The sequence below is a fragment of the Bradyrhizobium sp. SUTN9-2 genome, assembly GCF_003122645.1.
Taxonomy (GTDB): domain Bacteria; phylum Pseudomonadota; class Alphaproteobacteria; order Rhizobiales; family Xanthobacteraceae; genus Bradyrhizobium; species Bradyrhizobium yuanmingense.
In genome coordinates, this window is the sequence record NZ_LAXE01000001.1 from 3,613,945 (window position 1) to 3,671,615 (window position 57,671).

The 57,671-nt window shown below is 63.6% G+C and carries 48 protein-coding genes and 1 tRNA gene (1 of these 49 running past the window's edge); 24 read left to right on the top strand and 25 right to left on the bottom strand.

The window, feature by feature from the left end; genetic code table 11:
* Positions 1–180 precede the first annotated feature (180 nt).
* The gene (locus XF30_RS16710; RefSeq protein ID WP_109143337.1) at positions 181–843 is read right to left on the bottom strand and encodes a TetR/AcrR family transcriptional regulator; all 663 of its coding nucleotides are present in this window, start codon (positions 841–843) and stop codon (positions 181–183) included.
* A 208-nt stretch (positions 844–1,051) separates the two neighbouring features.
* On the opposite strand from XF30_RS16710, the gene XF30_RS16715 reads away from it, so the two are divergent.
* From XF30_RS16715 to XF30_RS16725, 3 genes are all read left to right on the top strand, one after another.
* Positions 1,052–2,287, top strand: a complete 1,236-nt coding sequence (locus XF30_RS16715; protein WP_036027669.1) for an acyl-CoA dehydrogenase family protein — start codon at positions 1,052–1,054, stop codon at positions 2,285–2,287.
* 131 nt (positions 2,288–2,418) lie between these two features.
* On the top strand, positions 2,419–3,477 hold the full coding sequence (locus tag XF30_RS16720; RefSeq protein ID WP_109145739.1) for a phosphotransferase family protein: 1,059 nt from the start codon (positions 2,419–2,421) through the stop codon (positions 3,475–3,477).
* Between the two features lie 249 nt (positions 3,478–3,726).
* Complete coding sequence (locus XF30_RS16725) at positions 3,727–4,353, top strand: LysE family translocator (protein ID WP_109143338.1); 627 nt, start codon at positions 3,727–3,729, stop codon at positions 4,351–4,353.
* Between the two features lie 136 nt (positions 4,354–4,489).
* Here XF30_RS16725 and argE read toward each other — a convergent pair whose 3' ends face one another.
* Positions 4,490–5,668, bottom strand: coding sequence for an acetylornithine deacetylase (gene argE, locus XF30_RS16730; protein WP_109143339.1), 1,179 nt, complete (start codon positions 5,666–5,668; stop codon positions 4,490–4,492).
* A 397-nt stretch (positions 5,669–6,065) separates the two neighbouring features.
* Positions 6,066–6,851, bottom strand: coding sequence for an SDR family NAD(P)-dependent oxidoreductase (locus XF30_RS16740; protein ID WP_109143341.1), 786 nt, complete (start codon positions 6,849–6,851; stop codon positions 6,066–6,068).
* Positions 6,852–6,984: 133 nt separating this feature from the next.
* Here XF30_RS16740 and XF30_RS16745 point away from each other — a divergent pair, with 133 nt between their 5' ends.
* Together XF30_RS16745 and XF30_RS16750 are read left to right on the top strand one after the other, a co-directional pair.
* On the top strand, positions 6,985–7,683 hold the full coding sequence (locus tag XF30_RS16745; RefSeq protein ID WP_057029612.1) for a histidine phosphatase family protein: 699 nt from the start codon (positions 6,985–6,987) through the stop codon (positions 7,681–7,683).
* 34 nt (positions 7,684–7,717) lie between these two features.
* Positions 7,718–8,485 (top strand): SDR family NAD(P)-dependent oxidoreductase, encoded by a 768-nt coding sequence (locus XF30_RS16750; protein ID WP_036010906.1) that lies wholly within the window; start codon positions 7,718–7,720, stop codon positions 8,483–8,485.
* Positions 8,486–8,676: 191 nt separating this feature from the next.
* Here XF30_RS16750 and XF30_RS16755 read toward each other — a convergent pair whose 3' ends face one another.
* Positions 8,677–9,912 carry a serine hydrolase domain-containing protein gene (locus XF30_RS16755; protein WP_192893173.1) on the bottom strand — a complete coding sequence of 412 codons (1,236 nt, stop codon included), beginning with the start codon at positions 9,910–9,912 and terminating at the stop codon, positions 8,677–8,679.
* Between the two features lie 148 nt (positions 9,913–10,060).
* Between XF30_RS16755 and XF30_RS16760 the strand changes: the two genes are divergently transcribed.
* A tRNA-Trp gene (locus XF30_RS16760) sits at positions 10,061–10,136 on the top strand.
* 105 nt (positions 10,137–10,241) lie between these two features.
* On the opposite strand, the gene XF30_RS16765 is transcribed toward XF30_RS16760, so the two are convergent.
* The 21 genes from XF30_RS16765 to XF30_RS16865 form a co-directional block, all read right to left on the bottom strand.
* On the bottom strand, positions 10,242–11,003 hold the full coding sequence (locus XF30_RS16765; RefSeq protein ID WP_036010911.1) for a glycosyltransferase family 2 protein: 762 nt from the start codon (positions 11,001–11,003) through the stop codon (positions 10,242–10,244).
* 138 nt (positions 11,004–11,141) lie between these two features.
* A complete protein-coding gene (locus XF30_RS16770) occupies positions 11,142–11,648 on the bottom strand; it encodes a hypothetical protein (RefSeq protein WP_109143343.1) in 507 nt (168 codons plus the stop codon).
* Positions 11,649–11,652: 4 nt separating this feature from the next.
* The gene (locus tag XF30_RS16775; RefSeq protein WP_109143344.1) at positions 11,653–12,159 is read right to left on the bottom strand and encodes a hypothetical protein; all 507 of its coding nucleotides are present in this window, start codon (positions 12,157–12,159) and stop codon (positions 11,653–11,655) included.
* A 159-nt stretch (positions 12,160–12,318) separates the two neighbouring features.
* Complete coding sequence (locus tag XF30_RS16780; protein WP_109143345.1) at positions 12,319–13,359, bottom strand: Gfo/Idh/MocA family protein; 1,041 nt, start codon at positions 13,357–13,359, stop codon at positions 12,319–12,321.
* 3 nt (positions 13,360–13,362) lie between these two features.
* A complete protein-coding gene (locus XF30_RS16785; protein WP_109143346.1) occupies positions 13,363–14,568 on the bottom strand; it encodes a class I SAM-dependent methyltransferase in 1,206 nt (401 codons plus the stop codon).
* 9 nt (positions 14,569–14,577) lie between these two features.
* Entirely contained in the window at positions 14,578–15,783 is a 1,206-nt protein-coding gene (locus XF30_RS16790) for a class I SAM-dependent methyltransferase (RefSeq protein ID WP_036010928.1), read from the bottom strand.
* Between the two features lie 244 nt (positions 15,784–16,027).
* The gene (locus tag XF30_RS16795; protein WP_146207713.1) at positions 16,028–18,001 is read right to left on the bottom strand and encodes a hypothetical protein; all 1,974 of its coding nucleotides are present in this window, start codon (positions 17,999–18,001) and stop codon (positions 16,028–16,030) included.
* Between the two features lie 240 nt (positions 18,002–18,241).
* Positions 18,242–20,002: a hypothetical protein gene (locus XF30_RS16800; protein WP_109143348.1), complete on the bottom strand. Its 1,761-nt coding sequence runs from the start codon at positions 20,000–20,002 to the stop codon at positions 18,242–18,244.
* Positions 20,003–20,006: 4 nt separating this feature from the next.
* Complete coding sequence (locus XF30_RS16805) at positions 20,007–20,591, bottom strand: WbuC family cupin fold metalloprotein (RefSeq protein WP_050996026.1); 585 nt, start codon at positions 20,589–20,591, stop codon at positions 20,007–20,009.
* Positions 20,569–21,234: a class I SAM-dependent methyltransferase gene (locus XF30_RS16810; protein WP_036027638.1), complete on the bottom strand. Its 666-nt coding sequence runs from the start codon at positions 21,232–21,234 to the stop codon at positions 20,569–20,571. The genes XF30_RS16805 and XF30_RS16810 overlap by 23 nt, the downstream gene beginning before the upstream one ends.
* A gap of 25 nt (positions 21,235–21,259) precedes the next feature.
* Positions 21,260–21,652: an LIC12192 family sporadic carbohydrate cluster protein gene (locus XF30_RS16815; protein ID WP_036010940.1), complete on the bottom strand. Its 393-nt coding sequence runs from the start codon at positions 21,650–21,652 to the stop codon at positions 21,260–21,262.
* Entirely contained in the window at positions 21,645–22,451 is an 807-nt protein-coding gene (locus XF30_RS16820) for a sporadic carbohydrate cluster 2OG-Fe(II) oxygenase (protein ID WP_025037016.1), read from the bottom strand. Before XF30_RS16820 ends, XF30_RS16815 begins: the two co-directional genes overlap by 8 nt.
* Positions 22,448–23,566 (bottom strand): DegT/DnrJ/EryC1/StrS family aminotransferase, encoded by a 1,119-nt coding sequence (locus XF30_RS16825; RefSeq protein ID WP_109143349.1) that lies wholly within the window; start codon positions 23,564–23,566, stop codon positions 22,448–22,450. The genes XF30_RS16820 and XF30_RS16825 overlap by 4 nt, the downstream gene beginning before the upstream one ends.
* Complete coding sequence (locus tag XF30_RS16830) at positions 23,556–24,662, bottom strand: DegT/DnrJ/EryC1/StrS family aminotransferase (RefSeq protein WP_109143350.1); 1,107 nt, start codon at positions 24,660–24,662, stop codon at positions 23,556–23,558. Before XF30_RS16830 ends, XF30_RS16825 begins: the two co-directional genes overlap by 11 nt.
* Before the next feature lie 8 nt (positions 24,663–24,670).
* Positions 24,671–25,630, bottom strand: a complete 960-nt coding sequence (locus XF30_RS16835; RefSeq protein WP_036010951.1) for a transketolase family protein — start codon at positions 25,628–25,630, stop codon at positions 24,671–24,673.
* 10 nt (positions 25,631–25,640) lie between these two features.
* On the bottom strand, positions 25,641–26,489 hold the full coding sequence (locus XF30_RS16840) for a transketolase (protein ID WP_081493800.1): 849 nt from the start codon (positions 26,487–26,489) through the stop codon (positions 25,641–25,643).
* Entirely contained in the window at positions 26,464–27,501 is a 1,038-nt protein-coding gene (locus XF30_RS16845; RefSeq protein ID WP_192893174.1) for a phosphotransferase, read from the bottom strand. The genes XF30_RS16840 and XF30_RS16845 overlap by 26 nt, the downstream gene beginning before the upstream one ends.
* Positions 27,498–28,109 carry an HAD family hydrolase gene (locus XF30_RS16850; protein WP_244608963.1) on the bottom strand — a complete coding sequence of 204 codons (612 nt, stop codon included), beginning with the start codon at positions 28,107–28,109 and terminating at the stop codon, positions 27,498–27,500. Before XF30_RS16850 ends, XF30_RS16845 begins: the two co-directional genes overlap by 4 nt.
* A gap of 5 nt (positions 28,110–28,114) precedes the next feature.
* Positions 28,115–29,116: an NAD-dependent epimerase/dehydratase family protein gene (locus XF30_RS16855; RefSeq protein ID WP_036010979.1), complete on the bottom strand. Its 1,002-nt coding sequence runs from the start codon at positions 29,114–29,116 to the stop codon at positions 28,115–28,117.
* Between the two features lie 27 nt (positions 29,117–29,143).
* The gene (locus tag XF30_RS16860; protein WP_050991860.1) at positions 29,144–30,709 is read right to left on the bottom strand and encodes a PfkB family carbohydrate kinase; all 1,566 of its coding nucleotides are present in this window, start codon (positions 30,707–30,709) and stop codon (positions 29,144–29,146) included.
* A gap of 87 nt (positions 30,710–30,796) precedes the next feature.
* Positions 30,797–31,813, bottom strand: coding sequence for an SDR family oxidoreductase (locus XF30_RS16865; protein ID WP_109143352.1), 1,017 nt, complete (start codon positions 31,811–31,813; stop codon positions 30,797–30,799).
* 166 nt (positions 31,814–31,979) lie between these two features.
* On the opposite strand from XF30_RS16865, the gene XF30_RS16870 reads away from it, so the two are divergent.
* From XF30_RS16870 to tuf, 18 genes are all read left to right on the top strand, one after another.
* Positions 31,980–32,567 carry an SIS domain-containing protein gene (locus XF30_RS16870; protein WP_225113231.1) on the top strand — a complete coding sequence of 196 codons (588 nt, stop codon included), beginning with the start codon at positions 31,980–31,982 and terminating at the stop codon, positions 32,565–32,567.
* 12 nt (positions 32,568–32,579) lie between these two features.
* Entirely contained in the window at positions 32,580–33,596 is a 1,017-nt protein-coding gene (locus XF30_RS16875) for a lysylphosphatidylglycerol synthase transmembrane domain-containing protein (protein ID WP_036010988.1), read from the top strand.
* 82 nt (positions 33,597–33,678) lie between these two features.
* The gene (locus tag XF30_RS16880) at positions 33,679–34,947 is read left to right on the top strand and encodes a class I SAM-dependent methyltransferase (protein ID WP_109143353.1); all 1,269 of its coding nucleotides are present in this window, start codon (positions 33,679–33,681) and stop codon (positions 34,945–34,947) included.
* A 327-nt stretch (positions 34,948–35,274) separates the two neighbouring features.
* A complete protein-coding gene (gene secE / locus XF30_RS16885) occupies positions 35,275–35,466 on the top strand; it encodes a preprotein translocase subunit SecE (RefSeq protein WP_036010992.1) in 192 nt (63 codons plus the stop codon).
* Positions 35,466–36,020: a transcription termination/antitermination protein NusG gene (nusG, locus tag XF30_RS16890; RefSeq protein ID WP_018647229.1), complete on the top strand. Its 555-nt coding sequence runs from the start codon at positions 35,466–35,468 to the stop codon at positions 36,018–36,020. The genes secE and nusG overlap by 1 nt, the downstream gene beginning before the upstream one ends.
* Positions 36,021–36,149: 129 nt before the next feature.
* Positions 36,150–36,578: a 50S ribosomal protein L11 gene (rplK, locus tag XF30_RS16895; protein WP_109143354.1), complete on the top strand. Its 429-nt coding sequence runs from the start codon at positions 36,150–36,152 to the stop codon at positions 36,576–36,578.
* A gap of 6 nt (positions 36,579–36,584) precedes the next feature.
* Positions 36,585–37,277, top strand: a complete 693-nt coding sequence (gene rplA, locus XF30_RS16900) for a 50S ribosomal protein L1 (protein WP_025037003.1) — start codon at positions 36,585–36,587, stop codon at positions 37,275–37,277.
* A gap of 90 nt (positions 37,278–37,367) precedes the next feature.
* Positions 37,368–38,321 (top strand): 2-hydroxyacid dehydrogenase, encoded by a 954-nt coding sequence (locus tag XF30_RS16905; RefSeq protein WP_109143355.1) that lies wholly within the window; start codon positions 37,368–37,370, stop codon positions 38,319–38,321.
* Between the two features lie 583 nt (positions 38,322–38,904).
* A complete protein-coding gene (gene rplJ, locus XF30_RS16910; protein ID WP_109143356.1) occupies positions 38,905–39,423 on the top strand; it encodes a 50S ribosomal protein L10 in 519 nt (172 codons plus the stop codon).
* A gap of 54 nt (positions 39,424–39,477) precedes the next feature.
* Entirely contained in the window at positions 39,478–39,858 is a 381-nt protein-coding gene (rplL, locus tag XF30_RS16915) for a 50S ribosomal protein L7/L12 (protein ID WP_109143357.1), read from the top strand.
* A gap of 483 nt (positions 39,859–40,341) precedes the next feature.
* Positions 40,342–44,466: a DNA-directed RNA polymerase subunit beta gene (gene rpoB, locus XF30_RS16920; protein WP_036027612.1), complete on the top strand. Its 4,125-nt coding sequence runs from the start codon at positions 40,342–40,344 to the stop codon at positions 44,464–44,466.
* Positions 44,467–44,595: 129 nt separating this feature from the next.
* Positions 44,596–48,792, top strand: coding sequence for a DNA-directed RNA polymerase subunit beta' (gene rpoC / locus XF30_RS16925; RefSeq protein ID WP_036011015.1), 4,197 nt, complete (start codon positions 44,596–44,598; stop codon positions 48,790–48,792).
* Between the two features lie 185 nt (positions 48,793–48,977).
* A complete protein-coding gene (locus tag XF30_RS16930) occupies positions 48,978–51,032 on the top strand; it encodes an FAD-dependent oxidoreductase (protein ID WP_109143358.1) in 2,055 nt (684 codons plus the stop codon).
* Positions 51,033–51,166: 134 nt separating this feature from the next.
* Positions 51,167–53,212, top strand: a complete 2,046-nt coding sequence (locus XF30_RS16935; protein WP_109143359.1) for an ABC transporter ATP-binding protein — start codon at positions 51,167–51,169, stop codon at positions 53,210–53,212.
* A gap of 898 nt (positions 53,213–54,110) precedes the next feature.
* On the top strand, positions 54,111–54,482 hold the full coding sequence (gene rpsL, locus XF30_RS16940; protein ID WP_007603006.1) for a 30S ribosomal protein S12: 372 nt from the start codon (positions 54,111–54,113) through the stop codon (positions 54,480–54,482).
* Positions 54,483–54,497: 15 nt separating this feature from the next.
* Positions 54,498–54,968, top strand: coding sequence for a 30S ribosomal protein S7 (gene rpsG / locus XF30_RS16945; RefSeq protein ID WP_018647239.1), 471 nt, complete (start codon positions 54,498–54,500; stop codon positions 54,966–54,968).
* Between the two features lie 33 nt (positions 54,969–55,001).
* Positions 55,002–57,074, top strand: a complete 2,073-nt coding sequence (gene fusA / locus XF30_RS16950; RefSeq protein WP_109143360.1) for an elongation factor G — start codon at positions 55,002–55,004, stop codon at positions 57,072–57,074.
* Between the two features lie 40 nt (positions 57,075–57,114).
* On the top strand, positions 57,115–57,671 hold the 5' portion of the coding sequence (tuf, locus tag XF30_RS16955) for an elongation factor Tu (protein WP_109143361.1). 634 nt of this gene lie beyond the right edge of the window; 557 of the gene's 1,191 nt are visible here — the first part of the coding sequence; its start codon is at positions 57,115–57,117; its stop codon lies off the right edge, out of view.

Genomic DNA, 57,671 nt, shown 5'->3' on the forward strand with positions numbered 1-57,671 from the left:
CCTCGGCGATGCGAAAGCATCGTCCGGTGCGATCCGGGTGAGGGGGTACAGGTCTCCCGAAGACCGCACTTGTGGAGAGAGGCCCCTCACCCCAACCCCTCTCAGCGTGAGCAAAGCTCGTCGCGGACCCGTAAGAACGGGGCGAGGGAGCACAGCGTCGGTGCAGCGACGGCTTTGTTTCTAACGCGCCGCCACCTTTGATGGCGTCTTCGGCTCCATCCGTCCCGCCGTCAGCGCCATCGTCGCCACGCTGACGACGCGCGCGACCACATCCTCGACGTTGTCGAGGTCGCATTTGCCCTCCGAAAGCTTGGTCAGCCGCTCGCTCTCACGGATGGTGTGATGCGCCATGGCGAGCGCGAAGTTGAGGCCCCAATAGATATCGACGTCACTGCGGTCGGGCAGGGACCGCCGCATCGCGCCGACGAATTTGCGCAAATGGTCGATCTCGCGGTTCTTGATGCGCCGGATCGGCGGCACGGATTCGATCGAGGCGCGGATCATGAAGCGCGCGGCGGTCGAGCGCTGGTTCTCCGGCCCCAGGCAGCCGCGCAAGGTCGGCCCGACCAACGCGCGCAGGATGACCTCGATCGGCGCGCGGCCGCCGCCTTGCTCCTCCGCCGCCTTCAACTCGTGCAGGCGCTCGCGGTTGGTGGCGATCGACCGCGTGACAAACAGTTCCGCGATCAGCTCGTCCTTCGAGCCGAAATGATAGTTCACCGCGGCGAGGTTGACGCCCGCCTCCGCGACGATGTCGCGCAGCGTCACGTCGCCGAAGCCGCGATCGGCATAGAGCCGCTCGGCGGCGGCGAGAATGGCAGACCTCGTATGATCGCTGGCCATGGATGCCCTCGGGGAGGGGAGTTGCAATTCAAACAGTTGTATGAAACTATCGTTTGAAGGTCGGGAAAAGTCAATCCGCAATCGGGACTCGTTCGCAACTGCAGCCGGGTTTCGACAGGTCCGCAAGGACGCGCATTCGCGCTTGCGGGCCGCGCAAAGCGGGAGGACAGTCCGGCGCAAAAGGACCAGTGAGAGAGAGGAGCGTCGCATGGACTTCGATATGTCGCCCAAGCAAAAGGAATGGCTCGACCGCGTGCGGTCCTTCATGGCCAAGCACGTGCGCCCGGCGGTGCCGATCTACGATCAGCAGGACAAGAGCGGCGACCGCTGGAAGGTGATCCCTGTTCTCGAGGACCTCAAGAAGAAGGCGAAGGCCGAAGGCCTCTGGAATATGTTCATGCCGCCGTCCGAGCATGAGGACGATGAATTCCGCGGCGCGGGACTGACCAATCTCGAATACGCGCTTTTGTCGGAAGAAATGGGCCGCATCACCTGGGCCTCGGAAGTGTTCAATTGTTCCGCGCCCGACACCGGCAACATGGAAGTGTTCATCCGCTACGGCACCAAGGAGCAGAAGCGGAAATGGCTGCGGCCGCTGATGGACGGTGAGATCCGCTCCGCCTTCCTGATGACGGAGCCGGCGGTGGCCTCGTCCGACGCCACCAACATCGAGACCCGCATCGAGCGCGACGGCGACCATTACGTCATCAACGGCCGCAAATGGTGGTCGTCCGGCGTCGGCGATCCCCGCTGCAAGATCGCGATCCTGATGGGCAAGACCGATTTCAAGGCCGCCAAGCACCAGCAGCAGTCGCAGATCCTGGTTCCGCTCGACACGCCCGGCATCAAGGTCGAGAAGATGCTGCCGGTGTTCGGCTTCGACGACGCCCCGCACGGCCATGCCCAGGTGCTGCTCGAGAACGTGCGCGTGCCGAAGGAGAACATCCTGCTCGGCGAAGGCCGCGGCTTCGAGATCGCGCAGGGCCGCCTCGGCCCGGGCCGTATCCATCACTGCATGCGAACCATCGGCAAGGCTGAGGAGGCGCTGGAGAAAATGGTGAAGCGGCTTGCCTCGCGCACCGCGTTCGGCAAGAAAATCGTCGAGCACAGCGTGTGGGAGCAGCGCATCGGCGAGGCCCGCACCAACATCGAGATGACGCGTCTTCTGTGTCTCAAGGCGGCCGACATGATGGATAAGGTCGGCAACAAGACCGCGCAGGCCGAGATCGCCATGATCAAGGTCGCTGCGCCCAACATGGCGCTGAAGATCATCGACGAGGCGATCCAGGCGTTCGGCGGCGGCGGTGTGTCGGACGAGGCTGGCCTTGCCAAGGACTACGCCCACATCCGCACGCTGCGGCTCGCCGACGGCCCGGACGAGGTGCACAATCGCGCCATTGCCAGGCTCGAACTTCGGAAGTATGCAAACTCTCCCAATCACTAAGCGGGGGAGCCCTGCGGCGCTCCCGACTTGAAGAAACGACGGGACATGATCCAATGGCGGTAACCGCTTGACGCAAGTGCGTTAGCGGTTACCGATTAGGATCATGTTCGGACTGAAGAGGGAGCGTGACCGTGGCTGACGGCGTCAGGAAAGACGAGGAGTTTTCGGGCACCAAGCCGGTCGAGGAGCGGCATCGCTTCGACGAGATGCGGCTCGAGGCCTGGATGCGCGAGCACGTCGAAGGCTTCGAAGGCCCGCTTGTGGTGCTGCAGTTCAAGGGCGGGCAGTCCAACCCGACCTATCGCCTCAACACACCGAACCGCTCCTACGTGATGCGCCGCAAGCCGTTCGGCAAGCTGCTGCCCTCGGCGCATGCAGTCGACCGCGAGTATCGCGTCATCGCGGCGCTTGGCAAGCAGGGCTTTCCGGTCGCGCGCGCCTATGCGCTGTGCCAGGACGACGGCGTCATCGGCGCGGCCTTCTACATCATGTCGATGGAGGAGGGCCGCGTGTTCTGGGATCCGACGCTGCCGAGCCAGGACAACGATGCACGCCGAAAGATCTTCACCAGCAAGATCGAGACGCTGGCGAAACTCCACATGTTCGATCCTGTTACCATCGGGCTCGGCGATTTCGGCAAGCCCGGCAACTATTTTGCCCGCCAGATCGACCGCTGGACCAAGCAATATCGCGCCTCCGAGACCCAGCACATTCCGGAGTTCGAGAAGGTCGCCGAATGGCTGCCGAAGACCGTGCCGGAGCAGGCGCGCGTCTCCATCGTCCATGGCGACTATCGCCTCGACAACATGATTTTCCACGCGACGGAACCGCGCGTGCAGGCGGTGCTGGACTGGGAGCTGTCGACGCTCGGCGATCCCATGGCCGACTTCACCTATCTATTGATGCAATGGATCATGCCGGGCCTCGATGGTGCCGACCTCAAGGCGCTCAATATCCCGAGCCTCGAAGAGGCCGCGCAGATCTATTGCAACGTCACAGAGATGACGGTGCCCGATCTCAACTGGTACTTCGCCTACAATTTGTTCCGTCTCGCCGGCATCACCCAGGGCATCGCCGGCCGCGTCCGCGACGGCACTGCCGCCAACGCCAAGGCGCTCGAATCCGCCAAGCGCACCGTGCCGCTGTCGAAGGCTTCCTGGGAATACGCGCAGAAGGCGGGGGCGGTGTAGGAAGAACAAAGGCGCGGCTGATGGCCGCGCCCTTTTTTGTTTTGGTAAGGCGCTGCTCCACACGCGCCGTCATTGCGAGCGCAGCGAAGCAATCCAGATTCTTTCCGCGGTGGCCCCCTGGATTGCTTCGCTGCGCTCGCAATGACGAGGAGGCGGAATCAAAGACTCGCAATTCACACCGCGCAAGTGCCTTTCGCAGCGACCGAGTCCTTGTATCCCTTTGCTTAATCCGCCCCGGGAGACCCGCGCATGATCGACCACACTACTCTCATCACCTACGTCCTCATCGTGCTCGGTTTCGTCTTCATCCCGGGACCAGCGACGCTGCTCACGATGGCGCGGGCGGCAAGCTCGGGAACGAAGGTCGGCATCGCCACGGGTGCGGGAATCGCCGCTGGAGACCTGGTACATACGGGGATGGCGATTGTCGGACTCTCGGCGATCATCGCCACCTCGGCGCTGCTGTTCAGCATCGTCAAATATGCCGGCGCTGGCTTCCTGATCTATCTCGGCATTCGGGCCATGCTGGACAAGGCGCCGATCGCGCTGAACGGCGGCGCCCCTCCGATCGGCGCGGGCCGTGCCTTTCGCGAGGCCGTGCTGACCGAGGTGCTCAATCCCAAGACCGCACTGTTCTTCCTGGCGTTCCTGCCACAATTCGTGAAGCCGGAGCACGGCGCGCCCGCACTTCAGCTTGCCATTCTCGGTGTCGTCTTCGTGCTGCTCGGTCTGCTCAGCACCATCGTGTTTGCTGTCGGCGCCGGCCGTCTGGGCAACCTCCTGCGCCGCCATCCGGCGGTGGTGAAGTGGCAGGGCAAGGTGGTCGGGACCATTTACTGCGCCGTCGGCGTGCGGCTGGCGCTGCAGGAACGGTGAGGGCGCAGCGCGCCGTGAGCCCGATCCGTAGGGCGGATTAGCATAGCGTAATCCGCCGTTCACACGACCCGAGAGAAGTGGCGGATTACGCCCACGACTGCGCTTCGCGCAGCCGCTGGCTAATCCGCCCTACGTTCTAAGAGGCGCCCTTCGCACAATGCGCGATCAGCCGCTCCACGAACCCCGCGCATTTCTCCAGCTCCGCCATCTCCACGAACTCATCCGGCGTATGCGCTTGTGCGATCGAGCCCGGGCCGATCACCACGGAGGGAATGTCGGCGATGTCGGCGAACAAGCTCGCCTCGGTGCCGAACGCGACCTTGGCGTAGTCGTTGCGTCCTGCGAGGCTCTTGGCCAGCGTGACGATGGCGGCGTCGGCGGCGGTGTCGAGCGCGGGATAGTCGAGGATCTCCTCGAAATCGATGCCGCAATCGGGATGTCTCGCCTCCATCGCCGGCTCGATCTCGGCCTTGGCCCAGGCGACGATCGCATCGGTCACCTCCTTGGACTCGGTGATCCCGATGCCGCGGCATTCGAAATCCACGGTGCAGGTATCAGGCACGATGTTCAGCGCTGCGCCGCCGTGCACGATGCTGGTGAGCAGCGTCGAATGCGGGACGTCGTAGAGGCTGTCCGTCGACCGCACGGCCGCCAGCGCCACGGCGCGGCGGCGGATCTCGACGATCAGCTCGGCGGCATATTCGATCGCATTGACGCCGTCGGGCGCGATCGAGGAATGACGTGCAAGCCCGTGGAACGTGGCGCGTACACCGTGCTTGCCCTTGTGGCCGATGATGACCTGCATCTGGGTGGGCTCGCCGATGAATGCGCCGAGCGGCCGGACCCTCTTCTTCGCGACCTCGTGCAGCATCGGCCGCACGCCGACGCAGCCGATCTCCTCGTCATAGGAGATCGCCAGATGAATCGGCGTCTTGAGTCTCGCCTCCACCATCTCCGGCACCATGGCGAGGCACACCGCCACATAGCCCTTCATGTCCGTGGTGCCGCGGCCGTACAGCTTGCCGTCACGCTCCACCAGCTTGAACGGATCATGGCTCCAGTCCTGGCCCACGACAGGCACCACATCGGTATGGCCCGACAGCACGAAGCCCGGCCGATCCTCCGGTCCGATCGTGACCCAGAGCGAAGCCTTCTCGCCGGTCTCGTCGACGATGCGCTCACCCTTGAGGCCGAACGCGGCGAGATAGCTCTCGATATGGGCAATCAGGGGCAGGTTGGTGCGGTCGCTGACGGTGTCGAACGAGACGAGGTCGGCGAGGAGTTTTCGGATACGGTCGGGTCTTGAGCTTGGCATTGTCTCGGTCTTGTCAGGGAATGGAGGCTGAGTTGCCTGCAGGAACCATACCAACGTGAGCCCCGGTCGAGCAAATCAACACAGTCCCGCAGCCCGGATGCTGCCCACCACACGACCGTCATTGCGAGCGCAGCGAAGCAATCCATAGTCTTTCCGCGGAGGGATTCTGGATTGCTTCGCTGCGCTCGCAATGACGGGTTGAGGCAGCTGTGTACCTGAAACTCACGTCTCGTGGCCTGGACGCTGCGCAGCGTCTCGGCGATGCGAAGCATCGTCCGGTTCGACGATGCGCTGCAGAGCCGGGGCCCGTGCAGCAGCGAGCGACGTAGCCTGCTGGGTCCCGGCTCTGCGCCGCACCGCTTGCGCGCTGCGTCGCGTCCGGGACACGACCTGCGAACTAAACCGGCTTGCCCGTATACGGCATTGATGCCGTCAAGCCGCCGTCGACCGGGAACGCCTGGCCGTTCACATACGAAGCCTCGTCGCTCGCCAGGAACAGTCCCATCGCCGCGAGCTCGTGCGGCTGTCCCGGCCGCTTGAGCGGGTTGAGCTGGCCGATCTTGTCTTGGGTGCCGCGCTCCTTGGCGCGGTCGAAGATCGGCTTGGTCATGCCTGTTTCGATCAGGCCGGGGCAGACCGCATTGATGCGCACGCCGGTGCCGGTGAGCGAATACGCCGTGGTCTGCACCAGGCTGATCACGCCGGCCTTGCTCGCGGCATAGGGATGCCCGCTCGCGCCGGCCTTGAGGCCGGCGACAGAGGCGGTCAGCACGATCGCGCCGGACTGCTGCTTGACCATGTGCGGCATTGCGTACTTCACCGCGAGGAACGGCCCGATCAGGTTGACGCGCAGGATTTCCTGCCAATGCTCGACGGTCTGCTCGGCGAGCGGAACGAGTCCGCCGGAGACGCCGGCATTGGCCCAGATCACGTCGAGCCGGCCGTGCGTCTTCACCGCCTTGTCGATCACAGCGATGACGTCTTGTTCGGAGCCGGCATCCGCAACCATCGCTTCCGCGACGCCGCCGGCCTTCTTGATCTCCTCGACCGTCTCCTTCACCGCCTCGGTGCGATCGACCGCGATCAACTTGCCGCCCTCCTTGGTGAACAGCAGCGCAGCCGCGCGGCCGATGCCGCTGCCGGCGCCGGTGATGATGACGGATTTGCCTTGCAGGCGACCCATGCGTTTCTCCCTTTTGCTCGTGCACGACGCTTGCCGCGCGACGGAATTTCAAACAAGATTTCAAACGGCAAAGTGTCTTGAGACGCGTTCACTACTCACGTACAGCGACAATAGACGGGATGGAAGGGTTTCGATGGCAGGTGCAGACAAGCCGAACGTGGTCATCACGCGGTGGTGGTGGGTCCGTCACGCGCCGGTGCGCAACGACGGCGGCAACATCTACGGGCAGAGCGACATCGCCTGCGATACCAGCGATACTTATGTGTTCAATGCTGTTGCCAAGGTGCTGCCACGCCAGGCGGTCTGGTATTCGAGCAATCTGATGCGCACCCATCAGACCGCCGAGGCGATCTGGGCCGCGGGTTTTCCAAGGCCGGCAGCGCTGAAATGGGAGGCGGATCTCGCCGAGCAGAACCTCGGCCGCTGGCAGGGCATGAACCGCGCCCAGTTCATTGCCAGCCGCCCCGTCGGTGCGAGCTGGTTCGCCGACATCAACGAGCCCGCGCCCGGCGGTGAAAGCTTCATGGACCTGTACAACCGCACGCGCCGCACCATCGAGCGGATCAACGCCGAGGCGGCCGGGAAGGACATCATCGCAGTCGCGCATGGCGGCACTATCAGGGCGGCAGTGGGGTTCGCGCTCGGCGGGCAGCCGGAACGCGGGCTGTCGTTCGACATCGACAATTGCTCGGTGACGCGGCTGGATTATTTTGCGAGTCCCGATCGCACGGTCTGGCGGCTGCCGATGGTCAATCAGCAGCCTTGGATCGCCGATCCAGCGCACGCGGCGATGCATCAGCCGGCGGGACCGGAAGTCAAGAAGCTGGCCTGATACTGAATACGAAAATCAAATCTGGGAGAGAAACATGACCTTGTTCGACATGAAGGGGAAAGTCGCCGTCATCACGGGCTCGACGCGCGGCATCGGGCTCGCGATCGCCGAGCGCATGGCCGAGCACGGCGCCAAGGTGGTGATCTCCTCGCGCAAGGCCGACGTGTGCGAGCAGGTGGCGAAAGGCATCAACGACAGGTTCGGCAAGGGCACCGCGGTCGCGGTCGCCGCCAACATCTCCTCGAAAGAGAATCTGCAGAACCTCGTCGACGAGAGCAACCGCGCCTTCGGCAAGATCGACGTGCTGGTCTGCAACGCCGCATCGAATCCGTATTACGGCCCGCTCGCCGGCATCTCCGACGATCAGTTCAGGAAGATCCTCGACAACAACATCGTCGCCAACAATTGGCTGATCTCGATGGTGGTGCCGCAGATGATCGAGCGCAAGGACGGCTCGATCATCATCGTCTCCTCGATCGGCGGCCTCAAGGGCTCGACCATCCTCGGCGCTTACGCCATCTCGAAAGCCGCCGACATGCAGCTCGCGCGCAACCTCGCCTGCGAATACGGCCAGCACAACATTCGCGTGAACTGCATCGCGCCGGGCCTGATCAAGACCGATTTTGCCAAGGCGCTGTGGGACAATCCGGAGAACCTGAAAGCCTCGACCTCGCGCTCGCCGCTCTTGCGCATCGGCATCCCCGACGAGATCGCCGGCGCGGCCGTGTTCCTGGGCTCGAAGGCCGGCGACTTCATGACCGGCCAGACCATGGTGATCGATGGCGGCGCGACGATCAGTTGATGCGTTTGTCGGAAGGGAAAGGGCACGTAGTCCACCCATACACAACGGTCATCGCCCGCGAAGGCGGACGATCCAGTACCCCGCAGCCGCAGTTGTGTGAACGAATGACCGCCGCGGCGTACTGGATGCCCCGCCTTCGCGGGGCATGACAGTGCGGATGATGATACGGCGTCGCGCGTAAGCGCAGGGCCTCACTCCACCGCCGCGTAAACCAGATCTCGCACCAGGGTCCGCGTGTGGTCGCGCTGTCCCGGCCCCTGGCTCATGAACACTGCGAACAGATCCTCCTTCGGATCGATCCAGAAGAACGTGCCGGCAATGCCGCTCCAGAAATACTGGCCGACGCTGCCTGGGAAGGGCGCGATGCCTGCCTCGCGGCGCACGGCAAAGCCGAGGCCGAAGCCGTGGCCGGGCGAGAGCAGGGTGCCATTGACCGCAACACCGGGAGCGAGGTGATCGGAGGCCATCAGCTCCAGGGTCTTGCGGCCGATGATCCGGTTGCCGTCGAGCGTGCCGCCGTTGCGCAGCATGAGGCAGAAGCGGGCGTAATCCATCGTGGTCGAGACCAGGCCGCCGCCGCCGGACTCCATCACGGGCTGCTCGAGCATGTTGAACAGGGCGACCTTGTCGCCGGTCCACGGGTCGGCCGCGAAAGGCTCGGCAAGGCGGCCGGCATTGGCCTGGCTTGTCGAGAAGCCGGTTTCGGCCATCTGGAGCGGCGCAAGCACGCGCTCGGTGAGGAACGCGCCGAGCGATTTGCCGCTGACGACTTCGATGATGCGGCCCAAAATATCTGTGGAGCGGCTGTAGTTGAACTCCGCGCCGGGCTGGCAGACGAGCGGGAAGCTCGCCACCAGCGCGGCATGTTCGGCGTTGGTGATCTTGCGGCTGCGGACGCGGGACTCCTGGTAGAGCTTGTGCACGGGGCCGTCGCCCTGGTGCTCGTAGGTGAGGCCGGAGGTGTGGCGGAGCAGGTCCTGCACGGTCATGGGCCGCGCCGGCGGTACCAGCTCCAACCGGCCGTCCTTGACGGCGCCGACCTGCTGGCTCGCGAACTCCGGTATGAACTTTGCGACGGCATCGCTGAGCAGGAGCTGTCCGTCCTCGACCAGCGTCATGATGCCGACCGAGACGATCGGCTTGGTCATCGAGAAGATGCGGAAGATCGAATCGCGCGCCATCGGCGCCGCGCCTGCCGGGCTCTGCTTGCCGAGCGCCTCGAACCAGCCGATTTGGCCGCGTCGCGCCACCAGCACCGTGACCCCGGGAACGGTTCCCTTGTCGATCTCGCGCTTGAAGGCGTCCGACATGGCCTGGAGCCGTGGCCGCGACAGCCCGAGCGTCTCTGGGCGCGCTTCCGGCAAAGCTGGGGTGTGGGGCGCGTTTGCGGCCTGCGGGGCGGCAGTGGCGGTCGCTGTAGCGGTCATGGGCACTCCCGATTGTTTTTCGTTATGGCCGATGGACTGTGGCCCAGAACCCCCGGCACAAACAAGCGAAGCCGGCGCGGTTCACCCTTGCAAACCGGCCGCTCTCTGTGCTTGAAAGCGCCCCTGATCCGCGGCGACGCGGGTTCGTAGGAGTGTAGCTCAATTGGTAGAGCACCGGTCTCCAAAACCGGGGGTCGCAGGTTCGAGCCCTGCCACTCCTGCCAGCCAAATCAATCACTTAGACTAGATTTCGGCGGGAGGGCGTCCCGCGCGCGCCCGTGCTCTCGCAGCCGCTGTGCTGGAGGTGCCGTGTCGTGGTCCGGCGAGGCCTAGCGCGCCGGGGTCCGTTCCGCGTCGGCGGGAATCTGCCTGAGGTTGACGTTCCGGATGGGAACGCGGCGCAGCAGGGAAAGGATGGTCCCGCCGAGCTCGAGATAGGTGCGCAGCCGCAGCGCGCGCGACGAGCCCTTCAGCTCCGCGTTCAGGCTCACCGGAACCTGGACGTAGGTGAGGCCGAGCTGAAGCAGGGAGATCAGCGCACAGATCTGGTAGCCGTAGCCGTCGGCCTTGACCGCGATCTGGCGCAGCCATTTCACGGGATAGACGATCATGCTGTGATAGTCGGACAGCCAGAAGCCGAACAGGCAGTTCAGGATGAACCGCAACGAATGCGACTGCAGCGAGCGGTTGACGGAGCGGTCCGACTGGTTGTCGCGATAGGTGATGACGAGGTCGGCGGCGCCCGCCGCTTTGAACATCCGGGCAACACCCTCGTTCTGGAAGGCGTGATCGCCGGGGATGAGCGTGATGGCATCGAATTTCGCGCGCGACAGCGCATATTCGAAGCCGGCACCGACACCCCGCGGTTCGGCATTGTGATGCACGATGATGCGCGGCTCGCCGGCTGCGAACTCGTCCATGATCGCGCCGGTGGCATCGGTGCTGCCGTCGTCGATCAGGAAGATCTCGAAATCGTCGAGCAGGTCGCGGGCGAGCGGCAGCACGCCGTCGATCGTGTCGGCGATCTTGTCCTGCTCGTTCAGTGCAGGAATGACGATCGTAAGCCTTTTTGCCGCCCTGGAAGGTGTCATTGTATGCGCCCGTTGGCGGGGCCACTCTGTCCCGGTGACCCCATGCAAGTCTAGGTCATCTGAACCGGGCGAACAATGCGGCTCGCCGGTATGCCCACAAGACCGGCGCGAAACCTATGATGTGTGTGTTCCGCGCAACTAGTCGGAAAAATCATAGAGGCTGGTGTCGCCAATGCCGAAGGCGCGGCGCAGCCGTCCGACGTGGCCTGCCATATTCCGGCCCGCCGCCGTCGCCGCGAAGTGCGAATCGGTCCGTTCCACCAGGCCGCCATCGACCAAGTTCCCAATTCGTCCGCGGAACAGATCTGGAACCTGCCCGTCAGCGATCTCCGATAGCGGTGCCCTGCGATCGGGGCGATCGACGAGGCTGAGCAGGATGCCCAGCGAAACCGATTTATACACGGCGCCAAAGGCGAACACGTAAGCCATGACGCAAAATCCGAAAATCGACGCGGCGTCCCAGTACTGAAGCTGCGGGACGAAGAGAATTCCGAGCATCACCCCGAGACCGTGCGAGACAACCGTGGCAATCGCCAGCAGGGTCACGGGTCCGAGCGGCCAAGCGCGTGCGCGGGCCATGAATTGCAGAGCAGGCGCCAGCAGGGCGAAAACGGCGACGGCGGCAAGTCCGACAGCAAAGGACATCGACTCACCCAAGGCCTGTCGACAGACGAACGAGCTTGACCAGATGCGCTACCGCAACCCCCTTGGAGGTGGGGGCAAGCCGGCCGTCCGCCGTGATGACCATCCCGGCCCCGATCAGGAGCTTCAGGCGGTTGTGCGTGAAGGTGCCGAGATCTCCACCTTGCATGTAGGCTCTCGCCCATTGCTCCAGGGTGAGAGGATGTCCAGCCTGAACGAGTGCGGTGAGCAGCGTCAGCGTGAAGCCCCAGGCCAGCAGGCTGAACAGGATGTAGCAGAGCATCATTGCGGTCCCGAGCAGGAAGAGACCGCCAAGCACATCGCCGACGTGGCGCTGACCTGGAAGGGCGATACAGGCGACGGCGTAAAGGATGACGACGCTGATGCAGCCCAGCCGGAAGCGACGGCCGGCTCCGCCGGTGGCGGCGATGCGCGCGTAAAGCAGCAACAACAGTGGAAAGGCGAGGCTGACACCAATCGCAGCAGCTTGCGCCGGGCCCGGTAGCAGGTTCATTGCGGAAAATCGTCCCGGACGCCTCTCAGGCCAGTCAGAGCGAAAGTCTATAGGGGGTCGTATTTTTCAGGTCAAGGCAGCCCGGCGCCTTTGACTGGCGATTGTCACGCGGACTCGCGTGTGTCGCGATGGAAACGGCTGGCTGCGCAAACTTCCGCATTACGCGATGCCGTCAGCCCGCCGCTTGTAGACCATCTCCGCCAGTGAGATGTCGGTCACCGAGTCCGCGCCGGAGGCCAGGGGGGGGCGTCCCTCGGCGATATCGGAAACGAAGGCGTCGGCCTGGCGCCGAAATGCCCAGCTCTTTTCACCCGTCAGATGCGTGCTTTGACCATCGTGCTCGACGATGACCTCCGCCTCTTGCTCGGCAAAGGGCGGGGGCAGTTTCAAGGTCACCGCGCCGCGCTCGAAATCGATCGTCAGACCCTCGCGCCAGGCTCCCTCGGACCCGTTCACGAGATCCAGCGTACAAGCGATGCCGTCGAAGTCGAGGGTAATGCGCGCGGCTCCCGAAGTTTCGACGGAGCTGTCGGCGACCGTTGGCGATGATCCGAGCAGGTAGCGCGTCAGATTGATGATATGGCTGAAGACGTTCAGAAAGTTGTCGTAGCCGGCCCGCATCGTGCTCGGCATCCAGTCGGGACCGTCCTTCCAGAGTTCGATCCCGTCCGGCCGTGTTTCGCCGGTCATCACGAAATTGTCGCGCGACCGGCCGGTGTCGCCGCCGAAGCACCAGCCCTTGGCGCGGACCACGCGTCCGAGCGATCGGTCGTTGCGCAAGCGCGTCAGCACATCGAGCGCGCGCGCCACACCGGCATCGTGACGCTTCATGTAGCCGACGCTGTAGACGAGGTTTCGCTGCCGCGCCGCTTCGACCAGCAACGTCGCCTGAGCCGTCGTATAGGCCATCGGTTTCTCCGACAGCACGTGGCGGCCGCTGTTCAACGCGTCCAGCACGATCGGACCGGTGGCTCGCCGCTTTGTCACGACCACGACAGCGGACACCGCAGCGTCCGCGAGCAGCTCCCGATGCGTGCCGTAGACCTGCGAGATGCCGAACTTCTGCGCTGCGGCGGCAGCGAGATCCGGCCGGAGATCGGCGATGGCGACGACGCGGCAGGCGGGATTGGCCACGAAATTGGCGAGGTGGCACATCTGGCCGACCATCCCCGTTCCGATGATGCCAACGCCTGGCCTCACTGGCTATGATCCCTTGAAGCGCTTCCGGATGACGAGGAAATGCGCCGGCTGTCCCCAGGTGTTGATGAATGCCGGATCTGTCTGGGTCAGGGCCGTGACCGCAGGCGCATCGCGTCGCCCGATCGCGGCGAAGATGCGGTGGAAACTGTCGAGCGTCGCAACGATGGTTTCGATGTCGGAAGCATCGTCCGCGAGAATGTCCGTCGTTCGGATCGCCTCGCGTAAGGACGCAAGGCTTGCGATCACGCGCGGCAGGCTCTCGCCGAAGGGGGCGTCGATCATCGCGTCGACGTCGAGAACCAGCGTCTCGATCGATGCCGAAATCGCCGCCACGGCATCGGCCTTGCCGACCAGGTAGAGCTTGCGTCCGCCGAGGAAGCTGAGGCGGCTGCGGTGGAGATGGCGCGCCGCACGCCGCAGCTTCTCGTCGGCGGAGAGAACCTTCTTGTGCCAGTAGACGTCCAGGCTGTCGCGATAGGCTGGCCACGCCGAATGGATGTCGAATCCCTGCTCATGCGCTGCCGTGCACAAGGCGGCTGCGTCGAGGAAGTACCGATGCCGGACGAACGGGTTCTCGAGCACGTCCATCAGCCAGGATTCGAAGCTGCGGGTGTGCGGAATGCTGTTCCATTTCGCGTCGAAAAGCGTCTTCGCGGTTTCGAGTGCGGGACGGCCTGACAAAGCCTTGCCGGCGGCATGGATTGCCTTGAGCGCGAGCTCGAAGAAGCCGCCATAGCGCTCGTAATAGGACACGACGGCGAAACCGTCCGGATTGAGCAGCCGATGGAAGACGCCGAGCCAATTTTCGGTCGGCTGCACGGTGTAAATGAAACCTTCGGCATCGATGATGTCGTAGCGGCGCTCGCTGCGAAATCCCTCGACATCGGCCAACGCGAGTTCGCGCAGGCGCTCGCTCAGGCCAAAATGCGCGAAATAGGCCTCAATTTTCGGATGCGCATGCCGGTTAGGTTCGGCGAGCGCCATGTTCGCGCCCCAGCCGGCAAACACCAGCGCATTCTCACCGGAATCTGGACCGAATTCGAGCACCTCCGCATCGCGGAACAGCCGCGGCGGCAGCACGAGCTTGTCTGAAAACAGCTCGCGCCGCTGGCTGGCATATGCATCGAGTTCGGCGGCCGATTTGAAATTCCCGAACGTCGGTAGGACGTCCTGACGTTCGTAGTAATTGAAGAGCTTCTCGTCAGACATGCCGCGTCCCTAACCCAAGGCCGCCTCGAGCCGGTCGAGCTCGCTCCAGATGTCGGAGGGCGCGAAAATCGAAACGATGTGCAGCGGCCGCTTCACGTTCTCGCGCAGCCGGCTGCTGACCTTGGCTTCGTTTTCCTGGTTCACGGCGAGAAGGCAGACGAGCGGCTCCGACTTGCCGGCGAGTTCGTCCGGCGAACGGATCGGTATGCCGGTGCCGGGCAGGAACAGCCCCTGGCGCTCCTTCTGGTCGTCGACGGAGAGATCGACGAGCTCCGCCAGCTCATGCGCGTTGGTGAAGGTGCAGGCGCGGCAGCCCGCGCCGTAGATGGCAATCTCGGCGCCGTTCGCACGGGCCTTGGCGAGGATCGGCCGCAGGCGCGCGCCGTACTCCCTTGCGCGCTGGCCGAATTTCTCGCCGACGCCGGAGGGCGCAGGCGGCGGCGTCACGTCGCGGGTTGCACGACGGGCGGCGATCGCGAGGCTGCCGCCGCTGAAATTGTATTTCTTCACCGAGACGGCCTCGAAGCCGTGGCGGACCAAGAGCGCGAGTAGCGTCGGCTCGGTGAAGTAGCTGACGTGCTCCTCCCACAGCACGGAGAGGTCGCCCGCCGTCGAACCGGGATCAAAGTCGGGCACGTCGATGAACAGCAGTCCGTCGTCGCTGAGCGCGATCTTCACGCAGTCGAAGAAGTTCTCGAAATCGACGATGTGCTCCAGCACCTGGCGCGAGACCACAAGATCGAACTTGCCGGACTGGGCGACCGCGTCGTGACACAGGGCCGGGCTGATCATGTCGGAATAGACCTTGATGCCGCGTTCGCGGGCAATCTTGCCCGACACGGGGTTGGGCTCCACACCCACCAAGACCTTCGCGCCGCGTTCGCGCAACTTATCCATGAACAGGCCGTCGTTGCATCCAATCTCGAACACGGATTGGTGCTTCGAGAATTTCGCGATGGTGTCGAGCTCGTCGACCTGGTGCGGCTCCGGCTTCCAGCTGCTGAAATTGTAGTTGAACTGGCGATAGAGGATGTCTGGATCAATCGGCTTGACGATCTGCGGCAGGCCGCAGTCGCCGCAGGCGAGGACCTCGAACGGATACCGCTCCTCCTGCTCGTTCCGGCTGCGCCGAAGTCGATGCGCGATTGGCATTTGCCCGAGGTCGATGACCGGTCGCAGGTTGGTCGAATGGCAGAGGCGGCAATGATCGGTCACTGATTATTCTCGCATTTGAGCAGGTCTGACGAGGCGACCTTCAATGGAAACCGGCGTGGCCGGCAACGAGACGCTCCCGGATACATCATAACCGGGTTACGCGGGGCATTCCTCCGGCCTGTGCGTTCTCGGCCAAAGCAGGTAGCAGCCGTGGATAGGTCTTGCAAGACGTGCCGCCGTCCCTCAATTGGAGGTGGATGCGGCCGGCCATGTACGCGCGCGACGGCTGCGAGCACGGTCGACGTCAAGGCCGCCGCCGCTCGTAGAGTGTCAAATTACCCCGGGTCTCCACGGCCACGAAATCCCGCTTGATCCGCTTCATGACCTCTTGAACATGGTGGTACTCCGGCCTGCGCTCAACCATGCTGTCGTAGAACAGCCGGTCCGCCGGGTTCATCGAGCGATCCAGGAACCGCGCGTCAAAGGACACCAGGAACGGCATGAAATAGGCCATCGGCGCCCGATGGGCCTGGGCCAGATAGGCCCAATCCCTGAGGGCGATGACCAGAACCCTCTCGTCTGGCCTGGTTTTATCCTGGATGAACTTCGCATCGGCCTCGGTGATCTGATCCAGGTCCTCCTGCCACGTGACCGCCGGGCTCGAGACGAACGGCCACCGCAGAAGGCTGGGATAAGTTGCATACGATCTCAGGCCGTAGAGGTGGGGATTGTTCTTGTCCTGGACGAACAGCAGCGCAAGAACGGTCGCAGCGGCCGTTATGGCGCCGGCGGTTCTTCGGAACGACGGTTGCCACCCCGTTGAAAACTGGCGGATCCACCAGGCCGAGACCATCACCAGCGGCAACGCGTTCTGGTGCCAGACAGCGTCCAGCGTCCGGTTGACCCATTTGATCATCAGCGCCATGCCAATCATCGACAGCGTCAGCAGAATCCCGGTCACGAACCGGTCATGCCAAGAATCGGAGGGCCGTGACAGCCGGATCGCGGCCCAGCCGACAGTGATGCATCCGACGATCTGGAGCGGCAGATTGTAGATGATGCCCCAGCCCAAGTCCCATTTGATGGGCGTGCTTCCCCACCCGGTCCCGTAGAGTACGAGCGGGCGAAAGCATTCGATCAGAAACTCCAGGGAGAAGGCTCTCGTGCCGAACAGCACCAGGCACATCAGGATTGCGGCACCTATCGATGTGACTGCGAACACGAGGGCATTGCGATAGTTCGGAAACCCTCCGGCGATCGCCGCGACGAAGGTACCCGTCACAAGGAAGAACAGCCCGATCTCGGTCTGCCAGAGCAGCGAGACGGCGCACATGATGGCCGATAGGATTAGCCATGTCAGGCGCCCGGGAGCGGTGCAGTGCAGGCTGATCGCGAGCGCAAAGACGATCAAGAGCGGAAATCGCGTCGGGTAGGCAGATGGCGAGTAGAACTGGCCGGTCGTAGAGAAAGCCAGCACGGCGAGCGCCGTGATGACGGCGATCGCGGCAAGCTTCGAGCGGATCAAGTAATACAGAAGAAAGTAGGCCTGGACGTAGGTCGCGAGCGTGACCGCGATGTTCAATCCGACCGCTCGCATCGCCGCCGATTTCCAGCCATCTCCCATGATGAGATGAAAGAACCAGCCGAGCGCAGGGCCGTAATGCGAATGGAAGTCCAATCCGGGAACGAGCCCGGGGGCGTAGCCATAAAGCGCGGGACCGATGAAGTAACTTACCTTGTGCGCTTCGTCCCTCACGGCCGCGGTCAGGCCTTCGAGGTCGGAGGGGATCAGCAGCAGAGCGAGGAATATGATCGCGAGCAGATCGCCGGCCCCCACGCTGAACCGGGTGTCGGTCGAGGGTTTTGCAGCAGGAAGGTAATTGTTGGCGTCTCGATTGAGCGCGACGGTGATAGCGGCGACCGCCAGCAGGGCGATCGCGATCCCGGGGCTCCTCCAATCGTTGGCAGCGCCGAGGGCAAGATAGACGAAGCTCGCCGTGATGGCGCTCAGTGCGAGCGAGCCCGATGATCGATACGTCGCGTACAATGCCGCTGCTGCCGCAATCGGCCCGGACAGGAAGAACGAGCCGTAGAACGCCTTCTTGCAGAAATCGCAATTCCTGTCTGCCAAGGCCATGTCGAAGCCTTCGACGAAATTTGATTGAAATGACGGAAGGTGATTTTTCACCAGCAGCAGCACCACGTAGGCGACGGCGCATCCCAGCAGGGCGGCCACAACAGCTCTGGCGGCGATCGAGAATTCCCTTGTGTACTCCACTAGGAGGTCTCGAGGCTAGCTACGATCGAAGTCGGGGAGGAGGCTGCGTCGAACACAGCGGAAAATCTAACTTTCTCTGAAATCACGTCCAGTCCCCAATTGCCTGAACTTCCCGTTGCGAGGCGCTTCTACCACCACAGCGTTCCCTGAACAATCCCGCGAAGCCCGTGGTTGCCTCCGGCATGGCAATGTTTGTGTCTGGATGACGGGCGCTGGAACCCTCCATGGCTGACGCATGCTCTAGCGAACTCCAGAGGCAGCACCTTCACATGCCGGGGCGGGCAGCGCCAGCAACCAGGCTGCGCCTCGGACGCCAGGCCGATTGCAAGGCGGCCGATACTCGGCTCTCGCCACAGGGGCCGGCTCTCCATCCTTCAACTGCATCAGTTCACCGCGGCCCTCCGTGGCCGAGGAGTTATTTCCGAGGGTCGCCGTCAGAAGCTCGATGAATCCAATGTCGTCGGGTCGTGGAATTCCCGGGGCGGCGCGATAGCGCCAGGTCTCGCGACGGGGTGGGCAAGGAAAGGTCTCGAGGTAGGAAACCGGGCAGTTGCCGTTCACAACGAAATGAGGATCAGTAAAATCCCCGCAGTAGTCCGTGTAGATAAACGACCGCTCGCGATTTTCATCCCGCAGGATCGTCTGTGCCACGTTCATGTCATTGCCGCCGAGGCATCGTGAGCGGAACGAGAAGACGTGCGAGTTCTCGAACTGGAGCTTAACGACCTTTGGCTCGGGGTCCGCGAGCAAGGCTGCTCGGACTTGCCGCAGCATGTCGCTGCTGAGCAACCCGTCGTAGAGCAGCCATTTGGAATCGTGAGCCGACGACAAGGCGAAGATCGCGACCAAGCCCCCCGCGACGGCTGCGCGGACGCGCGATCCCGGAATCGCCTGCACAACGGTCGCCATCAGGATCAAGACGCCGAACTGCGAGGGAAAGAGTAGCCTGGACTCGCCCCGCGTCACGTCGCCATAAATTCCGGTAAGAGCGTAGGGCAGCGCGCCGATGAGGGCAATCGCGGCTCCCAGCACCAGCAGCAGAAGCATCGCATTCGTGGTCGAGCGGCCGTTCAGCAGCCAGGGCGTCCACAATGCTGTCGATGAGAACCGGGCAAAGACGGCGATCGTGGCCAATGTCACTGCCGCGGAAACAGGAAGCCCCAGCAGCGCAACCCCGTGAGAATATGCGTAGCTCAGGCCGCTCGGGAAGGCCATGAGGTGCGCATAGAGCGCATTGGCTATGATCGAGAAATCGTTCGCGAAACTGTATTGTCCGGCGTAGTGGCCGCTCTTCCCCAGAATTGTCAGTCGCAGAACGATCATGGCTGCAACGGCCAGCCAGAACGGTACAAGACGCGCGAGTTTCTGCCTCCACCGCTCGGGACCAGACCAGGTGAGCACGACGCGAACCGGTTCGAGGGCGATCAGAGTCTCGAGCGACAACGCGAATAACAGACAAAAAGGTGCGCTCCATCGAAGCGCCCGCACCTTCGAATAGGACAGCTCGTAGGACAGCAGATAGAAGAGCAGGAAGAAGTCGTAGACCGCGTTGAGTGTCAGGCGAATTGCATAGAACGGGCTGAGCAGGAACAGAGCCGTGACAAGACCGGCGATCCGTCTCGTATAGGATGATCGCGACAGGACGGAGTGAAGCAACACGCCGTTGACCAGATGGCAGGCTAGTCCCGCGAGCCGCGCAGAGACATCGGGAGTATCGTTCAAAAGCGCCACAAACAGCGTCATCGGGATTGCGAAGCCGGCGTGTGCCGACTCCCACAGCACGCGAGCGACGCCAGCGGCACCTTGAGTCCAATAGATGTAGTACACAGTCCAATCGTCGCCGAAGACCTCACGCGCGAACAGCGCGGGCACGGCCGTAACAAAGGCGAGAACCAGAGCGACGTAGACGTATCCAATGCCCGCCCGCTCCCGTTGTCGGAGAGCCGCAGCTTTCGGATCTACATTCGTGCGAGCATCGTCGAAACCGACGGGGGTGACCATGGTCCTAGGCTTTGCCTCGTTTGTTCAGATGCTCCGCGGCGAGCCTACCAATTCTTGTGACGTAGTCCTGCACCGCGGCAGCGTCGCTGCCATCAGGCGCCCAGTCGGGAAATGCCGTGCGCGAAGGATCGAACGGGCCGGCGGTGGTTTCGTGAAATACCAGCCATTCCGAGGTGATTAGGATCGAGTGGAAGACCTGTTCCGGCATGCGATAATAGCAGCGCTTGCCCTGACCGTAGGGCGCCATCTCGAGCACCTCGCGAATGCCGCCGTCGTCCTCGAAGATCACGACCTGCGCGGTCCCCTCGATCACGTGGAACGATTCAGGTTTGCCAAGGTGCTTGTGCGGCCGCACATAGGCTTCGCGATGGTGCACGATCAGCATCTCGTGCAGTCCGGACGAAGGATCGGGATGCGTGCACAGCCGACTGCGCAGGCGCGGGTTGCCGGCGGCGATGCGCTTCAGCTCCGCGATCGTGGCATCGTCCGCGGTGACGATGGCATCGTCCGAATAGTACACTTCCGGATTTTGCGCGCGCAACGAGGTCGGCCGGTGCAGGCCTGCCTCATTCGAAGAAGATGAACCCATGGTCGCCCCGATACCCGCATTTGTCGTAGATCCAGGCCCATGTTTGCGGGCCGTGGAAGCTCAGGCAGGTGAGCTGCCAGTAAAGCAGATTGGCCTTCTCGCGCTCGTTGCGGAAGGATTCGACCATCAGATATTTCGAGGTGCCGCGTCCGACGCGCTCGATCTCGGGCACCGCGCGGAACACGTCCTCGAGCGGAAGGTTGTGCAGCACGCCGAGCGAGACGACGAGGTCGAAGCTGTGGTCGGGGTAGGGGAGCTCGACGGCGCTGCCGACCTTCAAATGCGGCCGCACCTCCTCCTTGGCGTTGGCGATGCCATACTCGGAGATGTCGATGCCGGCGATCCTGAGATCGGGGACGAGCTGGGTGAACTCATAGAGCAGGTAGCCCTTGCCGCAGCCGACGTCGAGTACGCTCATGCCCGGTTTGATGCCGTAGCGATCGATCAGGGTCTGGGCGAGCGGGCGCCACCGTCCGTCATAGCGATAGCCGCCGTAGCCGTAGCGCCGGTCGCCGTCCCAATAGTCGCGTCCCCATTGCCGCGCCACAGTGGCGGATTCCGCCTTGTCGTGCTCGACCACGCGCTGGACGTAGTCCCGCCTCGTCGATGCGTGCATCGGCTGGAGCAGGTTGATCTCGGTCATGTGGGCCAACCGGTCCGCGGCATCATCACAGGATAGTCGCGAACCTGTTGACGAGCAGGATGTCCTCGACGGCCTGGATGTCCTTCTGAGACGCCAGCGTGATCTCCTCGACCGCTGCATGGAGATCGCAGCCCTCGCGCAGCACGCGGTCGTAGATCTGCCGCCGCCGAGCCTCGTCGGGCGGCAGCATGAAGATGCTGTAGAGGATCAGGCCACGCAGCTGCGGCAGCTCGTCCAGGATGTCTTCCAGCACCATGTAGCTGCCGGGCATGGTGTGCTCGGCGGCGCTCAACAGATAGTGCAGGTTCTTGCGCCGCGCATAGTCGCGGATCACGATGTTCTGGACGTGCTGCGGGGTGCGGCTGCCGTTCAGCGGCCTGGCGCCGATATAGCCGCGGTGGCCGGCTCGCTCAGCCATGGAAGCCTCCCGGCAGCTTGTACTGCATCCCGACACGGGTTGCGGGGCGCAGCAGGATCGGCTCGAAGAACTCGCCGAAGCGCTTGTCCGCGTAGGGCGACATGATGCTCTTGAAGCGGCAGTTCATGCTCCAGCGCGTGCCGGCTTCCTCGTTGACGCGATTGCCGTGCATCAGGGTCTGGTTGAACAGCATGACGTGACCGTAGGGAATCTCGATGAAGGTCGCGTGCGGCTTGATGGTCTTGTAGAGCTCTTCGGCGCTGCGCAAGGCCGCCATCCGGTCCTGCATCTCGCCGTTCAGGGACGGCGGCAGCAGATACATCGACTTGGTGCGGTGGACATCGACCAGCGGCACCCACACCACGACCTCGAACGGCGAGTCGCCCGACCAGACGTCGGAATGGGTGGCGAGCAGCGAGGAGCTGTCGCCGGGAAGCTGGATGCTGAGATTGACGCGGCGCTGCATGCAGAGCTCGTTGCCGACGATGGTCTCGATGGTCGAGCGCGCCAGGCGGAAATAGGTCGGCCGGAACCAGGGCTCGGCGTTGAGGCCGTTGAAGACGTGCAGCCGCAGGCCGTTGAGATCATCCACGCTCACCCGCGTGTGGATGGTGTCGAGCATCGCGTAGGGATCGTTGCTGTGCGGCAGCTTCAGATAGTCCGCCGCGAGCTCGGCAGCACGGCGCTGGATCCGGTCGAGCCCGGCGCGATCGTCGGCCGGGGTGGTGACGAAGCCATCGTCGATGAAACGCTGCGCCAGCGCCTGCTCGTCGGCGTGCAGGAAGTCCGTGTCCGTCATGCAAAATACTCCCGGGCGGTCGCGCAAATATAGCTGATGTCGGCGGCCGACAGGAACTGGTTGATGGGAAGCGTGAGGATCTGGTCCGCCTGCCGTTCCGTCACCGGGAACGCGCCGCGGCCATGGCCGAGATGCGCTGCTGCCGGCTGCAGGTGGATCGGGACCGGATAATGGATCGCGGTCTCGATGCCTTTGTCGGCAAGATATTTCTGGAAGTCGTTGCGACGCTCAGTCTGCACCACGAAAGTGTGGAAGGTGTTGAACTCGATGTTCCGGCAGGGCGGAATGAACAGGGGCAGGCCGGCGAGCTCGGCGCGGTATTGCGCGGCGTTGCGCCGCCGGCGTTCGATCACGGAAGAAAGGTGGCGCAGGCGGATGCGCAGCACCTCGGCCTGGAGCGTGTCGAGCCGCGACACGATCCCCCATTCCTGGACGTCGCTGCGGTTGATCAGGCCGTGATTGCGCAGCCGTCGGATTCTTGCGGCAAGCTCGGCGTTGGCAGTGACGAGGAAGCCGGCATCTCCGGCGGCATTGAGATTCTTCAAGGGGTGGGCGGAGAAGCAGCCGAAGGTGCCGATCGTGCCGCTCATCCGGCCGTCATAGGTCGAGCCGACCGCCTGGGCGCTGTCCTCGATCACGGCGAGCGCGTGCTTCGCAGCGATCGCCATCAGCGGAGCCATGTCGGCCATGCGTCCGGTCAGATGCACCGGCATGATCGCCTTGGTCCGCGGCGTGACGGCGGCCTCGACCGCGGCCGGATCGATGTTCTGGTCCGGCAGCACGTCCGCAAACACCGGCGTGGCGCCGACCGCGATGATCGCGGCGGTCGATGCCACGAACGAATTCGGCGGCGTGATCACCTCGTCGCCGGGACCGATGTCGAGCGCCCGCATGGCGAGGATCAGCGCGTCGGTGCCCGAATTCAGCGTCACCACATGCGGCGAGCCGAGATAGGCGGATAATTCCTCCTCGAGCCTTCCGACCGCCGCCCCGCCGATGAAGTCGCCGCGCTGGAACACGCCCTCGACCGCCTGCATGATCTCGGCGCGCTCTTCCTCGAACTGCGCGGGAAGATTGACGTAGCCGATGCGCCGGCGGCCGGTGTCAGCGTCCATGGCAGAACTTCCTGACGGTCTCGATGACGCGGTCCTGCTGGGCGCGCGTCAGGTGCTGGTCGACCGGGAAGCTGATGACTTCCTTGGCATGGCGGTCGGTGACCGGGAACGTGCCCGGCGCGTAGCCGAGATGCTTCAGGCCTTCCTGCTGATACAGCGGGATGGGATAGTGGATCTTGGCCTCGATGCCGTTGTCCAGGCAATATTTGTAGAGCTCGTCGCGACGTTCGGCGAACACCATGTAGAGATGGTAGACGTGCTTCACGTTGGGACGGCGCGGCGGGACGCGCAGGCCGGGCAGGCCGGCGAGACCCGCATCGTAATAGGCCGCATTTTCGATTCTGCGGCGCGTGATCTCGCTGGTCTGGCCGATCAGCCAGTTGCCGACCACGGCCTGCAGGGAATCGAGCCGCGAGTTGCAGCCGAGGATCGCGATCTCGTCGCGGTTCTTCATGCCGTGGTTGCGGATCAGGCGGAGCTTTTCGTTCATGCCGTCGTCATTGGTGACGACGACGCCGGCATCGCCCCAGACGTTGAGGTTCTTGAGCGGATGCAGCGAGAAGCCGGCCGCGATGCCGTGCGTGCCGGAGCGTTTTCCCGCGAACTCCGACAGGATGCCCTGGCAGGCGTCCTCGACCACAGGCAGCTTGTGGCGCTGCGCGATCGGCATCAGCTTGCCCATGTCGGTGACCTCGCCGGTCAACTGGACCGGCATGATCGCCTTGGTCTTCCCGGTGATGGCAGCCTCGACCTGGTCCACGTTCATGCAGAAGGAATCGTCGCAATCGACAAGAACCGGCGTCGCGCCGGTTTCCGCGATCGCGCCGACCGTGGCGATGAAGGTGTTCGCGGCGGTGATGACCTCGTCGCCATGACCGATGCCGAGCGCCTTGAGCGGCAGCTTGAGCGCGTCGGTGCCGGATCCGACGCCGATGGCGTGCCGGACGCCGATCAATTCGGCGAAGCGCTTCTCGAACTCGGCGACGGGCTTGCCAAGGGTGAAGTCACCGGTCGCAACCAGCCGGCCGATCTCGGCGAGGATCGGTGCGGGATCCGCGAATTGCTCGAGCAGATAGGAATATCGAACGTCGTACATGTGACCCGTCAGGTGGAATGAAGTTGAGGTGAGGGGGTGTGCGACGCCGCGAGCGCATGCTCGATCGAGGTCGCAATGGCGCCGGCGGAGAGCCCGTGCTTCTTCAGCAGCGAGTCCTGAGAGCCGTAATTGTGCATGAAGCGGTCGGGCAGCGACAGCCGCAGCATCGCAGGGAAACCGGAGCCGAGCTTGTCGATCAGCGCCTCCGCGACGGCGCTGCCGAGGCCGCCGGAGGGCACGTGCTCCTCCAGCGTGGCCACGAGCCTGGTGCCGCGGATCGCCTGCAGCAGCGCTGCGGTATCGAGCGGCTTCACGGTATGCATGTGCAGGATGCCGGCGCGAATGCCTTGCGCGGCCAGCAGGTCGGCTGCGGCGAGGGCGCGCTGGAGCATGATGCCGGTGGTCACCATGAGGACGTCGCCGGGCGGCCGCATCAGGATGGCTTTGCCGATCTCGAAGCCGTGCTCGGCCTTGGACACGATGGCATCGCCGCCCTTGCCGAGCCGGATGTAGATCGGGCCCTTCCAATCCAGCGTCTGCTCCATCATGCGCGCAGCCTCGTCGGCGTCGCACGGGCAGATCACCGTCATATTGGGCAGCGCCCGCATGATGGCGATGTCCTCGATCGCCTGGTGCGTGGGGCCGAGCGGCGCGTAGACGAGGCCGCCGCCATTGGCGATCAGCCGTACCGGCAGATTGTGCAGGCAGAGATCGACCGCGACCTGCTCGTAGCAGCGGCGGGTGAGGAAGGTCGCGATGGTGTTGACGTAAGGCACGAAGCCCTCCATCGCGAGACCGGCCGACATGCCGATGATATGCGCTTCCGAGATGCCCTCGATCAGGTGGCGCTTGGGAAACTCCTTGCTCATCGCGCGCAGCGTGCCGGCACCCGGATCGGAGCCGATGTAAAGCACACGCTCGTCGCGCGCGGCGAGCTTGTGGACCATGTTCATCGCGGTGTTGCGCATGGGGAGCCGATCAAAAATCGCCGACGGCGACGCGAATGGCGTCGAGCTCGCTGTCGGTCAGCTTGTTCTTGTGATGCCAATCGGCATTGGATTCCGCAGCCGGAAGACCCTTGCCCTTGACGGTATGGCAGATGATGGCGGTGGGCTTGCCGGCAACGGCCGGGAGCTGCTTCAGGACCGTGCGCAGTGCGCCGACGTCGTGGCCGTTGACCTCCTGCACGGCGAAGCCGAAGCTGCGCCATTTGTCCGCGAGCGGCTCCAGCGGCAGCACGTAGTCGGTTGGGCCGTAGCTCTGCAGCTTGTTGTAATCGATCAGCGCGACGAGGTTGTCGAGGCCGTGCTTGGTCGCGCCCATCGCCGCTTCCCACACGGATCCCTCGTTGATCTCGCCGTCGCCGAGCAGCACGAAGGTGCGGTAGCTGCGCTCGCGCATGCGGGCGGCGAGCGCAAGGCCGACGCCGATCGAGAGGCCATGTCCGAGCGCGCCGGTCGAGGCCTCGACGCCGGGCACCATGCCGTATTCGGGATGTCCGCCCAGAATGCTGTCGGGACCGCAAAAGCCGTCCAGCTCCGACAGCGGGAAGAAGCCGCGGTCGGCCAAAAGCGCATAGAGCGCCAGACATCCGTGTCCCTTGCTGAGGATGGCGCGGTCGCGATCGGGATCGCCCGGGTTCTTCGGGTCGATCCGCAGTACGTCGTCGTAGAGCACGCGGACCATCTCGATCAGCGACAGGGCAGGCCCGACATGGCCGCGTCCCGCGGAGCGGACAGAACCGAGGACCAGGCGGCGCAAATAGAGGCTCCGCTCGTCCAGCGTGCAGGTGAGAGCAGCTTCAGCGTGGGGTGAGATCTGGATCACGTTGGCAAATCGTTTGGTGGAGCCGACGGGCTTTGTCGAGCTGGCCGGCAAGGCGGACCGTCAGATCGCCACCTTGCGCAGCCAGGGCACGCCGGGAGCGGCTTTCCGGCAAATAGGCATTCAGGACAATCAGGCACCAAATCGCCCCGAACACAGGATACAGTACGTCAAGGCGGACCGCAAACGCGTCATCCCCAGCCGCGAAAGCGCGCGAGAGCCGCTCGATCAATCGGTTCGCATCGGCCACGGGCAGACCGCTGCCGGGGTGAATCGCGGTGTCGGCCACGAGCTTGACCGGGTCGTCCCAGCCGAAATACTCGAAGTCGATGAAGCGCAATTTGCCGTCGTCGGTGCGCAGTGCGTTGTGTAGTCCGCAATCCGACGGGCTCAATGCACGTTGGGCGGGCGCAAGGTCCGCGGCGGGATCCAGGCCCTGTTCCGCATAGCGCCGACGGAGTTGCCGGATCGCGACGGCAGCGGTGGGAACCAGGCTGCCGTCCATGAACGCGCGCAGATCCGGATGATCATCCGAAGTCCGCCTCAGGTCGTCGAGGCGTTGCTCGTACTGGGCGATGGCCGCCTCGGCCGAGAAGATGCTGGCCGACGCATTCCGCAGAGTCTGCGCGCCTTCAGCGTCGTGCAGCTTTTGCAGCTCGATCAGGAAATCGGCCAACTGGTCGGCGTCGTCGGGCTGCGGATGCAGGACCGCGGGTTCACCGTCTAACCATTGATACAGCGCACAGAACGCGGCCGGATCCTTCGCGATCGGCCGCGGCGTCGCATTGATACCGTGGCGCGAGAGAAACGAGAGCGCGTCATATTCCTGTCCCAGCCGATCGCGCCCGTCGGACGGATAGTGCTTGAGGGCGAGCGGCGGGCCTTCCGCCATCTCCAGCCGAAACACCCGGTTGTTGCCGCCGGCCCGCGCCGGTTGCGCCGCCGCGACCCGCGCCCCGGAGAGGCGGCTGCCGATCGAGACCGCATCCTGTGCGCTGAGGTCCGACTGGCTCATGCTCCGAACACTCCGCGGTGGATATCGGCCCAGGTCGCGAGCGGCTCGCAATGCGCGGGATGCGGCGGCCGCGACTGCGTGAACAGGATCGATCGCGTCGCCTTCGGAAAATGCGGCTGCTCGAAGACGTCGACGAGATCGTCAATGAAGATGTCGAGCTGCAGGCTTGCCAACCGCTCGACCTTGGCCGCCAGCGTGTCCTCGAAATAGACATTGCCCGCCGAGATCGCCGCGTCGGCGGTGTCGATGAGACCCGCGCTCTTCAGCCAGCCACGCGCAGCCTCGCGCAAGTCGACCCGATCGGGATCCTGATGGCCGAACTGCGTCTTGTGGCTGACGATATGGACACTCGCGCCGGCCTTGCGGCACGCGGCAAGGAACTCGCGGACGCCAGGGTTGATCTCGGCGCCGCCGATTCCCTTGCCGTAGACGAAGCCCTGCAGCCCCTGCCAGGCAAGCTCGCCGCCGGCGCGGGATCGCAAGAAATCCCGCACGTCGGGCTTCAGCCCGTCCCAGCCCTCCGGCACCAGCCCGCGCTGGCGCGCGGCCGCGGCAAAGACCTTGTCGTAGCAGATGATCGTGTTGTCGAAATCGATGCCGATCCGCACGCCGCTCACTTCAGGCTGATGTTCTGCATCATCTTGATGTTGAAATACCTGGGATCGTTGAGTGAGTTCGGCAGGCGGCCCGCCCTGAAGGCGTCCACGAGCCCTGACACGGCCTGCTCGATCGTGTGCGTCGGCGCAAAGCCGAGCTCGCGGCGGATCTTCTCCGACGACACGTGGTAGGAACGGAGATCGTCGGTCGGCTCGACGGCCACGTCGACATTGTTGCCGACCACCGATTTGACGATGTCGGCGATCTTCATCAGCGAGTGGTTTTCGTAGCCGATGTTGTAGGTCTTGCCGTCGATCTTCGCATCATCCTGCTGCAGCAGGAACAGATAGGCCGCCGTCATGTCCTGGATGTGCAGATTGGGCCGCTTCTGCGTTCCGCCGAACACGCGGATGCGGCCGGTGTTGACGGCCAGATTGGTCAGGATGTTGACGACGACGTCGAGCCGCTGCCGCGGAGCGTAGCCGCAGACGGTGGCGGGGCGAACCGTGCAGGTGACGAAGCCGGACGCGGCCTCGTCGGCAAGATCGGTCTCGCACATCGCCTTGAACTTGGAGTAGTCGGTGAGCGGCTCGCAGGACAGCTCCTCGGTCACCTCGGCCTCATCCTTGATGCCGTAGACGCTCGAGGAGGAGGCGTAGATGAAGCGCTTGATACCCGCCTTCTTCGCGGCGCGTACCATCGGACGGAAGCAGTCGTAGTTGATGGACTTGCCGAGTGCCGGGTCCAGCTCGAACGAGGGATCGTTGGAGATGCAGGCGAGGTGGATCACCGCGTTGTTGCCGCGCAGGGCCTCGTTGACCGCGGCCTCATCGCGGATGTCGCCCTTGATCAGGCGGAGGTTCGGATTGTCACGAACGGCGTCGAAGACGTCCTCGCCATACATGAACAAGTCGAGCACGGTGACCTTGTGGCCCGCGGCAAGCAATTGCGGAACCAGCACGCTGCCGACATAGCCGGCGCCACCGGTGACCATCACATTCCATTTCCGATCAATCACTGTCGTTCTCCGGATTCTTCGATCGCGCTACTTCAACAACGCGGTGACGAACTTGACCAACGGCGCTTTCTCGACCGAGTTGCGGTGGCCGACGATGCCGACCTTGATCGCGCCCGCCGCATTGCCGATGAAGGCGACGTCCTCGATGTTGCCGCCGGCCGCCACCAGCGGCGCCGTGATTGTCAGGAAGGCATCGCCCGCACCGACGGTGTCGACGACGGTCTTGGTGAAAGCAGGGACGCGCGCAACGCCGGTCTTCGACGAGAAGGGGTAGCAGCCGAAGGAGCCGTGCGTGATGATCATGTTGTCGCAATCGATCTTGCGATGCAGGCCGCCCTCGATCACCGATGCGATGTCGTTGAACTTGTCGGTGGCGGCCAGGCGCGCTTCCGGTGCGTCGATGCAGATGTAATCGGCCCGCGGATACTTCGTGATCAGGTTGTAGCCGTGGTTGCCGCTGTTGCTCTGGGCGTTGACGGCCAGGAACTTGGAATTCGCGATCAAGGCGTCGATCGTGCTGGATGCGATCATGCCGTGACCGAAATCGGTGACGATGACGACGTCGGCCCCGCGGACGCGCTCGGCGGTGACGCGGTCGATCTCCGTGCGCGCGGCCTCATCGAGCGGCGTATCGTCCATCGTGTAGACTTCGAACAGCTTGTGCAGATAGCCCATCTCGACGTACCGCAGCTTGCGGGTGGTCGGACGGCCCTGAACGCGGATCGGCGTGAGCTTTACGTTCGGGCGGACATGCGCCCGAATGAACTCTTCGGGGTAGTCGTTGCCACCCAGCGTCGTGACGATCTCGACCGACTTGCAGAAGCTCGCGACGTGATTGGCCGCGGCAATGACGCCGCCGGCAAACTGCTCGCCGTTCTTGAGCAGGGTCGCGACGATGTTCTCCTTGGAGGCCTTCCCGAGCGCCGTGACGTATTGGTATTCGTCGATGATGGTGTCGCCGACCAGCACGACGTGCATGTCCTGGATCTTGTCGATCAGCTTCAGCAGGCGTTCGGCGCCGCCGCCATCGCGCACCTTCTGGAGGTAGTCGCGCAGCGGCGGATCGTAGATGTCGAAATAACGGTTCAGCAGCGACGACGAGCTGAACGTCACGTCCCGCGTGAAGACGATGCGCCCGCCGTGACGCTCGACCGCCTCGCGCTCCACTGCGATCTTGCCTGTCACGTCATCCTCGGGATTCTCGTAGTCCGAGCCCTTCACGTAGATGTCGGGGCGCACGGTATCGAGGACCGGCTCGGCGCTGGAGGTCTGATTGATGCCGACCCAGTCGACCGTGCCGAGCGCGGCCAGCATCTCGGCGCGCATGTTCTCCGGAAAGATCGGCCGTCCCGGGCCCTTGTTGACGTAACGGTCCGCGGTGATGGTCACCACGACGACGTCGGCCTCGTTGCGGGCTGCCAGGATGTGCCGGACGTGACCGAGATGCACCAGATCGAACACGCCGTGGCAGAGCGCAACGGTCAGGCCCTCAGCCTGCGCGGCGCGCGCAATCTCGCCGAGTTCCTCGATCGTCTTGATCTTCTCGTGCGGTGCCGGATGGCCGGCCGGCCTGTCTGTCGCAGCATTACCCATGTGAATGACCCAAGGCGCCGGTCGGTCTCAGTTGGCCGGCCCGGACGTGATCGGCTGGCGGCAAAATTGGGGAGTGAACGAATCTGCTCAACGGCTTGCCTTCTGCGGGGTGACTTTGTCGTCACCGAGATATTTGAACCAGTCCTTGGTGGCGTCGGCGATCTTGTCCACCGTCCAGAGCGGAGCGTCCTTGTACTGGTCCATCGACCTCAACATCGTCGCAACGCCGTCCTCGAACTTCACCTTCGGCCCCCATTTCAGGACCCGCTTGATCTTGCTGATGTCGGCGTAGGTGCAGTCGGGCTCGCCCGGGCGCTTGGGAATGTGGACCTTGTCGCCGCCGAGGAGCTCGACCAGGCGGTTCACGCTGTAGGTGTTATCCGAGCCGACATTGAAGATCTCGTGCGAGACGTCGGAGCGCGCGGCGGTCACGAAGGCATCGGCGACGTCGCTGACGAAGGTGAAGTCGCGCGTCTGCTCGCCGTCGCCGACCACGGTGAAGGGCTTGCCCGCCAGCTTCTGTGCCATGAACACGCCGAACACGGCGCCGTAGGTGCCGGTGGTGCGATGGCGCGGTCCGAACACGTTGAACAGGCGCAGCGCCACGGCGGGCAGCTTGTAGACCTGGCACCAGTGCATGACGCATTGCTCACCGAGATTCTTGGTGAGCGCGTACGGATACATCGGCCGGATCTCGGCACTCTCCGGCGTGGGATAGACATCCGGAATGCCGTAGCAGGAGGAGGAAGCCGCATAGATGAAGCGGCTGGCGCCCGCGTGCCGCGCCGCTTCGAGAACGTTGACCGTGCCGTCGACATTGGCGCGATGATAGGGGATCGGCGATTCGATCGAGGGTACGATGTCCGCCAGCGCGGCGAGATGGAAGACCCAATCCACCCCGTGGAAATACGGTTTGATCGCGTCCAGATCGGTGACGTCCGCCCGCACGACCTTCAACTGGCTCGAACCGGCGCGTGCGGCGAGGTTTTCAGCGCGTCCGATCACGAAATTATCGAGCGCAATGACCTCATGGCCGTCATCGAGCAGGCGATCGACGAGGTGACTTCCAATGAACCCGGCGCCGCCAGTAACAATGCATTTCATAGGGAACATCCGTGACGCGAATGCCCAGCGAAATAGGCTCGCCAATGTTGAGTGAAACCCGAAAAGCCGACTATCAGCCGCCCGCAAACTTTGCAAGTATTATACCTTTGCAATCCTTGGTAATAGCCGGTATCACCCGGTAATGTTGCAATCGAGCCGTCAGCCCATGCCTGCCGAATCCGTCGATCCCGACCACAAGGCTTTCCTCGACGATTACGTGGGGCGCCTGCATCGCGCGACGGCGGTCGACGACGGTATTTTTGCGAGGATCTCCGCGACGCGCGCGTCCTGGTTACGCACGCGCGAGCAGGGCGGTCGCGTCATCTTCATCGGCAACGGCGGGTCGGCCGGCATCGCTTCGCATTTGGCGATCGATCTGGCGAAGAATGCGTCGGTGCCCGCTCTCTGCTTCAGCGATGCGAGCATGATGTCGTGCCTTGCCAACGATTACGGGTTCGAGGACTGGATCGCGCACGCCGTGCGGCTGAATGCGCGCGCCGGCGATTGCCTCGTCGCGATCAGCTCGTCGGGGCGTTCGAAGAACATCCTCAACGCGGTCACGCAGGCGCGCAAGATGAAGCTCGACGTGATCACGTTGTCGGGCATGAACGCGGACAATCCGCTGCGCAATCTCGGCGACGTCAATTTCTGGGTCGACAGCCGCAGCTACAACATTGTCGAGACCACGCACCAGTTCTGGATGATGGCCGCAATCGACCTCGTCATCGGTCGTGCGGAATATCCGGCGTCCTGAGGCGGGCATCCGATGCAGTCGCGATTCAAGCATGCGGCCCTGTTTTCGGTGAAGCTGCTGCTGTCGATCGCCGTGCTGGTCTACATCGCGCGCGGTCTCGACCTGCGCCAGCTGCGCGACCATCTCGTCTCGGTCGATCCGGTCCTGTTCGTCGTCGCGCTTGCGCTGATCTTCGTCCAGACCTTCGTGCTCAACGGCCGGTGGGAGCTGATCATGCGCGCGCTCGGCGTGTCGCTGGATTGGCTCGCCGGCTGGCGGATACTGATGACCAGCCTCTGGTTCAATCAGGTGTTGCCGTCATCGGTCGGCGGTGACGCGGTGCGGATCTGGCTGCTGCGTCAACGCAGCGTGCAGTGGCCGGAGGCGGTCAAGGGCGTTGCAGCCGACCGCTTCACGGCATTGATCGGACTGGTCGTGCTGATGGTGGCCGGATTGCCGTTTCTGTTGTCGCGCGTGTCGAATCACGCTGCGATCCTGGCGATCGGCGGACTGACGGTGGCCGGCGTCGCCGGCACGCTGGTCCTGTTGACGCTCGACCGTCTGCCGAAACGCTTCACTGCGCTTCCCGCGATCGCGAGCTTCGTGCGGTTCGGAACGCTGGTCAGGTTTTTGCTCCTGCAGTCCGAGCGCCGTGCGCTGCTGTTCGGATCGGCGCTCCTCATCCATCTCGTCACCGCCGCGGCCTGCTACACCTTGGCGCGCGGCGTCGGAGCGCAGCTCTCTGTCCTCGACGCCGGCATTCTGATTCCGCCGGTGGTGCTGTTGACGGCGGTCCCCATCTCGATCAGCGGCTGGGGCGTTCGCGAGGGAGCGATGGTCGCCTGCCTGGGTCTGGCGGGTGTGTCGTCCGAGCAGGCGCTGTCGGTATCGCTCCTGCTGGGCGCCATTAGCGTGATCATCGGGCTCGTCGGTGGCGTAATCTGGCTGGCAAGTCCGGAGCGCGGCTCGTATTCGGCCGACAAGGTGGCCAAGGCAGCGGAGGACGCGCCCGGCTACGGGCTGGGCAACGAGGCCTCGAGCCACCCATGACCCGCTTGAGCCCGTTGCCGATCTGGTCTTCACAGGGTGGGACTATCCCACTCGCGCGCGTATCTCATTCTTCGGTTGCACGATGAAAAACCTGTTCTACGTCCGCAATACTTGCCGCCTCTGTCATTCCGACAAGCAAGAGCTGGTCGTCCCGATGGCAGGCATGCCGATCGGCACGCCGAACTTCCAGGTGCCGAACGCCAGCGTCGACGATCCCGTGTTCCGCGCTGCGGTGCCGATGGCGCTGCATCTGTGCCGGGACTGTGGCCACCTCCAGATCCTCCATGTCGGCAATCCGGAGATCCAGTACCGAAACTATGTCTATACCACCTCGCTCTCACTCGGCCTGCGCGAGCATTTCGCTACCTATGCCGACGACGTCGTCAGCCGTTTCGGCATTGCGTCGGGTTCGCTGGTGGTCGAACTCGGCAGCAATGACGGATCGCTGCTCGGCTTCTTCAAGGAGCGGGGGATGCGGGTGCTGGGTGTTGATCCCGCCGTCGACATCGCGCGGCGCGCCACGGAGGCGGGCATCGAGACCATCGGCGATTTCTTCACCGATGCCGTCGGTCGCCGCATCCTGCAGAGCCATGGTGCGGCGAGCGTCGTGATCGCCAACAACATGATCGCCAATGTCGACAATCTGGATCCGCTGGTGATCGGGGTTCGCGACGTGCTCGCGCCGGACGGATTGTTCGTCTTCGAAACGCAATACGGCGTCGACGTCACCGAGAAGAACCTGCTCGATACCGTCTATCACGAGCATCTGTCGTATTTTAACATCAAGCCGCTGATCCGTTTCTTCGCCCGGCTGGGCATGGAGCTGATCGACGTCCAGCACATCTGGACCAAGGGCGGTTCGATCCGCGTGACCGTGCAGCGCGCCGGCGGCGCCAAGAAACCGTCGGCCGAGGTCGCGCGCTTCGTTGCCGAGGAAGACCGGCTCGGCGTCGATCAGCCGGCCTATTATGTGCCGTACGTGAAGAGGATCGCCGCCATCCGTGACGAATTGGTCGCGATGGCAGATGCCGCCCATGCGCGCGGTGAGCTGGTCGCCGGCTATGGCGTCTCGGTGGGCACCACGACGCTGCTGCCGCAGTTCGGCCTGGAGAACAAGATCGACTTCCTGGTGGACGACGATCCCAACAAGGGGAAGGTGATGGCGGGCCCCGGCTATGACATCCCGATCCTGCCGCCTGCCGCTCTCTACGAGCGCAAACCCGCGTTCGTCGTGGTCTTCGCCTGGCGCTATGTCGACCCGATCCGGGCCAAGCACGCCCGCTATTTCGCCGAAGGCGGGAAGTTCGTGGTGCCGCTGCCGGGGATTTCCATGGTCGACCGGGCCGACTGACGGCTCCCGATAGCCTTGCCGGGGATGGGATGGCGCGTTCCGGGCGGTCGACAAGTCCTTGATCCACATGGCCTCTGCACGACCCTCGGAGGGAGGGCGGCCGGCCCGGGCGAACTCTCTCTACCTTGACCTTTGGCCGCATCCGCAGTAGATACCCGGCACTCGCAGCCGGCCCGTTAGACGCGGATTTCCGGCGCGGCCTTGAAATCCCCGAACAATCGAGCCCGGTTTCCGGCTCATCCTTCGAGACAGAGGGCTGGGCCAACGGCGGCTGTTCGGATCCCTGAAATTCATTTGCGTCTGTCGACGGACGCTGGACCTCAAGCGATGGCAGTCAGCCCGTTCAAGTTCTTGCAGGAAGTGCGCTCGGAGACTGCCAAGGTCACCTGGCCGACCCGCCGTGAGACCACGATCACCACCATCATGGTGTTCGTCATGGTCGCGGTGGCTTCGATCTTCTTCTTCGCCGCCGACCTGATCATTCGCTACCTTGTCACCTTCCTCCTGGGCATTCAATGATGGCAACAGCAACCGCTCAAGTGTCCGACAAGCGCTGGTACATCGTCCACGCCTATTCGAACTTCGAGAAGAAGGTCGCCGAATCGATCCGCGAGCAGGCCAAGCAGCGCGGGCTCGAGGAGCTGTTCGAGCTGGTGCTGGTTCCGACCGAGAAGGTCACGGAAGTGCGCCGCGGCCGCAAGATCGACGCCGAGCGCAAGTTCTTCCCCGGCTACGTGCTGGTGAAGATGAAGCTGACCGACGAGGCGTTCCATCTGATCAAGAACACGCCGAAGGTCACGGGCTTCCTCGGCGCCGAGAACAAGCCGATGCCGATCTCGGAAGCCGAGGCCATGCGCATCCTGCACCAGGTGCAGGAGGGCGTGGAACGGCCGAAGGCGTCGGTGTCGTTCGAGATCGGCGAGAACGTGCGCGTGGCCGACGGCCCGTTCGCCTCGTTCTCGGGTGTGGTCGAGGAGATCGATGAGGCGCGCTCGCGCGTGAAGGTCGCCGTGTCGATCTTCGGCCGCGCGACGCCGGTCGAGCTGGAATTCGGTCAGGTCGAGAAGGTCTGATCGGGTAACGCGGGAGGCTTCGGTCTCGCGCAACAAGAGGCCGTGGGAGGGAGGGGCGGTTGCCAGCCGCATCCGACCCAGACCACGAACCTGAAACCGCCGGTCCTGCCGGCACAACAGGAGTGATACATGGCAAAGAAAGTGACCGGATACCTGAAGCTTCAGGTCCCGGCCGGCGCGGCGAATCCCTCGCCCCCGATCGGTCCCGCGCTCGGTCAGCGCGGTCTCAACATCATGGAGTTCTGCAAGGCGTTCAACGCCCAGACCCAGAAGGAAGAGAAGAACACCCCGATCCCGGTGATCATCACCATCTATGCGGACCGTTCCTTCACCTTCGAGATGAAGACGCCGCCGATGTCCTACTTCCTCAAGCAGGCTGCAAAAATCCAGTCCGGTTCGAAGGCGCCGGGCCGTGACAAGGCCGGCGAGGTGACCAAGGCGCAGGTGCGCGAGATCGCCGAGAAGAAGATGAAGGACTTGAATTGCGACACCATCGAATCGGCCATGAAGATGGTCGAGGGCTCGGCCCGTTCGATGGGTCTGGAAGTTGCGGGGTAAGCGGCTATGGCAATCGGAAAGCGTTTGAACAAAGCCCGCGAAGGCATTGACCGCGAAAAGCTTTACCCGCTCGCGGACGCCATCAAGATGGTCAAGGAACGCGCGAAAGCGAAGTTCGACGAGACCATCGAGGTCGCGATCAATCTCGGCGTCGATCCGCGCCACGCAGACCAGATGGTCCGCGGTGTCGTGACCCTGCCAAACGGCACCGGCCGTACGCTCCGCGTCGGCGTGTTCGCCCGCGGCGCCAAGGCCGATGAAGCCAAGGCCGCCGGTGCGGACGTCGTCGGCGCCGAGGACCTGGTCGAGAAGGTGCAGAACGGCACGATCGATTTCGACCGCTGTATCGCCACCCCCGACATGATGCCGCTGGTCGGCCGCCTCGGTAAGGTGCTCGGCCCGCGCGGCCTGATGCCGAACCCGAAGATCGGTACCGTGACCATGGACGTCACCGGTGCGGTGAAGGGCGCCAAGGGCGGCTCGGTCGAGTTCCGCGTCGAGAAGGCCGGCATCCTGCAGGCCGGCGTCGGCAAGGCCTCGTTCTCCGAGGAGAAGCTGGTCGAGAACATCAAGGCTCTGGCTGACGCGGTCTCCAAGGCGAAGCCGGCCGGTTCCAAGGGCACCTACATCCAGCGCGTTGCAGTGTCCTCGACGATGGGCCCGGGCGTGAAGGTCGAGCCGGGCACCATTCTCGGCTGAGGTTTGGAAATTGCATGAGGCGAGGGGCGGGATCGGGCGACCGATTCCGCCCCTCGTCGTTTGTGACGGCGCTCTTCGGAAACAACAACAATGGCTGACAAGGTCCTGATCTACTCGCGCTTTCCCAAGTCGATGATGGCGCGCTTCGCCGAGCGGTTCGAGCTGCTCGACACCGGCGGCAAGCCCGCGCGGGAGGTGTTTCCGGCGGAGGAGCTGGGCGGCATCCGCGCACTGCTGACTGCTGGCGGCTCGCCACTCGGTGCGGAGGCGATGAACCTGTTTCCGAATCTCGGCGCCATCGTCTGCTATGGGACTGGCTATGATGGCGTCGACCTGAAGGCGGCGGCCAGCCGGAACATCGCGGTCGGTCACAGCCCCGGTGCCAATGCGGCTTCTGTCGCCGACATCGCGATGACCTTGATGCTGGCGACGACGCGGCGGATTTTGGTGGCCGACCAATATGTCCGCAGCGGCGATTGGGCGGCCTCGAAACAGTCACCGATGATGCGTCCCCAGGCCGGCATGCCCGGCCGCCGCATCGGCATCTACGGCATGGGTGAGATCGGCCGCAAGATCGCCGCGCGCTGTGCTGCTTTCGAGAGCGAGGTCGGCTATTTCAGCCGCACCCGGTATGATCTGCCCTATCAGTACTTTCAGACCCTGGAGGCGCTCGCCGATTGGTGCAGCGTCCTGATGATCGCGGTGCGGGCAGGGGCCGAGACCCAACATGCCGTCAACGCCGATATCCTCAGGCGCCTCGGGGCGGAGGGCTACGTCGTCAACATCTCCCGCGGCTCCGTCATCGACGAGAAGGCCCTGGTCGCGGCGCTCACCGACAAGACCATCGCGGGGGCGGGCCTCGACGTCTTCGAGAAGGAACCGCACGCGCCTGACGCCCTGACCGAACTCCCCAACGTGGTGTTCGCCCCGCATATCGGCGGCCACACCCTGGATTCGCACGTCGCCATGCAGAACTGCGTGCTGGCCAACCTGACCGCATTCTTCGAGGGCAAAACGCTGCCGTACCGGATCAAATCGGCCTGAATCGGCCCTTGTTGGGCCATCTCAAGGCCAACCGCCAATCGATTGGAACTGGTGTGAATTTTGCTCTTGGCAAGCAGGCTCCGAGCGGTTAAAGAACCGCCTCCGGACGTGCCGGCCTCGGCTGGCGCGTTCGTGCACGCATTCCGAAAACCCGACACGACAGGAGATCATTCCTTTTCAGGACGTCCGTGAGGATTTGCCCGAAAAGGAAGGAAGATCCGTCTTTTGGCAGGGATGCGGGCAGAGGTCGGGCGGTTCGCCGGCTGACCTCGTCCTGTCCAAGACTGCAGGCGCCCGCGGGGAATCTCGATTCCTCAACGGCTTAATCGCATGGCCTGCATAGACGGGTGAAGACCGGATTTCACTTCGCATCCAGCTTTAAGGGCTGGTTTTGCGAAACGGGTCTGGTTCGGACCTCGACACGCCGTGGGCCCTTGGGCTCCCGGAGGGCAGGCTTTGAATTGTCGTCTTGCCCGGCGTGTCCGATGGGTTTTTGACCCGGAGGTTCAGGTTTGGGCGGGACGATGGGTGCAACCCGGCGGTCCCGCTTCTCGCGATGACCGCCAACCGGAGAGAGCTTGCTGTGGAACGAGCGGCAAAAAAAGAAGCGGTCGAACAGCTCAACGAGGTCTTCAAGACCACGAGCGTCGCGATCGTTGCTCAATATTCCGGCCTCACCGTCGCCCAGATGCAGAAGCTGCGCCAGCAGATGAAGCAGGCGGGTGCCGCGGTGAAGGTCTCGAAGAACCGTCTCGCCAAAATTGCTCTTGAAGGCACTGACGTCGTTGCCATCGGCCCCATGCTGAAGGGGCCGACCGTGATCGCGACTTCGAACGATCCGGTAGCGGCGCCAAAGGTCGCCATCGAATTCGCCAAGGCGAACGAAAAGTTCGTCATCGTCGGCGGATCGATGGGGAAGACCGTCCTGAATGTCGATGGCGTGAAGGCGCTTGCCTCGCTGCCGTCGCTTGACGAACTGGGCGGCAAGATCGTCGGCCTCATCGTGGCCCCGGCGACCAAGCTGGCCCAGCTCGCCAACGCGCCCGCGGGCAAGCTCGCGCGCGTCATCCAGGCTCATGCCTCAAAGGGCGAAGCGGCCTGACGCCCTTCGCAAAACTCAAACCCGAACCAGACTTACAGTTAAGGAAACTGAACAATGGCTGACCTGCAGAAGATCGTTGACGACCTCTCGAGCCTGACCGTGCTCGAAGCTGCCGAACTCGCGAAGCTCCTCGAAGAGAAGTGGGGCGTTTCGGCTGCCGCGGCTGTCGCCGTGGCCGGCCCGGCCGCTGGCGGCGGCGGTGCTGCCGCTCCGGCGGAAGAGAAGACCGAGTTCACGGTCGTTCTCGCCAGCGCCGGCGACAAGAAGATCGAGGTCATCAAGGAAGTCCGCGCCATCACCGGTCTCGGCCTGAAGGAAGCAAAGGACCTCGTCGAGGGTGCTCCGAAGCCGCTGAAGGAAGCCGTGAACAAGGACGAAGCCGACAAGATCAAGGCCCAGCTCGAGAAGGCTGGCGCCAAGGTCGAGCTCAAGTAAGCACTGCTTACTGGCGGGATCCCGGGCGGGCAACGGCTCTGCCCGGGATCCTGGTCCCCCTTCGAGAGGGTGGACCGGAATGCAAAAGGCGTGCGACGGAACGATCCGACGCAGGCCAAACACGAAAAAGTGTGGGGATTTGAGGGTTTGACCCTCGAATCTGCACTATTGTCGCCCCATATCGGGTCGGCAGCACGAAAGCGCGGTGGGCAGGGATGCCGGATTTCCCTGTAAGCCGTTGGGAGAGCAGGCTATTTCGGGCTTTTGCAGTCCGTGAAGATGATCGTTGTGACGGGCGGGCGCGCATCTGCGCCCCGCGCGTCGTTTTGCGTTTTGAAGGTCTGAAGAACAGATTCAGGACATCGGCGCCTGAAACTGCGTCTCCGGCCCCCCAAGACGGGTTCGAAAATTCAACCCGGAAAGCGGTGGCAGCCGCGGTCCGGACGGTGCGCCCAGGGCGGGCGACGAAAATGAGAGGCCACGATGGCGCAGCAGACATTCACCGGTCGCAAACGCGTTCGCAAGTTCTTCGGACACATCAAGGAAGTCGCCGAGATGCCGAACCTCATCGAGGTTCAGAAGGCGTCCTATGACCAGTTCCTGATGGTGGACGAACCCCAGGGCGGACGTCTCGACGAGGGTCTGCAGGCGGTGTTCCGCTCGGTGTTTCCGATCTCCGACTTCTCCGGCACCTCGATGCTGGAATTCGTCCGCTACGAGTTCGAGCAGCCGAAATACGACGTCGACGAGTGCCGCCAGCGCGGCATGACCTTCGCTGCGCCCCTCAAGGTGACGCTGCGCCTCATCGTGTTCGATATCGACGAGGAAACCGGCGCGAAGTCGGTGAAGGACATCAAGGAGCAGGACGTCTACATGGGCGACATCCCGCTCATGACGATGAACGGCACCTTCATCGTCAACGGCACCGAGCGCGTCATCGTCTCGCAGATGCACCGTTCGCCCGGCGTGTTCTTCGACCACGACAAGGGCAAGACCCATTCCTCGGGCAAGCTGCTGTTCGCCGCCCGCGTCATCCCCTATCGCGGTTCCTGGCTCGACATCGAGTTCGACGCCAAGGACATCGTCTATGCGCGTATCGACCGTCGCCGCAAGATTCCGGTGACGTCGCTGATGTTCGCCCTCGGCCTCGACGGCGAGGCGATCCTGTCCACGTTCTACAAGAAGATTCTCTACAAGCGGACCAAGGAAGGCTGGCGCGTTCCGTTCGACGCCAACCGCTTCCGCGGCTACTCCACGGTCAACGACCTGATCGATGCCGACACCGGCAAGGTCGTGCTCGAGGCCGGCAAGAAGCTCACCGTCCGCGCCGCCCGCCAGCTCCAGGAGAAGGGGCTGAAGGCGCTGCGCATGGCCGACGAGGAACTGGTCGGCAACTACGTCGCCGAGGATCTCGTCAACCCCAAGACCGGTGAGATCCACGCCGAGGCCGGTGAGGAGATCACCGACAAGCTGATGAAGGCGCTCAACGAGCAGGGCTACAAAGAACTGCCGCTGCTCGACATCGACCACGTCAATGTCGGCCCCTACATCCGCAACACGCTCTCGGCCGACAAGAACATGACGCGCGAGGACGCGCTGTTCGACATCTACCGCGTGATGCGTCCGGGCGAGCCGCCAACGCTGGAATCGGCGCAGGCCATGTTCCAGTCGCTGTTCTTCGACGCCGAGCGCTACGACCTCTCCGCGGTCGGCCGCGTCAAGATGAACATGCGCCTCGACCTCGATGCGCCCGACACCCAGCGCACGCTGCGCAAGGAGGACATCCTCTCCGTCATCAAGACGCTGGTGGATCTGCGCGACGGCAAGGGCGAGATCGACGACATCGACCATCTCGGCAACCGCCGCGTGCGTTCGGTCGGCGAGCTCATGGAGAACCAGTACCGCATCGGCCTGTTGCGCATGGAGCGCGCGATCAAGGAGCGCATGTCCTCGGTCGACATCGACACGGTCATGCCGCAGGACCTGATCAACGCCAAGCCGGCCGCCGCCGCGGTGCGCGAGTTCTTCGGCTCCTCGCAGCTCTCGCAGTTCATGGACCAGACCAACCCGCTCAGCGAGATCACCCACAAGCGCCGCCTCTCGGCGCTCGGACCGGGCGGTCTCACCCGCGAGCGCGCTGGCTTCGAGGTGCGCGACGTGCACCCGACGCATTACGGCCGCATCTGCCCGATCGAGACGCCGGAAGGTCCGAACATCGGCCTGATCAACTCGCTCGCGACCTTCGCGCGCGTGAACAAGTACGGCTTCGTCGAGACGCCGTATCGCAAGGTCAAGGATGGCCGTGTCACCGACGAGGTCGTGTACCTGTCGGCGATGGAGGAAGGGCGCTATTCCGTGGCCCAGGCTAACGTGCCGGTCGACGCCAAGGGCCGCTTCACCGAAGACCTCGTGGTCTGCCGTTCGAGCGGCACCCGCGACGTCGTGCCGATGACGCCCGACAAGGTCGACTACATGGACGTGTCGCCGAAGCAGCTCGTTTCGGTCGCCGCGGCGCTGATCCCGTTCCTCGAGAACGACGACGCCAACCGCGCGCTGATGGGCTCGAACATGCAGCGCCAGGCGGTGCCGCTGGTTCGCGCCGAGGCGCCGTTTGTCGGCACCGGCATGGAGGGCGTGGTTGCCCGTGACTCGGGCGCTGCGATCGCGGCGCGCCGTTCGGGCGTGATCGACCAGATCGATGCGACCCGCGTCGTCATCCGCGCCACGGAAGATCTCGATCCGACCAAGTCGGGCGTCGATATCTACCGCCTCATGAAGTACCAGCGCTCGAACCAGTCGACCTGCATCAACCAGCGTCCGCTGGTGAAGGTCGGCGACGTCGTCAGGAAGGGCGACATCATCGCCGACGGTCCTTCGACCGATCTCGGCGAGCTCGCGCTCGGCCGCAACGTGCTGGTCGCGTTCATGCCGTGGAACGGCTACAACTTCGAAGACTCGATCCTGCTCTCCGAGCGGATCGTGAAGGAGGACGTCTTCACCTCGATCCACATCGAGGAGTTCGAGGTGATGGCCCGCGACACCAAGCTCGGACCTGAGGAAATCACCCGCGACATTCCGAACGTCTCGGAAGAAGCGCTGAAGAACCTCGACGAAGCCGGTATCGTCTACATCGGCGCGGAAGTGCGCGCCGGCGACATCCTGGTCGGCAAGATCACGCCGAAGGGCGAAAGCCCGATGACGCCGGAAGAGAAGCTGCTGCGCGCCATCTTCGGCGAGAAGGCCTCCGACGTCCGCGACACCTCGCTGCGCGTTCCCCCGGGCGTGCAGGGCACCATCGTCGAAGTGCGCGTGTTCAACCGCCACGGCGTCGACAAGGACGAGCGTGCGCTGGCGATCGAGCGGGAGGAGATCGAGCGCCTCGCCAAGGACCGCGACGACGAGCAGGCGATCCTGGACCGCAACGTCTACAACCGTCTTGCCGAGCTGCTCGAGGGACGGCAGGGCATTGCAGGTCCCAAGGGCTTCAAGAAGGACACCAAGATCACCCGTGCGGTGCTCGAGGAGTATCCGAAGTCGCAATGGTGGCTGTTCGCTTCGCCGAACGACAAGCTGATGGCCGAGATCGAGGCCATGCGGAAGCAGTACGACGAGTCGAAGAAGGGACTGGAACAGCGCTTCCTCGACAAGGTCGAGAAGCTTCAGCGCGGTGACGAATTGCCGCCCGGCGTGATGAAGATGGTCAAGGTCTTCGTCGCGGTGAAGCGCAAGATCCAGCCCGGCGACAAGATGGCCGGCCGCCACGGCAACAAGGGCGTGGTGTCGAAGATCGTGCCGATCGAGGACATGCCGTTCCTCGAAGACGGCACGCATGCCGACATCGTGCTCAATCCGCTCGGCGTGCCTTCGCGCATGAACGTCGGACAGATCCTCGAGACCCATCTCGGCTGGGCCTGCGCCGGCCTCGGCAAGCGTATCGGCCAGACCGTCGATGCGTACCTGTCGAAGCAGGACATCAAGCCGCTGAAGGAGACCTTGAAGAAGGTCTACGGCGAGGACGAGACGATCAAGTCGCTCAACGACAACGAGCTGCTCGAACTCGGCCATAACCTCAGCCGCGGCGTGCCGATCGCAACCCCGGTGTTCGACGGTGCCAAGGAAGCCGATATCGAGGAGATGCTGAAGCTCGCCGGTCTCGACGCTTCGGGTCAGTCGACCGTCTATGACGGCCGCACCGGCGATCCGTTCGATCGCAAGGTGACGGTGGGCTACATCTACATGCTCAAGCTGCACCATCTGGTCGACGACAAGATCCATGCGCGTTCGATCGGTCCGTACTCGCTCGTCACCCAGCAGCCGCTGGGCGGCAAGGCGCAGTTCGGCGGCCAGCGCTTCGGCGAAATGGAGGTGTGGGCGCTCGAGGCTTACGGCGCGGCGTACACGCTCCAGGAGATGCTGACGGTGAAGTCGGACGACGTCGCCGGCCGTACCAAGGTGTACGAGGCGATCGTGCGCGGCGACGACACGTTCGAGGCCGGTATTCCGGAATCGTTCAACGTGCTGGTCAAGGAAATGCGCTCGCTCGGCCTCAACGTCGACCTGCACAACTCCAAGATGGGACCGGCGCCGACGTCGGAAGCGGCCGAGTAATTCGACCTGTCATGCCCGGCCTTCGCGGCCGGGCATCGGCGCCCCGCCCGAGGCCTTGAGGGCAGGGCGCCATGCAGAAGTGATTTTCGAATTTGCGGCCGGAGGCGACCGGCACGCGAGGAGAAGACGATGAACCAAGAAATTATGAATCTCTTCAACCCGACGACGCCGGCTCAGGTCTTCGACCAGATCCGGATCTCGATCGCGTCTCCAGAGAAGATTCTGTCCTGGTCCTACGGCGAGATCAAGAAGCCGGAGACCATCAACTATCGTACCTTCAAACCCGAGCGCGACGGCCTGTTCTGCGCCCGCATCTTCGGGCCGATCAAGGACTACGAGTGCTTGTGCGGCAAGTACAAGCGCATGAAGTACAAGGGCATCATCTGCGAGAAGTGCTCGGTCGAGGTCACGCTGTCGCGCGTCCGGCGCGAGCGCATGGGTCATATCGAGCTCGCAGCCCCCGTCGCGCACATCTGGTTCCTGAAGTCGCTGCCCTCGCGCATCGGCCTCCTGCTCGACATGACGCTGAAGGATCTCGAGCGGATCCTCTACTTCGAATATTACGTCGTGCTCGAGCCGGGCCTCACCGCGCTGAAGGACCGTCAGCTGCTGTCGGAAGACGAGTATCTGAAGGCGCAGGACGAGTACGGCCAGGACAGCTTCACCGCCATGATCGGCGCCGAGGCGATCCGCGAGCTGCTCAAGGGCATGGACCTCGAGAAGCTCGAGGCCTCGCTGCGTGCCGAGATGCAGGAGACCGACTCCGACATCAAGCACAAGAAGCTCGCCAAGCGTCTGAAGATCGTGGAAGCGTTCCGCCATTCCGGCAACAAGCCGGAATGGATGATCATGACCGTGATCCCGGTGATTCCGCCGGACCTGCGTCCGCTGGTGCCGCTGGACGGCGGCCGTTTCGCGACCTCTGATCTCAACGACCTCTATCGCCGCGTCATCAACCGCAACAACCGCTTGAAGCGGCTGATGGAGCTGCGCGCGCCCGACATCATCATCCGCAACGAGAAGCGCATGCTTCAGGAAGCGGTCGATGCGCTGTTCGACAACGGCCGCCGCGGCCGCGTCATCACCGGCGCCAACAAGCGTCCGCTGAAGTCGCTCGCCGACATGCTCAAGGGCAAGCAGGGCCGCTTCCGCCAGAACCTGCTCGGCAAGCGCGTCGACTATTCGGGCCGTTCGGTGATCGTGGTCGGTCCCGAGCTGCGCCTGCATCAGTGCGGCCTGCCGAAGAAGATGGCGCTCGAGCTGTTCAAGCCGTTCATCTATTCGCGGCTCGACGCCAAGGGCCTGTCCACCACCGTGAAGCAGGCCAAGAAGCTGGTCGAGAAGGAACGGCCCGAGGTCTGGGACATCCTGGACGAGGTGATCCGCGAGCATCCGGTGCTGCTCAACCGCGCCCCGACGCTGCACCGCCTCGGCATTCAGGCATTCGAGCCCGTGCTGATCGAGGGCAAGGCGATCCAGCTTCACCCGCTGGTCTGCTCCGCGTTCAACGCCGACTTCGACGGCGACCAGATGGCCGTGCACGTTCCGCTGTCGCTCGAAGCGCAGCTGGAAGCGCGCGTCCTGATGATGTCGACCAACAACATCCTGCATCCCGCGAACGGCCAGCCGATCATCGTGCCGTCGCAGGACATCGTGCTCGGTCTGTACTACGTCTCGATCATGCGCGAAGGCCTGCCCGGCGAGGGCAAGGTGTTCGGCGACATGGCCGAGCTCGAGCATGCGCTGCACGCGAAGGTCATCCACCTCCACACCAAGATCAAGTACCGGTGGGAAGGCATGGACGAGACCGGCAAGGTCTCCAAGCGCTGGATCGAGACCACCGCCGGCCGCGTCATGCTCGGCAATCTGCTGCCGAAGAACCCGCGCATCTCCTACGAGATCATCAACAAGCTGATGACCAAGCGCGAGATCTCCGGCGTCATCGACCAGGTCTACCGCCACTGCGGCCAGAAGGAGACGGTGATCTTCTGCGACCGCATCATGGCGCTCGGCTTCTACAACGCGTTCAAGGCCGGCATCTCGTTCGGCAAGGACGACATGGTCGTGCCGCACGGCAAGTGGAAGATCGTCGACACCACCCGTACGCTGGCGAAGGATTTCGAGCAGCAGTACAACGACGGCCTGATCACCCATGGCGAGAAGTACAACAAGGTCGTCGACGCCTGGTCGAAGGCCACGGAAGAAATCGCCAAGGCGATGATGAAGGAGATCTCCGCCACCAAGAAGACGGCGAGCGGAGCCGACGCCGACATCAACTCGATCTACATGATGGCTCACTCCGGTGCCCGCGGTTCGCCGGCCCAGATGCGCCAGCTCGCCGGCATGCGCGGCCTGATGGCCAAGCCGTCGGGCGAGATCATCGAGACGCCGATCATCTCGAACTTCAAGGAAGGCCTCTCGGTGCTCGAGTACTTCAACTCGACCCACGGCGCCCGCAAGGGCCTCGCGGACACCGCGTTGAAGACCGCGAACTCCGGCTACCTGACCCGTCGTCTCGTCGACGTGGCGCAGGACTGCATCATCACGCAGAGCGACTGCGGCACCAAGCTCGGAATCAAGATGCGCGCCATCGTCGACGCCGGTACCGTGGTCGCCTCGCTCGGCTCGCGCATCCTCGGACGCACGGCCTGCGAAGACGTGCGTGACAGCTCGGGCCAGGTGATCGTCAAGCGCGATACGCTGATGGAAGAGAGCCACGTGGATGCCATCCATCAGGCCGGCATCCAGGAGGTGAAGATCCGCTCGGCGCTGACCTGCGAGCTCGTCAACGGCATCTGCGGCAAGTGCTACGGCCGCGACCTCGCCCGCGGCACGCCGGTCAACCATGGCGAAGCGGTTGGCGTGATCGCCGCGCAGTCGATCGGCGAGCCGGGCACCCAGCTCACCATGCGCACCTTCCACATCGGCGGTGCGGCGCAGCTCAACGAGCAGTCCTTCGTCGAAGCCAACTTCGACGGCAAGATCGTGATCAGGAACAAGGCCATCGCCCGCAACAGCGAAGGTCACCTTATCGCGATGGTGCGCAACATGGTTGTCGCGATCGTCGATGCCGACGGCACCGAGCGTGCGACGCACCGTATCCAGTACGGTTCGCGTCTGCACGTCGACGAGGGCGACATGGTCAAGCGCGGCCAGCGCATCGTCGAATGGGATCCCTACACCCGTCCGCTGCTCACCGAGGTCGAAGGAACCATCGGCTTCGAGGATCTGGTCGAGGGGCAGTCGATCTCGGAAACGCTCGACGAGGCCACTGGTATCGCCAAGCGCGTGGTCATCGACTGGCGTTCGACGCGCGGCGGCTCGGACCTGCGTCCGGCCATCGTGGTGAAGGGCAAGGACGGCAAGGTGCTCAAGCTCGCCCGTGGCGGCGATGCCCGCTACATGCTGTCGGTCGACGCCATTCTCTCGGTCGACATCGGAGCCAAGGTCCAGCCGGGCGACATCCTCGCCCGTGTCTCGACCGAAAGCGCCAAGACGCGTGACATCACCGGCGGTCTGCCGCGGGTGGCGGAACTGTTCGAGGCTCGGCGCCCGAAGGATGCGGCGATCATCGCCGAAATCGCGGGCACCATCCGGTTCGGGCGCGACTACAAGAACAAGCGTCGCATCTCGATCGAGCCGATGGACAAGACCGACGAGCCGCGCGAGTACCTGATCCCGAAGGGCAAGCACATCCACCTTCAGGACGGCGACGTCGTCGAAAAGGGCGACTTCATCGTGGAAGGCAACCCGGCGCCGCACGACATCCTGGCGGTCAAGGGCATCGAGGAGCTCGCTGCCTATCTGGTCAACGAGATCCAGGAGGTCTACCGGCTGCAGGGCGTGCTCATCAACGACAAGCACATCGAGGTGATTGTCCGTCAGATGCTCCAGAAGGTGGAAATCACCGACCAGGGCGACACGGACATGATCTCCGGCGAGCAGGTCGACAAGATCGAGTTCGACGCGCTGAACGTGAAGGCCAAGGAAGAGGGCAAGAAGCCCGCCACGGGAACGCCGGTTCTGCTCGGCATCACCAAGGCGAGCCTCCAGACCCGCTCCTTCTTCTCGGCGGCATCGTTCCAGGAGACCACCCGCGTCCTCACCGAGGCGGCGGTCAACGGCAAGATCGATCCGCTCGAAGGCCTCAAGGAGAACGTCATCGTCGGCCGGCTGATCCCGGCGGGCACCGGCGCCTCCATGGCCAAGATCCGCGAAGTCGCCATGAAGCGCGACAAGCTGATCCTGGACGAGCGGGAGAAGCAGGCCGCCGTCGTGTCGCCGGCGCCGGAAGCCGAGCTTCCTGCGCTGCCGCCCGCGGAGTGATCGTTCATCCGTAGGAATACCGAGGACAATGAAAAGGCCGGCTTTTGCCGGCCTTTTTGCTGCTTTGTTGCGATGCGGGATCAACCTTTGTTCATCTTTCCTTCAGCCGCAAAAGCGCTTGTGCTATGGCGCCTTAGACCGGTGGTCCCGCCAAGGGGGCAGGGCCGGAAGACCACGGAACTCTCATGCTTGATCTCGCAATCGTAGGCGGCGGCCCCGGCGGGCTGATGAGCGCCTGGTACCTGAAGCGCAAGCTCGGCGACCTCTGCCGCGTCACCATCTACGAGGCCTCCGACAGGCTCGGCGGCAAGATCGTCACCCGCAAGTTCGATTCGGCGCCCGCGATGTACGAGGCCGGCGTTGCCGAGATCTACGACTACTCGATGACGGGCCCGGACCCGCTGCGCGAGCTGATCCAGCATTTCGGCCTTCAGACCATTCCGATGGATGCCGAGCAGGTGCAGTTCGGCGGTGAGCTGCTCAACGACGTTCCCGGCATGCGCCGCAAATACGGCGCCAGGACTGCCGCCGCGATCGAAGCCTTCCGCAAGCGCTGCGCCGAGGTGATGTCGCCGGTGGAATATTACGAGGGCGTCGGCGCGCACGACAACGAACATCCCTGGGCCTACAAGACCGCCGAGCAGGTGCTCGACGAGGAGGTCGAGGACGTCACCGCAAAGCGCTTCTTCAAGGTGATGGCGCGTTCCGACATCGCGACCGAGAGCCACAACACCAACGGGCTCAACGCGCTCAAGAACTATCTGATGGACGTCGACGGCTATATCGGCCTCTATTCCATCCAGAACGGCAACGAGCAGCTGATCGAATGCCTGCAGTCGGAGGTCAATGCCGACATCCAGCTCAATCACCGCGTGCTCACCGTCGGCAAGGCGCCGACCGGCCGGTATCAGCTCAAGATGATGAACGGCAAGGGGCCGGAGACCCGTGACTTCGATCTCGTGCTGGTCTGCCTGCCGCATTCCTGGCTCGCCACTCTCGGCTGGGAGGGCGAGCAGCTGCGCAGGTCGATGGTCAAGCACGTGGCCTATTTCGACCGTCCCGCGCACTATCTGCGCGTCTCGATCCTGTTCGACGAGCCGTTCTGGGGCGACAAGATTCCGGGTGCCTGGTTCATGTCGGAAGCCTTCGGCGGCTGCTGCGTCTACAACGAGGGCGCACGTCACGACGTCGGCAAGCATGGTGTTCTGAACTGGCTCATTCCCGGCTCTGACGCGCTGGCTTTTGCCAATCTGTCGGACCAGGAGCTGATCGAGACCGCCCTGAAATCGCTGCCGGCTTCTCTCGGCGATGCGCGTCTGCATTTCATGGAAGGCAAGATCCACCGCTGGCTGTCCTCGGTGAACGCGCTGCCTGGTGGTTTGCCCGCGCGCGACGTCATGACCAATCACCGGCCCGAGCCGAAGGAGCACCCCGGCATCGTGGTGGTTGGCGACTATCTGTTCGATTCGACGCTCAACGGCCTGCTCGATTCCTCGGACGCGGCGACCGACATCATCCTGACCGAGATGATGCGCCTGCGCCGCCAGCGCGCGCAGGACGACAAGCCGCTCTCGGACAAGATCGATCGCAAATATTTCGAGAATTATCGCGGTCTCGGCCCCTATCATCAGGCGTGGCGGCACTTCACCGATCCCGACTACCTGACGAAGCTGATCGGCATCGTCTGGGGCAGGGCGGCGGGCGCCAAGCTGCTGGTCGCGGGCTCCGCCAGCGGCGAACTGGTCGGCGCCCTGCGCGATCGCGGCATCGATGCATGGGGAATCGAGAACAACCGCGCGATCCACGCCAGGACGCCGAAATCGCTGAAGAAGTACAACAAGCTCGGCACGATCACCGACATGCCGTTCAAGGACGGCACGTTCGACTTCGTGTTCGAGACCAGCCTCTGCCACGTTTCCCCCAAGCAAGTGGTCCGCGCGATCCGCGAGCTCAACCGCGTGGTCAAGACCGGCCTCGTGTTCGGCTCCATCACCTCGGACATGGCGCCGGCATTGATCGACCGCTACGACCTCTTGCGCGGAGTCAAGAAGCTCGGCACCTGGTGGGAATGGTCCGAACTGTTCTTCGGCAACGGCTTCGACCTGTCGATGCACCGCAAGGATTGCACCGATGCGCTGTGGGAGGCGACGCTCGCCGCCAACAAGGGGCCGGGGCAGTGGTACGCCGACGCGGACAGCTTGCGCTATTCCTTCTTCGACAAGGTCGAGGACGAGGACTAGCCCGGGGGACGCCAACCGAATTCGCCAATTGTTTTGCCGAATTCATCTTGATCGCATAGAATCGGTGCAATAGCGGTTGCCGCTATTTCCTGCGTTCTCTGCGGTCATGCCGGCCGTCAGCATCGGTTGGTTTCATGGCATCCAAGCCTTTCTTGCCTGGCGACAAGCCTCTATCTCCCGATCAACAGAAGCTCGCCGCGGAGGAGGCGGCCGGGCTCGATGGCAAGCTCGCCGACGCTGCCAAGCCGGATCTCAAGGACGACGAGGACGCCGAAGACGAGGGGGATGACGAGCTGGAGCTCGACGAGGACGATGAGGACGAGGACCTCGTCGTCTTTACCGCGCGCGAAGCCGCCGGGGCCCTTGCGACCATTGTCGGGTTCGTCAAGCCCTATCTCTCCAACTACAAGCGGATGCTGTCATTCGTGGCATTCGGCGTCGTGGTCGAGACGTTGTTCAACGTCATCATGCCGCTCAGCCTCAAGTTCCTGATCGACGATGCGCTCGGCGAGGAGGATTTTCAGGCGCTCTACAAGATCCTCGGCGTGCTCGCCGTCGCCGGCATTTTCACCTCGATCGTTGCAGTCTGGTACGAACGCTGGGACGCGCGACTTGCCGCTTGCGTCATCTCCGATGTTCGCAAACGCCTGTTCGAGCACGTCCAGGACCTGCCCGCCGCCTATTTCGGCCGCACCAGGCGCGGCGAGATCCTATCGCGCTTCTCAGTCGATCTCTCGGCCTTCGAAGGCTCGGTCAAGACGTTCGCCAACAGTGCCGCGCTGCCGTTCCTGGAGCTGATCGCCGGCATCATCCTGATGCTGTTCCTCAACTGGCAGCTCGCCGTCGTCGCGCTGCTGGTGTTCCCGATCACGCTGATCGGCCCGCGGATCCTGACGCCGAAGGCGGTGCAGGCCAATTACGAACAGAAGCTCAATGAATCGGCGTTGCTGGGCCAAGTCCAGGAGAACGTGGCCGCCCAGGCGGTCATCAAGGCGTTCAGCCTGCAACGCAAGATGTTCGGCTTCTTCCGGTTGCGCAACGACGAGACCCGCAACAAGATGGCCTCGGCCACATTCCTCTCGACCATGGTGGAGCGGACAGTCACCATCTCGGTGCTCCTCCTGCACCTTGTGGTGCTCGCGATCGGCGCGTATCTGGCGACCAAGGGCCATATCACCATCGGCACCTTCGTCACTTTCGAGAGCGCGTTCTGGGAGGTCTCCTACAACATCGCCCATGTGATGCATTTCATCCCGGTGTCGATCTCCTCGGCCGCCGCGATCCGCCACATTCAGGAATTGCTCGACGAGCCGACCCGCAGCGCCGATCGCCCGGGCGCACCCGATCTGCCGCGCATCACCCACGACATTACATTCGATCACGTCACCTTCCAGTACGAGGGTGGTCAGACGCCGGTGCTGGACAATCTCAGCCTCAAGCTCGACGCCGGCAAGCGCATCGCGATCGTCGGTCCGAGCGGCTCCGGCAAGAGCACGCTGCTCAATCTGATCCTGCGGCTCTACGTGCCCGACGAAGGCCGCGTCACCATCGACGGCGTCGACGTCCGCAAGGTGACGCTGGACTCGCTGCGCCGGAGCATGGCGGTGGTGTTCCAGGAGAACATGCTGTTCAACATGTCGATCCGCGAGAACATCCGGCTCGGCAAGGAGGGCGCAACCGACGAGGAGGTGGAGGAGGCGGCCAAGAAGGCCGAGATCCACCGCTACATCATGAGCCTGCCGCAGCGCTACGACACGCCGGTCGGCGAGCGCGGCGACACGCTGTCGGGCGGCCAACGCCAGCGCATTGCGATCGCGCGCGCGATCATCCGCAACCCCTCCGTGCTGCTGCTGGACGAAGCAACTTCGGCGCTGGACCAGACCACCGAGGCCGCAATCAACCGCACGCTGCTCAGGGTCGCCAAGGGTCGCACCATGATCTGGTCGACCCACCGCCTGACCTCGGTGGTCGAGATGGACGAGATCATCGTGATTTCAGGGGGCAGGGCGATCGAGCGCGGTTCCCATGCCGAGTTGCTCGCCAAGAATGGCACCTATCGCAAGCTGTGGAACGACCAGATCCACCAGCCCCATGGCGCGGCAGCTCACGCCGACGCCGACCGCAATGATGACGACGAGGACGAAGACCTCGATGACGATGAGGACGACGAGGAGGAGTAACCGCGGGCGGTGAGCTTCGAGCGGCCGCGTCTGATCGTCTCGTCTCACGGCAACGCGCGGCTCAGCGTCGACTCGTCGATTCTCTGATGCAAGGCGTTCGGCCGCCGCGACGCCGCGTTTTTTTCGCACGCATGGTTTGGGGCAAGAGCCATTCGCGGATCGACCAGTCCGGGCTGAAGCCCCGTCACACCGGGCATCGCGGCGGGCCGGGAAAAGCTGGTAGACCGGCCACCAGCCAGCAAACTGAGCGTAGGCAGGAAAAAAGCCCCTCAGTTTGGTAATAAAACTACATTATACCCGGGTATAATTGTTCTCAGATCTGGCAGGTCAGTCGCCTCGGTCCTATATCAGGCAGGCGCGGGGAGGCGGCGAAGAGGCGATTTTTTGCAGGCGCATGAAGCGCTTTGTGACTGTCGTTTCACCTTGACTTGACCGATTCCCACTTATAGAAAGCGCCTCACTTAACGACAGGCGGTGAGCATCGCCAGCGTCGGAACGGGCCACCCGTTGATCCCCAAAGACTAGATCTGCCAGGGGTCGCAAAGACGGGCACCAACCTCGACGAATGCCGCTCAAACGCTGTCGATCATAGCTAGGCAATGCCAGTGCGACTTTAGTTCTCTCGAGCACGTTCTCTTGAGATCGAATTCGGATGCATGACCTCAGTGCGCGGGCCGCGGCGTTACGCTGAACGGCTTCGAGACTGCGGTCCTCTGTGGCGTCGAAGCGCTTTCCGCTCGTTGATGGAGCGGTTGGCGCAATTTCGCTTTGCGCGGGTCTTTCGCGCCAGGCGCCCGTTCGGGCGGGTAGCTCGAGCAGAATTTGCGGACCCGGTGACGGGCCGCGGCAAGACAGCGGACCCGAGAGGGGCCGCGGCAGAAAAAGGGTGAAGGCCAGTATGCCGACGATCAACCAGCTGATCGCTCAACCGCGGGAAGTGCAGAAGTCGCGCAAGAAGGTGCCGGCGCTGCAGCAGTCGCCGCAGAAGCGTGGTGTTTGCACGCGCGTCTACACCACGACCCCGAAGAAGCCGAACTCGGCGCTTCGTAAGGTTGCCAAGGTGCGCCTGACCAACGGCTTCGAGGTGATCGGCTACATCCCCGGCGAGGGCCATAACCTCCAGGAGCACTCGGTGGTCATGATCCGCGGCGGCCGCGTCAAGGACTTGCCGGGCGTGCGCTATCACATCCTCCGCGGCGTTCTGGACACCCAGGGCGTCAAGAACCGTAAGCAGCGTCGTTCGAAGTACGGCGCCAAGCGTCCGAAGTAAGCGGGAACCAAGCCTATGTCTCGTCGCCACTCTGCGGAAAAGCGCGAAGTTCTTCCGGATCCGAAGTTCGGGAACATCATCGTCACGAAGTTCATGAACTCGGTGATGTACGCCGGCAAGAAGTCGGTTGCGGAAGGCATCGTCTATGGTGCGTTCGGCATCATCGAATCCAAGACCAAGCAGAACCCGCTCGGCGTGTTCGAGCAGGCGCTCGAGAACGTCATGCCGACCATCGAGGTCCGCTCCCGCCGCGTCGGCGGCGCGACCTACCAGGTTCCGGTCGAGGTCCGCTCGACCCGCCGGCAGGCGCTCGGCATTCGCTGGCTGATCGCGGCTGCGCGCGAGCGCAACGAGAAGACCATGACCGAGCGGCTCTCGGCGGAGCTCTTGGACGCATCGAACAACCGGGGGAACGCCGTCAAGAAGCGCGAAGACGTGCACCGCATGGCGGAAGCCAACCGCGCCTTCTCGCACTACCGCTGGTAACGGCGACACACTCGGACTCGCAAGGAACGACCCATGCCCCGCCAACATGCCATCGAGGACTACCGTAACTTCGGTATCATGGCGCATATCGACGCCGGCAAGACCACGACGACCGAGCGCATCCTCTATTACACCGGCAAGAGCCACAAGATCGGCGAAGTGCACGAAGGTGCCGCGACGATGGACTGGATGGAGCAGGAGCAGGAGCGTGGCATCACGATCACCTCGGCTGCGACCACCGCGTTCTGGAACGGCAAGCGCCTGAACATCATCGACACGCCCGGTCACGTCGACTTCACCATCGAAGTCGAGCGTTCGCTCCGCGTGCTCGACGGCGCCGTCTGCGTGCTCGACTCCAACCAGGGCGTCGAGCCCCAGACCGAGACCGTCTGGCGCCAGGGTGACAAGTACAAGGTTCCGCGCATCGTCTTCGCCAACAAGATGGACAAGATCGGTGCCGACTTCTTCAAGTGTCTGGCGGACATCGTCGACCGTCTGGGCGCCAAGCCCGTCGCGATCCAGCTTCCGATTGGTGCCGAGAACAACTTCAAGGGTCTCGTCGACCTCGTGAAGATGAAGGGCGTCGTCTGGAACGACGAGTCGCTCGGTGCCAAGTTCGACTATGTCGACATTCCGGAAGACCTCGTCGACCAAGCCAAGGAATACCGCGAGAAGATGGTGGAAGCCGCCGTCGAGCTCGACGACGATGCCATGGCCGCCTATCTCGACGGCAAGGAGCCGGACGAGGCGACCCTGAAGCGCCTGATCCGCAAGGCGGTGCTGACCGGCGCGTTTTATCCCGTGCTGTGCGGTTCGGCCTTCAAGAACAAGGGCGTGCAGCCGCTGCTCGACGCCGTGGTCGACTATCTGCCGTCGCCGCTCGACGTGCCCGCGATCAAGGGCACCGACGACAAGGGCAACGAGATCGTGCGCAAGGCGGACGACAAGGAGCCGCTGGCGCTGCTCGCGTTCAAGATCATGGACGACCCGTTCGTCGGCACCATCACCTTCTGCCGCATCTATTCCGGCATCCTGCAGAGCGGCACCGGCGTCGTGAACTCGACCCGCGAGAAGAAGGAGCGGATCGGGCGCATGCTGTTGATGCATGCGAACAACCGCGAGGACATCAAGGAAGCCTATGCCGGCGACATCGTCGCGCTGGCCGGTCTGAAGGAAGCGCGCACCGGTGACACGCTGTGCGATCCCGACAAGCAGGTGATCCTGGAGAAGATGGAGTTCCCCGAGCCGGTCATCGAGATCGCGATCGAGCCGAAGTCCAAGGCCGACCAGGAGAAGCTGGGCGTGGCGCTGGCCAAGCTCGCCGCGGAGGATCCGTCCTTCCGCGTGTCGACCGACCACGAGTCCGGCCAGACCATCCTCAAGGGCATGGGCGAACTCCACCTCGACATCAAGGTCGACATCCTCAAGCGCACCTACAAGGTCGACGCCAACATCGGCGCGCCGCAGGTGGCGTTCCGTGAGCGCATCACCAAGCGGGTGGAGCACAGCTATACCCACAAGAAGCAGACCGGCGGTACCGGCCAGTTCGCGGCCGTGTCGTTCATCGTCGAGCCGAACGAAGCCGGCAAGGGCTTCGAGTTCGAATCGAAGATCGTCGGTGGCGCGGTGCCGAAGGAATACATCCCGGGCGTCGAGAAGGGCCTGGAGAGCGTGCTGTCGTCCGGCGTGGTCGCGGGCTTCCCCGTGGTCGACGTCAAGGTGCAGCTCGTCGACGGCAAGTATCACGACGTCGACTCGTCGGCGCTCGCCTTCGAAATCGCCTCGCGCGCCTGCTTCCGCGAAGCGCTGCAGATGGGCAAGTCGGTCCTGCTCGAGCCGATCATGAAGGTCGAGGTGGTGACCCCGGAAGACTACACCGGCTCGGTCATCGGCGACCTGAATTCCCGGCGCGGTCAGATCCAGGGGCAGGACATGCGCGGCAACGCCAACGTCATCAACGCGATGGTGCCGCTCATGAACATGTTCGGTTACGTGAACAATCTGCGCTCGATGAGCCAGGGTCGCGCGACCTTCACCATGCAGTTCGATCACTACGCAGAAGCGCCGGCCAACGTGTCGGCAGAAGTCCAGAAGAAGTTTGCCTGATTGTCGTCGGTTGAAAGCTGACGATTGAACGGAGAGTCAAATGGCCAAAGCAAAGTTTGAACGTACCAAGCCGCACTGCAACATCGGCACCATCGGTCACGTCGACCATGGCAAGACGTCGCTGACCGCGGCGATCACCAAGGTTCTCGCCGAAGCCGGCGGTGCGACGTTCACCGCGTACGACCAGATCGACAAGGCGCCGGAAGAGAAGGCCCGCGGCATCACCATCTCGACCGCGCACGTCGAGTACGAGACGCCGAACCGCCACTACGCCCACGTCGACTGCCCCGGCCACGCCGACTACGTCAAGAACATGATCACCGGCGCTGCCCAGATGGACGGCGCGATCCTGGTCGTGTCGGCCGCTGACGGCCCGATGCCGCAGACCCGCGAGCACATCCTGCTCGCCCGCCAGGTCGGCGTGCCCGCGCTCGTCGTGTTCCTCAACAAGTGCGACATGGTCGACGATCCGGAGCTGCTCGAGCTCGTCGAGCTCGAAGTCCGCGAGCTGCTCTCCAAGTACGAATTCCCCGGCGACAAGATCCCGATTATCAAGGGTTCGGCGCTCGCCGCTCTCGAAGACTCCGACAAGAAGCT

What these genes read in the sequence shown, in the direction of transcription:
- XF30_RS16710 (WP_109143337.1), bottom strand. Translation starts at nt 843, where the DNA reads ATGGCCAGCGATCATACGAGGTCTGCCATTCTCGCCGCCGCCGAGCGG.
- XF30_RS16715 (WP_036027669.1), top strand. Translation starts at nt 1,052, where the DNA reads ATGGACTTCGATATGTCGCCCAAGCAAAAGGAATGGCTCGACCGCGTG.
- XF30_RS16725 (WP_109143338.1), top strand. Translation starts at nt 3,727, where the DNA reads ATGATCGACCACACTACTCTCATCACCTACGTCCTCATCGTGCTCGGT.
- argE (WP_109143339.1), bottom strand. Translation starts at nt 5,668, where the DNA reads ATGCCAAGCTCAAGACCCGACCGTATCCGAAAACTCCTCGCCGACCTC.
- XF30_RS16740 (WP_109143341.1), bottom strand. Translation starts at nt 6,851, where the DNA reads ATGGGTCGCCTGCAAGGCAAATCCGTCATCATCACCGGCGCCGGCAGC.
- XF30_RS16745 (WP_057029612.1), top strand. Translation starts at nt 6,985, where the DNA reads ATGGCAGGTGCAGACAAGCCGAACGTGGTCATCACGCGGTGGTGGTGG.
- XF30_RS16750 (WP_036010906.1), top strand. Translation starts at nt 7,718, where the DNA reads ATGACCTTGTTCGACATGAAGGGGAAAGTCGCCGTCATCACGGGCTCG.
- XF30_RS16755 (WP_192893173.1), bottom strand. Translation starts at nt 9,912, where the DNA reads ATGACCGCTACAGCGACCGCCACTGCCGCCCCGCAGGCCGCAAACGCG.
- XF30_RS16765 (WP_036010911.1), bottom strand. Translation starts at nt 11,003, where the DNA reads ATGACACCTTCCAGGGCGGCAAAAAGGCTTACGATCGTCATTCCTGCA.
- XF30_RS16770 (WP_109143343.1), bottom strand. Translation starts at nt 11,648, where the DNA reads ATGTCCTTTGCTGTCGGACTTGCCGCCGTCGCCGTTTTCGCCCTGCTG.
- XF30_RS16775 (WP_109143344.1), bottom strand. Translation starts at nt 12,159, where the DNA reads ATGAACCTGCTACCGGGCCCGGCGCAAGCTGCTGCGATTGGTGTCAGC.
- XF30_RS16785 (WP_109143346.1), bottom strand. Translation starts at nt 14,568, where the DNA reads ATGTCTGACGAGAAGCTCTTCAATTACTACGAACGTCAGGACGTCCTA.
- XF30_RS16800 (WP_109143348.1), bottom strand. Translation starts at nt 20,002, where the DNA reads ATGGTCACCCCCGTCGGTTTCGACGATGCTCGCACGAATGTAGATCCG.
- XF30_RS16805 (WP_050996026.1), bottom strand. Translation starts at nt 20,591, where the DNA reads ATGGGTTCATCTTCTTCGAATGAGGCAGGCCTGCACCGGCCGACCTCG.
- XF30_RS16810 (WP_036027638.1), bottom strand. Translation starts at nt 21,234, where the DNA reads ATGACCGAGATCAACCTGCTCCAGCCGATGCACGCATCGACGAGGCGG.
- XF30_RS16815 (WP_036010940.1), bottom strand. Translation starts at nt 21,652, where the DNA reads ATGGCTGAGCGAGCCGGCCACCGCGGCTATATCGGCGCCAGGCCGCTG.
- XF30_RS16820 (WP_025037016.1), bottom strand. Translation starts at nt 22,451, where the DNA reads ATGACGGACACGGACTTCCTGCACGCCGACGAGCAGGCGCTGGCGCAG.
- XF30_RS16825 (WP_109143349.1), bottom strand. Translation starts at nt 23,566, where the DNA reads ATGGACGCTGACACCGGCCGCCGGCGCATCGGCTACGTCAATCTTCCC.
- XF30_RS16830 (WP_109143350.1), bottom strand. Translation starts at nt 24,662, where the DNA reads ATGTACGACGTTCGATATTCCTATCTGCTCGAGCAATTCGCGGATCCC.
- XF30_RS16835 (WP_036010951.1), bottom strand. Translation starts at nt 25,630, where the DNA reads ATGCGCAACACCGCGATGAACATGGTCCACAAGCTCGCCGCGCGCGAC.
- XF30_RS16845 (WP_192893174.1), bottom strand. Translation starts at nt 27,501, where the DNA reads ATGAGCCAGTCGGACCTCAGCGCACAGGATGCGGTCTCGATCGGCAGC.
- XF30_RS16860 (WP_050991860.1), bottom strand. Translation starts at nt 30,709, where the DNA reads ATGGGTAATGCTGCGACAGACAGGCCGGCCGGCCATCCGGCACCGCAC.
- XF30_RS16865 (WP_109143352.1), bottom strand. Translation starts at nt 31,813, where the DNA reads ATGAAATGCATTGTTACTGGCGGCGCCGGGTTCATTGGAAGTCACCTC.
- XF30_RS16870 (WP_225113231.1), top strand. Translation starts at nt 31,980, where the DNA reads ATGCCTGCCGAATCCGTCGATCCCGACCACAAGGCTTTCCTCGACGAT.
- XF30_RS16875 (WP_036010988.1), top strand. Translation starts at nt 32,580, where the DNA reads ATGCAGTCGCGATTCAAGCATGCGGCCCTGTTTTCGGTGAAGCTGCTG.
- XF30_RS16880 (WP_109143353.1), top strand. Translation starts at nt 33,679, where the DNA reads ATGAAAAACCTGTTCTACGTCCGCAATACTTGCCGCCTCTGTCATTCC.
- secE (WP_036010992.1), top strand. Translation starts at nt 35,275, where the DNA reads ATGGCAGTCAGCCCGTTCAAGTTCTTGCAGGAAGTGCGCTCGGAGACT.
- nusG (WP_018647229.1), top strand. Translation starts at nt 35,466, where the DNA reads ATGGCAACAGCAACCGCTCAAGTGTCCGACAAGCGCTGGTACATCGTC.
- rplK (WP_109143354.1), top strand. Translation starts at nt 36,150, where the DNA reads ATGGCAAAGAAAGTGACCGGATACCTGAAGCTTCAGGTCCCGGCCGGC.
- rplA (WP_025037003.1), top strand. Translation starts at nt 36,585, where the DNA reads ATGGCAATCGGAAAGCGTTTGAACAAAGCCCGCGAAGGCATTGACCGC.
- XF30_RS16905 (WP_109143355.1), top strand. Translation starts at nt 37,368, where the DNA reads ATGGCTGACAAGGTCCTGATCTACTCGCGCTTTCCCAAGTCGATGATG.
- rplL (WP_109143357.1), top strand. Translation starts at nt 39,478, where the DNA reads ATGGCTGACCTGCAGAAGATCGTTGACGACCTCTCGAGCCTGACCGTG.
- rpoB (WP_036027612.1), top strand. Translation starts at nt 40,342, where the DNA reads ATGGCGCAGCAGACATTCACCGGTCGCAAACGCGTTCGCAAGTTCTTC.
- rpoC (WP_036011015.1), top strand. Translation starts at nt 44,596, where the DNA reads ATGAACCAAGAAATTATGAATCTCTTCAACCCGACGACGCCGGCTCAG.
- XF30_RS16930 (WP_109143358.1), top strand. Translation starts at nt 48,978, where the DNA reads ATGCTTGATCTCGCAATCGTAGGCGGCGGCCCCGGCGGGCTGATGAGC.
- XF30_RS16935 (WP_109143359.1), top strand. Translation starts at nt 51,167, where the DNA reads ATGGCATCCAAGCCTTTCTTGCCTGGCGACAAGCCTCTATCTCCCGAT.
- rpsL (WP_007603006.1), top strand. Translation starts at nt 54,111, where the DNA reads ATGCCGACGATCAACCAGCTGATCGCTCAACCGCGGGAAGTGCAGAAG.
- rpsG (WP_018647239.1), top strand. Translation starts at nt 54,498, where the DNA reads ATGTCTCGTCGCCACTCTGCGGAAAAGCGCGAAGTTCTTCCGGATCCG.
- fusA (WP_109143360.1), top strand. Translation starts at nt 55,002, where the DNA reads ATGCCCCGCCAACATGCCATCGAGGACTACCGTAACTTCGGTATCATG.